This is a genomic window from Chryseobacterium populi (genome assembly GCF_000282115.1).
In the GTDB taxonomy this organism is placed as follows: Bacteria; Bacteroidota; Bacteroidia; order Flavobacteriales; family Weeksellaceae; genus Chryseobacterium; species Chryseobacterium populi.
Map to the genome: position 1 here is coordinate 1 of NZ_AKJY01000012.1, position 57,671 is coordinate 57,671.

Here is a 57,671-nt window from a genome sequence, read left to right on the forward strand (position 1 = left end):
GGCTGCTTTGGTATCTACGGTGGCTTGCTCCGCCTTTCTTTCCCCTCCCACCATAATTCCGGTATAGAGTATCCGGCCTAGTTTATCATATTTGGTGAAAAACCATTGTCCTTTTTCTTTCAAATTGGTATCCCTGGTCATGACTACCCTGTCCTGTTTATCATATACGATATATTCCCAGCCTTTTCCGGGTAATTTTTTCTCCACCAACCTGTTTTGTCCGTCATATTTATATTGATAGCACAGGTCATTTAATACAGGAGAAGTCAGAGTTCCATTTACTGAAGCCAATGGTGGAACAACATACGCTAATTGGCCATACTCATTATAAGCATAATAAGTGTCTGCATTCTGGCTCCCGTTTTTCTTTCTTACCAATAGGGTTTGTCCCAATCCGTTTTTATATTCGGTGGTTATATTCCCGTCAGGATCTGTGGCAGAACTTTTAAGAAGCTGGCCTGCAGCATACGTTCCATTATAAGTAATTGTAGTGGAAGTTGCTCCGTCTATCCAGGTGGTAACGGCTGTTATCTTTTTTACTTCGTTTACTGTATTCGCTGAATAGGAGAGATCGAGAGGATGTGCCGACCATATATCTCCTGCAGGAATCATCTTTTTTAAAAGGCTTGCCGGTGAGCTTTCAAGAACTTTTTCAGCGTAGATTTTCTCGGATCCGTATACAGAGCCTGCATTAGCAAGCGGTGAAGTAAATATAGCGCCATTCTGTGTGGCCGCTTGTGGTACCGGAAGATAATCTTCGGTCTGTCTTCCGAACGGGTCATACTTTACATATTTTACAACATCCTTACCTGTGGGTGTTGCTTTTATATCAACAACCTGCTTTAATCTTCCCAGGCCATCAAAATATTGAACAGTTTCTATTTTTTTGATGCAGTCTGCATCAAGGCATGTTTTGTTGTACACATAATTTTCTGTAGTACTTGGAGCTGTTTGTGCATAGGATAAACCTCCCATAAACAACAAACTGAATATATTTAAAATTTTTCTCATGATTTTAGTGTTTATAGTTGTATCCGTTTTCTTTTAAAAGCTTACCGTTTATATCTTCCACTCTTTGTAATCTTCCGACAGTATCATATTTATATACTTCTCTTTGTCCGTTCGGAGAAATGGTTGAGGTAAGTCCTATTAAAGGATCATAGGTATAGGTGGTTACAGAATAATCTTTCATTGCCGCATCCTTTCTGAGGTTTTCGAGAGCTGTTATAAGTAAAGGCTCTTTGGTGGGATCTGCAGCATCATTATCGGAAGCTGTAATGGCAGCGGTAACTACAGATAACGATGCGATCTGGGCATAGGTAGCTCCCACAACCCTGGCTATAGGTTGAGTTTGATTATATCCGTAAATAATCGCGGTAGGAATACTGTTGGGAGAAACAATTTCTCTGGCATTACCTTTAGAGTCATAGCTGGAAATGGTAACTTTGGTAACCGCAGTCTGGCTGTTGAGGTCATAAGCCGTTACAGAAGAGGGATAAAGGTTTCCCGCATTGTCGTATTTTGTCTCAACTTTTCCGGTGAGTATACTGTTTACCATTGTTTCTGTTTCCAGAGGAACCTCAAGAATATTGGCAGTAATCAGTTTAGTATTGGAAAGATCTGAAGCATATTTAATGTTTTTTTCAGTAATGATCCCTTCCGGCGAAGTGTCTTTTATTTTGGACACGCCAAAGTTATAAGGACTGTATGAGGTTTCTGAAATGCTGGTAAGGCTGGTTGCATTATCAAAGAATGTCTTTGAGGTAATTTTTGCTGATTTTATCCATGCTGATATTGAATTGTACCCGGTACAGGTGGTGTACTCAGGAGCTCCGGTGATATTTTCCATGACGTATTCCGTTTCCCGGGATCCGGTCATTACGTTCAGTTTATTGAAATCTTCCTGTCTATATTGGAGCCCGGAAGAGGTAATATTATAATAAGGCTTTAAATTACCAACGTTTGGAAAATTTTCAGGCATTTTGAAATAATACTTTCCGTAGCCGATATTATTGGTTGTATCCCCGTAGACTTCCTTTACATTTTTATAAAGTATAACATCATTAATGATCTGGAAATCATCACTTCCACCACAGTTTTCGGATACATACCTGCCACCGCTTGAGTTATTGGCACTGTCAAACGAATTATAATCATAATTTGTTACCTTTTGAAGTACATCATTAAAATCAAAGTGTTTGATATTGGCGATTCTTACCCCTGCATCTAATGGAACTGCATTCCTGTAAGGAGCAGGTACTGATTTAATCATGGAATAGCCAATGGTTCCGTTGCCAAAACCTGTAATCTCCACCGTATAAGTACCTGTACTTACCGGATATTGTCCACAGGAGTTTGGATTAACAGTTGTAGTTCCTTTTTTCAACGTGAAAGTAATTACATGCTCCGGCTGATGAATGGAGTACTGATCATCGTAAACCTGATCGGTCAGCAAACCTATTGTTATCACTGTGGAAGAGGTGATCTGCAGGTTGTAAAGCTTGGTCTGGTTGGTATCAAAGGTTATCTCAGCCGGGCTGATATATTGAAGGTCAGGATAGGAAAAAACGGTGTTATTCACCTGGAGGTTGGTTCTGTCCTGATAATATTCATTGGCTTCAAAGTCATAAGTCGTATATCCGCCGCCAGGCAGTGTCATTTTTTTTAAAGTTCCCAAAGTATAGGTACGCGGGCTTTTTGCAAAAGGAGTACTGCTGCACTCAAAACCAAAATAACTGGAAATAGGGCTATAAGTTCCTGTGGTTGAGCCCTGCTCATCGTACGAAAAGTCTCTTGACTCTATAACCGCTGAATTTCTGTCAATCTTTTCCACCCTTGATAAAATCCTTTTGTTCTGGTTGACATTATCAATAGGAATATTAAACTGGGAATAAGTAAATTTATGTTTGGATATAAGCCTGTTTGATGTGTCAAATAGCGATACATCATTAATCGTATAGGGATCATTAGTTCCGCTATTTTCCTGAAGAGCGTTATAGAAGTTATTAAATTTCACTTTTCCGAAAGCGGTAGCGATTTCATTCACCTTACAGTTCTGGTATAGGAGAGTAGATGTTCCGTTTTTATATTTAGAATTTTTATCATAGGTAAAAGTAGCTACTTCAATATTGCTTTCATCCAGTATACGGGTCAGATAAAAAGATGATTTATAGTAGAACCCGGCTCCGAATAATGACTTGCTATAGTCGTTAAAAATATACTTAAACCCTTTCTGATCTTTTATGGTAAAAGAGCTTAAAACCAAAGTGGCATTATTGGCCTCCCTGGTATATTCAATTTTTACATTGGTTCCTGAAATATTGCTTACAGTAAAAGTATTATTAGTGATATCCCTGATAAACTTAAATTTTCCTGAGCTTCCCGGAATATTGTAATAATATATATCATCAAAGGTATTCTTAATATAACCTGATTTGGAAGCATCATCATAGATCTCATCCACCTCGCCATTAATCATCCTTGAGATCGTTCCGCCTCTTGTTAAAAGCCAGCCAAGGCCCACCTCACTTGCCACCTTATTAAACCCGGTATTATACACATGATAGCTTAATGCCACAGGAATATCCAGATTCTTATTACTTGTAGGTAAGCTGAATAACGGAAGGGAAATATCAGGTACACCGGTAGATAAAGAAACCGGTGCGTTAATATAAGACGTCATGGATGAAGCAGAAGGTACAGGTTCAGCACCATCTCCAAAATTCCGGTCTATCTGTGCACTTCCAAAATTGAATATCAAAATTGATAGTAAAAGTATTTTTTTCATCGTAGTTTATTTTTTAATCAATTTAGCATTAGCCGTTTTATTCGTATCTGTTTTCACCACCAGGTAAGCTCCCTGGTTCTTCCCTGAGAAATATTTTTCCCAGACTTTTTCACCTTGCTGATTGAGTTTAACCAGATGAAAATCGTAACCATTGTGTTGCTTGCTAGCTGAAGATCCGGAGTTGATAGAAGAATCACCCGTACCCTGAGGCTCCCGAAGGGTACCTGCCTGAATTGAACTCCCTGTAATTAAATACTGCTGATCTATTGTTGTGGTTACCTGGCTCAGGAAATCCTGGGTAGAAGATTTAATGTCTTTTTGCCATACCACATCCTGGGCAGACACACCCAAAACAGTGCACATTGTAAGTACACCCGTGTAGAGTTTTTTCATACCTTGTGTTAGTTATTATTTGTTTTTTAATTTGCTGCAAAAGTAGTTATTTTATTTCACGGTAAAAAGATGTATATGAAGGATTTAACACAAACTTTTTATCAGTGCAAATGTATCACCGCAAAGCGACAGAACTTGACGTGTTAGAATGAGTATATCATTAAAATTATTCAAATTCCTTATCTTTGCACCATGATACGTATTACAAAAATTTTTACATTCGAAACGGCACATGTACTGTATAATTATGATGGGAAATGTAAAAATATGCACGGACATTCCTATAAACTGTTTGTCACAGTAAAAGGAAAGCCTGTAAATGATCTGGAGAACCCTAAAAATGGGATGGTTGTAGATTTTGGAGATATTAAAAGTATTGTGAAATCAGAAATTGTTGATGTCTGGGATCATGCAGTTCTTATCAACGGGCTTTCTCCTCATAAAGAATTGGGTGAGAGTCTTGAAAATCAGGGGCACAAAGTGATTTATTGTACTTTTCAGCCGACCTGTGAAAATATGCTGTACGCGATTGCGGCCAAAATAAAATCTAAGCTTCCATCTGAAGTTTCCCTGGCGTATCTTAAGCTTCATGAGACGGAAAACTCTTATGGAGAGTGGTTTGCAGAAGATAATCAATAATTTTACCACGAAAAAATTCAACGGTGTTAAAAACAATCATCAATTTAGAACCTGGAAAAAAAGTGTATTTCGCTTCGGATCAGCATTTTGGCGCACCCGATCCTAAAGCGAGTAAAATACGTGAAGAAAAGTTTATCCATTGGATGGACGAGATAAAAGAAGATGCCCAGGTTTTATTTCTGATGGGTGACCTGTTTGATTTCTGGCATGAATGGAAATATGTAATCCCCAAAGGATATGTACGCGTTCTGGGAAAAATTGCAGAACTGAAAGACCGGGGTATTCATGTCTATTTCTTTGTCGGGAACCATGATCTATGGATGAAAGATTATCTGGAAGAGGAAATAGGCTGTACCGTTTTCTATAAAAAGCAATATTTTGAAATTGCCGGAAAACAGTTTTTACTGGCACATGGAGATGGTTTGGGGCCTGGTGACAAAGGATATAAAAGAATGAAAAAGCTGTTTACCAATCCCATTGCACAATGGGCATTTAAATGGCTGCATCCGGATATTGCCATGAAAATTGCACTGTATCTTTCCCAGAAAAATAAAATGATCTCCGGGGAAGAAGACAAAGCTTTTTTAGGTGAGGATAAAGAATTTCTGGTTATTTATTCAAAAGAAAAACTCAAAACCGAAAAGATCGATTATTTTATTTACGGGCATCGCCATCTTCCTATGGTTCTGAGCCTGGAGCAAAATGCAAAATACATCAATCTCGGAGACTGGATCTCCTATTTTACCTATGGCGTTTTTGAGAAAGACTTTGAATTAAAGACTTTTAGGGAACTGACAAAAAAAATTACCCCTAAAAAGAGGTAATTTCCGAATGAATAAATTCATTCTCGTTTTTAATCCATATTCCGGAAACATCATTGCAAGAATCTGACCAAAAATTTAAATTAAGATTAAAAAAATATTAAAAATCATATGTTTTTTTATAATGAGTTTAAAATGAGGTCCTAAGAAATAAAAAACATTGAAAGATATATTCAACATACAGACCGAACAGGATTTCCTGAATGCATCATTGGCAACATTTCGTTATCAGTATGAAAATGTTGAGATATACAGGAAGTTCGTAGATTATCTTAAGATCAATCCTGAAGAAGTGAATGAGCTGCCAAAAATTCCTTTTCTGCCGATAGAGATGTTTAAAAACCACCAGATTCTGGATAAGAAAGTATCTGCTGATCTCTATTTTCAAAGTTCAGGAACCACACAGATGAATTTATCAAAGCATTTTATTGCAGATGAAAACATTTACCGTGAAAGTATTTACAAAAGCTTTGAACAGTTTATAGGAAAGCCTGAAGACTTTATTTTTCTCGGTCTTCTGCCAAGCTACCTTGAAAAGCAAAATTCTTCCCTGATTTATATGGTGGATTATTTAATGCAAAAATCTGCAAAGCCCGAAAACGGATATTTCCTTTATAATCATTCGGAATTATTTGATCTTTTAAATACCGTGAAAAATAAAAAAGTAATTCTTTTCGGAGTTTCTTTTGCCCTTTTAGATTTTCTGGATTATTGCCACGCTAAACATAGCAATGAACCCCTGAACTCTTCTGAAAATTTAACAGTTATTGAAACCGGTGGAATGAAAGGGAGAAAAGAAGAAATGACAAAAGATGAGCTGCTGAAAATTTTACAGGAAGGTTTTAAAACAGAAAAAATATTTTCAGAATATTCAATGACGGAATTGCTTTCACAGGCGTATTCACTGGGAAATAACGAATATGACTGCCCAAACTGGATGCGCATACTCATAAGAAATACAGAAGACCCGTTTACTTATGAGAAAGAGGGGAGAACCGGAGCGGTAAATATCATTGATCTTGCAAATATCCATTCCTGTTCTTTTATTGCAACTCAGGATCTGGGGAAAACCTTACCTGATGGCAGATTTCAGGTATTGGGGAGGATAGACCATTCTGATATCCGTGGATGCAGCCTGTTGGTGAGTTAAGAGTTATGAGTTAAGAGTTAAGAGTTAAGAGTTTCAGGATTGATTTAACTTTTTTTTGGCAAACTCATGATTTAAACTCAAAACTTAGATTTTGAATCTTTCAAAGAAATATGTTAAAAATAGAAGAACTTGTTCATGCATATATTCATTCTCATTGTGATTTTGAGAAAGAAATTGTTCTTACCAATCATTTTCATTCCGATTGGGAAGCTGATGTGCTGGTTATTGATGCGGCAGGTTCCAGCCATGAAATTGAAATCAAACTTTCAAAAAGTGATTTTAAAAACGATTTCAAAAAATCTTATATCAATACCAATACAGGCGAAAAATTTTTAAAACATGATAAGATTTCCTGTGGCGATTATGTATGTAATGCATTCAGCTTTCTCCTTCCGATGGGGATGATCGGGCATTCTGTGATCCCGGAACATTGCGGAATTATTGAATTTTATCATAATGAAGATAATTGGACCACCGAATTCTACCTGATCCGCCAGCCTAAAAAAGTGCATGAAGATTCTTACTGGAAGCTGAATGATAAAGACCTTTTTATCCGGAAAATGGCGCTGAATCTAATTCAGCGGAAAATGGAAGTCAAAGGAAAATACGAAGAGCTTATTTTTAAAAATCCTTTTGATATAAAAAAATTAAGGTAAACAGGTTCTCTCTTTCTGTTTTCTGGTAAAAATAAAAAACTATCTCAAATGAGATAGTTGATGGTAATATTTATTGGAAATAAATTTATGCTGTTTCTTCGTTCTGATCTTTCTGAAGTAAGAATTTATAAACTAATCCGCCAACAACTCCACCAAGAATCGGGGCTGCCCAGAACAGCCAAAGCTGTGACATGGCAAGGCCACCTACGAAAACAGCCTGAGATAAAGATCTGGCAGGATTTACAGAAGTATTGGTAATAGGAATTGAAATTAAATGGATCAGTGTTAAAGCTAAACCGATAGCAATGCCTGCAAACTTTCCGTTTGCCCATCTGTCGGTTGCTCCCATAATAACGATCAGGAAAAATGCAGTTAACAGGAATTCTGTCAGAAATGCGGCTCCCATGCTGAATGCTTTACCATTGTAAACCGCTTCTGCATAAAAATTGGATGCAAAATCTCCGGGTTTTGTAAAGCTGGTTGCTCCGGCCCCGTTCAGAATGACATACAAGCAGCCGGCTGCAATGATTGCCCCGATACACTGTGCAACAATGTAAGGGATAAGATCTTTTGCAGGAAATCTTCCACCTGCTACAAGGCCAACAGAAACTGCAGGATTGAAATGCCCGCCTGAAATATGCCCTACAGCATATGCCATCGTAAGTACAGTGAGCCCGAAAGCTAATGCTACTCCAACGAGTCCGATTCCGATGTCGGGAACTCCGGCGGCAAAAATTGCGCTTCCACAGCCACCGAAAACAAGCCAAAAAGTGCCGAAAAATTCAGCAAATAGTTTTTTTATCATAATGTTCATTTTTTATAGTTAACCAAATTTAACTTTTAAATTTCGAATATAAAAGTTAAATTTTTAATATAATCATGGAAAAAGATAGTCCTGAATGTGATTTTGGTGAAAGTTTGTGTGATTTTGTTGTAAAATGTATTTTAACTACATTGGTATTATAGTTGAATTGTATACCATAAATGTTTATTTTTCGTTTAAAAAAATTAAAAAAACATCCGAATGAAAAAGTTTCTGTGTGTGATTTTTATGTCTTTTATTTTTAGTTTTTATTATTCCCAGGCGACAAAGAAAGCTTTTCCCTGCTATGATCTTACGGAGGTTTTGAAAGTGGAGCCTACACCTCTTTATAAGCCTCATCTGGATGCTTCGAAAAGTTTCGGGGTGAAATTGCTCAAGGATACGAAAACCGTTCAGAAATATATCAACAACGGAAAATTTCATAAAATAAAAAAAACAGGAAAGGGTTACCGGATACAAAAACTGGATTATAGCAGGGCATATATGGTTTCCAAGGCTAAAATTACCCTTGAAAAAATGGGAGCCAGATTCAGCAAGGAAACAAAGGGGCGTACCTTTACGGTTTCATCTATGACAAGAACCCTTGAAGACCAGTGCAGATTGAGAAGAGTAAACTCCAACGCATCTTTGGGAATAAGCTCTCACAATTATGGAAATTCTTTTGATATTTCTTATGTACGCTTTAACAATGTTTTAAAATACAACCCTAAAATGGAAGCTGCCCTTGAAAAAGTGTTGCGGTATTATGCTAATGCAGGCAGAATCTATTATATCAAAGAAAAACAACAGAGCTGTTACCATATCACGGTGAGGAATTATTAATTTCCTGTTCATATTTCACCTCACTGGTATTTTGAATATTACCCTGAATTGATAATGTGAATGGAAATAATAGCACAAGTTTTATTTACATTTGAAAAATATTAATTAATCTTCAATTATAAGTGAGATATTTGCATAAGTAGTTTAGTTTGTATAATTTTATGCGACAAAAAACTAAGTACTATGACAATTTTTAACAGAGATGCATACACCGCTGCAATAGCCGAATGGAATACTTGTTTGCAGAATTATTCAACAATACAGAAGCTAATCCCCCCCAACTATATTTTTAATCTTTCACTTGACCAGATCGGCTGGGTGAAAAAAAATAATATGTATAGTGATTTCTGTGTAGATATGGGAGTTTATAATAATCAGCTGGTTATGATTCTTTGCCCGCTTGATGCCAACGGACAGAAAATTGCGGTGACTGAATATCCTTATAGTGTACTTTCAGAACTGACAAGTGATTTATGCCTTGTGGAAACACAGGAATATACCATTGTTAAAAACGCAGTTCTTTCTAAAGATCTACGTAAGGTTGATGACTCTTCCGATATGTATTTTCCTGTAGCCAATATGCCTTTAATGGAACAGGACAAAGCCGTAGCGGCTATCGAATTATGGAGAAATGAAGGATCTATCTGGTTTTACAGAGAATGCAATGAGTTTAAAGGAGAAAGGATCTTTAAATCATTCTACGTACCTTCTGCAAACCTTACCCCACCGAAAGCAGGGCTTAGCAGATTTGTATGCTCATTTGGGCTTAAGTTTTCCGAGATTTATCAGAGAACTCTGGTAACAATGATTTTTATCTCTTTTTATGATAATTTGACAAACGACAATGGAAGTGTAAGCGTAGAGGTCATCTCAAATACTTACGACTGGTCGAGACCTTGTCCTCCTATCTGTCAATTATAAAATATTAAATGCACAGCTATTTTATCATTACATGGGGAATCACCAATATTCTTCTTCTTATTTCTTTTATTTCCGGGATTTTTAAATATCCTGTTTTAAGGAAAGAAGAAAGGCAATATGTATATTATCTTGGTTTTCTTTTACTGATAGAGGCAGCTACCAATTTTCTGACGCTTGTTCTCCATTTTAAAGATACTTCGTTTTTGTATCCGATATATATAGCAGGTGAATTTTTTGTTTTAGTGAGCTTGTTCATCAGAAAACTGAATTTATCAAATTTCTGGTTTATTCCGGTTGTGATATTAACGTTTGGGTTTCTGATTATCAATAAATTTTATATTACCTATTTTAATAATGATATTGGAAAAGTAACCTCCAATATCATTATTATCTGTTTTGCAGGAGTGGCATTGCTACAACAGATTAAGAATAATATAAGCATCAACAGGTTTACGCTTGTTGACGCCTGTATTTTTTTCTATTATTCGGTTTCTGTTTTTATCTTTATCATTCAGCACCAGATTGCATCTTTATCAGAAGATAATTATTACACGATTTTAGGAACTAATAATATCCTGTCGAGTATTTTATACGGTTCATTTATATATACCTTTATCAAATTAAAGAAATAACATTAAATATTGATTATCTGATACTTGTAATTGTTACTGTAGCAATTATTGTATTGTTTTTTTTACTGGCATATAAAGCTTTTGTAGACAGGATTGTTAAAGAAAAAAAAGCCCAGTATGAAGCAGAGGTGCTTCATCAGAAAAAACTGGTGCTGGAAAGCATTAAAGCCCAGGAAGAAGAGCGCAAACGTATTGCCGTGATGATTCATGATGATATCGGAAACCGGCTCAATATACTTTCTCTCTGGCTTAATAACCTGGATACTAAAGGCGATGAGCTGATTAAAAGGAATATTTATAACCAGATGTCTGCCCTGATAGATTCTGCAAGGAATATTTCCCATTCATTATATCCCGTGAATCTTGAATCGGTAGGTTTGGTACTGTATATAGAAGAATTAATTGTCAACCTCGCGCACAAAATCAATATTTCATTGTATGTGGCTCCCGATTATCAGAAAAAAGATAACTTTATAGAAGTTCAGCTGTACAGGATTATTCAGGAGTTTACAACCAATGTGATCAAACATTCCTCAGCCACGGATATCTGGATTTATATCAAAGATTATCCGGATAGCATGGCAGTAGTGATTACAGATAACGGGCAGGGTTTTGATTATGAAGCAGTGAAAAAAGGAATGGGAATTAAAAATATAGAATCCAGAATCAAATCCATGAACGCGGTCCATAAGTGGAAAAATACCTTAAATAAAAGAAGCCGTTTAATTATTAAAATTCCATACAATAATGAACTCTCAAATCAAATTGGCCTTAATCGATGATGAGCAATTAATCCTCGAAGGAGTAAAATTATTATTGTCTAATGAAAAAAATATATCCGTATGCCTGACTGCAGGAAACGGGCAGGATTTTATCGATAACCTTACCACTCTTCCTTCTGCAAGTTTTCCGGATATTGCTCTAGTTGATGTACAGATGCAGCCGATGAACGGTTTTGAACTGGTGGAAATCCTTAAAGAAAAATATCCCGATCTCAAAATCATTATACTTTCTTCCCATTATAAAAGCTCCATTCTTGGGTACATGGTGAAGCTCGGAGTTTCTGCCTTTCTGCCAAAGAATTCGGATAAAAAAACCTTTATAGAGGCTATTACAACAGTTTCTAAAAACGGCGTTTTCTTTACTGCGGAAGACCATCAGATGCTTTTTTCCTATATGAACAGCTCCAGCAAGAAAAAATCTTTATTCGAAATGGAAGACGAGCTTTCCGAGCGTGAAAAAGATGTAGTGAAGCTTATCTGTCAGGAATATACCAATAATGAGATCGCGGAGAAACTATTCATCAGTCCCCGAACGGTAGAAAGTCACCGGCAGCGGATTCTTGAGAAAATCGGAGCCAAAAATACAGTCGGTATGGTGATTTATGCCATTATAAACAATATTTTTTCACTGGAAAGAATTTGATTCCGTAGAAATACGGATTTTTTTATTTGGTACTTTTTACTCTAGTATCCCCATTCTTTCTGTCCTTACTTTGAAAGACTCATTAAGGAGCCATTCGTAAGTAAGAAAAATAATAGTAAACCTTTTGGATTGCCTGTTAAAACAGAAATAATGGAAAATAATAATATCGTATCTGTCGGAATTTTTTTCGATGGAACCGGAAATAATGGGATCAATGCCAACTCATCCCAGAAGCCTTTAAGTAATAATGAAAGTTATTATAGCAGCAGTACCAATATCTATAAGCTTTTTAATTTATTCCAGGGAAAAGAAAAAATATATATTGAAGGCATCGGCACATTAACGGGAGCTGAAGACAGTAATTTTGCCATGGCTACCTGTAAAAACCCTTTAGGATATATAGGATATTCTTCTGATGATAAACTGTTCAGAGCCTATAACTTTATACAGGAGAAAATGCTTGACAGAAGCAAAGAATATCATTTTTATATTTATGGATTCAGCAGGGGAGCTATGCTGGCAAGAAACCTGTGTTATGAATTATTAAAACCGGATTCAAAGATATTGGGTAATGTAAAAGTGAAGTTTCTCGGAGTTTTTGATACGGTAGAGTCTACTCCGTTCAATAATTATAAGGTAAATCTGCTGCCCAACGTAGAGAATGCTCTCCATATTTGTGCCGTGAATGAATGCCGGTATTTTTTTCCTCTTACAGGTTTTTTTGGAGATTCTGAAAATATGGATGACACCAATACAAAAGTGGGAACATCTATGTGGAAAGAAATTTTTGTCCCCGGCTCCCATGCCGATATAGGTGGCGGATATCTGACAAGCTCACAATCAGTATATGTTTCACCCAACTTTACACAAGTGAAGGATGTGGAAACTTATATTGCCAATGTAAGAAACACAATGAGAGACTCTGAATCAAATAAAATCTGGAATAGCCTTCTGGAAAAATATAAGATCGATTCGGGACATGTTTTTTCACAGGCGTATGTTGCCAGAAGCATGGTGTACAATGATCTTTCAAAAGTCTATGGAAAACTTATGCTTATTCAAACTAATGCTGTGACCCCAATTTTCAGTACAGAATTTTCTGCACATGATTTTGAAATTGATCCTTTAAAACATCCGTTTCTTATTACCTTTTCTGATGAACTGGAGAAATATGTTCCCACTGTTATTCCCGAGAAAAAACCGGATTATAATTACGAACAGTTTGTACAGTATACCCATATTTCTGCCAATTTTGGATTATATCAGAACCGGATTTTGCAGAAATCTCAAAACGGTATAGATGCAGAACTGATCAACAACGGAATGAATATCCCAAGTCATGCGACGGTAGATACAATTCATCCGAGGTTTAAATCCGAGATTCATCTTTTGGAAGATGGCTCTGTGACGGATTTTGCGTATGGTGCTAATGTTCCGAATAATGATATTTGGGCCCGCTCAATTTTGATTAAATAGACTTACATATTTTATGTTGGTATTTTTTCAGTTTTAAATTTAGGTAGGAGAGCTTCTCAAAATGAGAAGCTTTTTTATTTATTATTATTGAGTGTTTTATAATGTTTTTATATGAATTTTTTCACATTACGTGGAAATACGGATTTTTTTATTTGGTGTTTTTTACTGTAGTTTTTTTTCTTTTATCATCGTTACTTTGACTTGTTCATTACTCATAGAAGCTTCTTATCTTATGAACTAAAACTGCAACGATTTACTTCAAATCAGTGAAAACTTCCAACAGGAATTAATACTGATTCAAATGATATCGAAGAGGATAATCAGATAAAGATTGATCATAAAAATTTAAGTAAACAAATCAAAAAATATTAAGTCATGGAATACAGAGATAATGAAGTTATTTTCGCATCAACTTCAAACAAATTAGTAAAAGGTTCTTTCACAGTAAGTCAGTTTTCCGTTACAGACGGTCAGGACCCTAAAGGACATATTTATGCAGGATTTACGGCAAGCTGTGGCAGCGACGGGAAATTTTCCTTCTCTATCGGACGAAAAGGTTCCAAAACTGTAGCCGATTGGTTCTCAGCAAGAGTGCCGGGTAATAAAACCACATTCAATCATAAGCCTGATGAACTGAATTTTGCAATGATCGGGACCCTGGTTCTGGAATTTTCCAATGCTGTATGCACATTTTATAATGTGGCTCTGGCACAGGGCCACGCCGGGGCAAGCAATAACTGGTGGTTTGGCGGGCAGCAGGCGATGTATAATGGCAGTGATTCCGTCATCTACGGTGCTTTGAGCAACGGCCTGGTTCAGCTGGTATCCTTTCAGAGAGGCGGAAATGATGTTAATGAGGTGAAAGTAGCTCCCAGAACTTTTTAAGGTTACTTTTTTTATCATATTTCAATATTTACCAGGTGTGAAGAAGCTGCTCATTGGGGCAGTTTTTTTTATTTCCGGGATATTCATTTCTTTTTCCGTATTTTTGCACCCGAAAAATATTCAGTATTAATTCTTAATTATATCATTAAATGCTTTCGGTTCAAGGTTTAGGATTACATCATTCGGGAAACTATTTGTTTCAAAATGTGAATTTCACCATTAAAAAGGATGATAAAATCGGTTTGGTAGGTAAAAATGGGGCGGGAAAATCCACTTTATTAAAAATGCTTTCAGGAGAAATCAATTTCTTTGAAGGAAATGTAGTGGCTGAAGGAAATGCTACCATCGGTTTCCTGAAACAGGATCTTGATTTTGTGAAAGGAAGAACCGTCTGGGCTGAAACCATGCAGGCTTTTGAGCAGATTAATGCATGGAAAAATGAGCTGGAAGAAGTGAATCATCAGATGACGGTAAGAACTGACTATGAAAGTGATTCTTATACGGATTTGATTAATAAAATGACAGAGCTGAATGATCTTTTAATGAACCATGATGCCTACAATCTGGAAGGGGACATGGAAAAAGTCTTGTTTGGCTTAGGTTTCAAAGCAGACGATTTTCAGAAAATCACGGATGAATTTTCCGGAGGGTGGAGAATGAGAATCGAGCTTGCAAAACTGCTTCTTCAGAAAAATGATATCATGCTTCTCGATGAGCCGACCAATCACCTGGATATGGAATCCATCATCTGGCTGGAAAACTTCTTGAAAGATTATCCGGGAGCAATTGTTTTGGTAAGCCACGATAAACAGTTTATGACAGCCGTTTGTAACCGTACTTTTGATATCAATAATAAGAAAGTTGACGATTATAAAGCCAATTATTCCAAATATCTGGTGATGCGTGAAGACCGCCGTGAAAAGCTGATTCAGGCAAAAAAGAACCAGGATGCGGAGATCAAGCAAATGGAAGACAATATTAATAAGTTCCGGGCAAGTGCTACAAAAGCATCTTTTGCACAGTCTCTTATTAAAAAATTAGATAAAATAGAGCGTATTGAAGTTGATAACGAAGACGTTTCAAAATTCAATATCCGTTTCGTACAATCTATGGTTCCCGGAAAAGTCATCTTTGAAGCTGAAAATTTAGGAAAAGCATACGGAAAGAAACAGATTTTTGATGATGTGGATTTCATTGTTCAGAGAGGAGACAGAATTGCTCTTTTGGGGCAAAACGGACAAGGGAAAACAACTTTAGCCAAAATCCTTGCCGGAGATATCAAAGATTATTCAGGCTCATGGAATCTAGGGCATAACGTTAATATCGGATACTTTGCCCAGAATCAGGAAGAGGTTTTAACCCCGAATAAAACAGTTCTGGAAGAAGCGGAAGATGCTGCAACAGAAGAAACGAGACCGAGGGTAAGAGATTTATTAGGATCATTCTTATTTCAGGGTGAAGCGGTTTCCAAAAAAACAAAAGTACTTTCCGGGGGTGAAAGAAACCGTCTGGCACTTTGTAAATTGTTGCTGCGTCCTTTCAACACGTTGATCATGGATGAGCCTACCAATCACCTGGATATTCAGTCTAAGGAAATTATTAAGCTGGCACTTCAGAATTTTGAAGGAACATTAATTGTAATTTCTCACGACAGGGAGTTCCTGCAGGGGCTTTGTGATAAAATTTATGAATTCCGTGACGGGAAGATGAAAGAATTCCTGGGAGATATTAATGAATATCTGGAATACAGACAAAAAGAAACCATCAGGGAGATTTCTGCGGAAAAAGCAAAACTTCACCATGAAGATATCAAAGTTGAAGTTAAAAAAGTAGAAGCCGTTGCGCCAAAACCCCAGGCACAAACCCATATTGTTTCCAAAGAACAAAAGAATATTCAGAATAAACTGAAGAAAGTGGAAGAGAAAATTTCTGAGCTTGAAACTAAAGTTGAAGAAATGGAAGCCTCTTTCACCAAAGAAAACCCCTCTGATGAAACCCTTGAAAAATATAATAAAACCAAGGAAGAGCTGGAGCTGGCTTTACAGGAATGGGAATATCTCGGCACTCAGCTTGAGTAAGTTAGAGATTAACCGGAAATGAGCTCTCCCTTTCAAATAACAAAGGTATTGTAACAAACCTTCAATGCCTTCGACGTATATCAAACGTTTCATTGAGTGTATTTTAATAAAACTTTAATGGAACTATTCAATTATTATTTCTATTTTTGAACCATGATTCTGAAAGAAAGCAGACAATTCAAGAATTTTATTTCCGGACTTTTGTTTGGAATATACTTTCTTGCACTGTTTTTTCAGAATTTTCACAGCCACAGTTCTGAAGATGTTTTTAAAAGTTTTAATTTTAAGAAATCGGAAAATATCATTTCAAAAAATATGGCCAAAGAAAAAGCCGGCGACTGTCTCGCTTGTCATTTTATGGCTACAGGACATACCCTGGTTCCTGAAGACTTTCATTTTTCTTTTGAAGCTTATACCCATGAAGTAAAGCAGACGATTGCTGTTCAGGAGAAAATATGGTCTCAGACTAAATTCACCTTTCAGCTTCGGGGCCCGCCCGCAATTTCATAATTTATAGATCTATTTACCGGATTTGTCTTACATTTTAAGACTTAAAATTGTTTCTTAATGGGGAAAATCCAATCATTAAGGCATCTTAAGCTGTTAAGAATAATAAGACTGAATGCATTTGTAGAATTGTAGTTTACATTATACATTTTACGTTGTACAAACTATTCCGGATTACAAATTTTTACAAAAAATGTACTCTCTGGGTACACAATCAATCTATCTATTACAATGAAATTGATATATAGTTTACTGTTGGTCCTTAGCGGATTGATAGTAGTAAACGCACAAAAAACTTATACGGTTGAGGGAACTGTTCAGGATTTCCATGACAAAAGCATGCTGGAAAATGCTGAAGTGAAAATCGGTGATTTCAGTACCAGAACAGATAAAAAAGGTAAGTTCTCATTCAGTAAAATTCCTGCGGGAAACTATGTTCTCATTGCAAAACATCCCGATTGTCATGATTATACTGAAAATATAGGAGTTGACCAGGATTTGCATTTGGGCATTACCCTGGAACATCATGTTGAGGATATCGAAACCGTCACCATACACGGAAGCCATAAAACCAACGGTTCTTTGATTATCAAAACCCTTGACAAATCTGAAATCGAAAGAAATTCTACAGACAATCTGGGGAATCTGTTATCAAAAATTTCAGGGGTTACGGCTTTAAAAACCGGAAATAATATTTCAAAACCTATTATCCACGGGCTTTATGGTAGTAGAATCAATATTCTTAATAACGGGGTAAGGCTTGCCGAGCAGGAATGGGGTGTAGAACATGCGCCAAATGTTGATATCAACAATTTTCGGCATATCGATGTTGTTAAAGGAGCTTCAGCCCTAAAATACGGTAGTGATGCCATAGGTGGCGTCGTGATTATGGAACCTGAGATTTTCCCTAAAAAAGATACTATAAAAGGATCTGTAAATCTTTCGGGAATTTCAAACGGCAGAGGACTGGGTTTAGATGTTGACATTGCCAAAACATGGAAAAACGGCTGGGCGGTAAAATCCGGAGGATCGATCAGGAAATTAGGGGATCAACATGCTCCGGATTATAACCTGATGAATACGGGAATGGATTTTTCATCCTTTAATTTTACCGTTCAGAAAAATAGTTATGAACAGGGAATTTCCTTTGATTATTATCTTACCAATCAGAATATCGGGATTTACAGAGGTTCCCATATGGGAAATAATAATGATTTTTATAATGCGACAACTTATAAAATTCCGGTATATACAGGAACTTTCAGCTATGATATTGATAATCCGAGACAGCTTATAGAGCATCATATTGCGAAAGTTTCCGCTTTCAAAAGATTTGAAAATATCGGGAAAGTATCTGCTACATATAGTTTTCAGTATAATCACAGACAGGAATATGATATCAGAAGAGGAGAACTGAAAAATACTCCGTCTCTGGATCTTGCCTTAATGACCCATCAGTTTAATCTGAATGATTTACTTGAAAGAGAAAAATGGTCTCTGGAAACAGGGATTGATGCAAGCTTTCAGAATAATTATTCTGATCCGGCAACCGAAGCAAGACGCCTGATTCCTAATTATGATAAATATGCGGCAGGAATTTATTCCATATTCAAGTATAAACTTTCTCATAACCTGAATGTTGAAGCAGGAGCAAGATATGATTTCACCCGTTATGATGTGACGAAATGGTATGATAAAAGCGACTGGGAGAAATTATATGCAGATTCTTATCCGCAGTTTTATGTGAAAACCAATCAGAACAGGATTCTGACACGTCCGCAGCTGGATTATAATAATATTTCTTTCAATGCAGGGCTGGAGTATCATCCGAATAATAACTTCAATCTGAAATTCAATTACGCAAAAGTAGGACGAACTCCTAATATCGCAGAGCTGTTTTCAGACGGACTGCACCATTCTGCGGCAGTAATTGAAATCGGGGATATAGGACTGAAGAATGAGCAGGGGCACCAGTTTAATTTGGTGGCTGATGCAAAATTCAATGTACTGCGCGGCCTGAATGTTTCTGTAAACCCTTACTTTTTCATTACCAAAAACTTTATCAATGAAATTCCCACTGGGGTACAGAATACCATCAGAGGAGTATTCCCGGTATGGAGCTATCAGCAGATTGATGCAAAAATGTATGGTATAGATGTAGATGTCAACTGGAAACTGACAGATGAGCTTTCTTATATAGGAAGAGGAAGCTATTTATATGGTCAGGATGATACCCATAACGAACCTTTGATCCTGATGATGCCGCCAAATTTTTCCAATGCGGTTCAGTTTAAAAAGGAGAGCTGGAACAATTTTTATTTCAGTCTTGAAAATCAGACATTCTTAAAACAAACCAGATTCCCTGTGCATAATGCCTCAGTTACCATTTATGAAAATGGCGATGAGGTAGAAAAAACAGTGGATCTCAGCACACCTCCGGGAGGATATTCACTCTGGAATATTCAGACCGGAATCAATATCAGTAAAAACCTTTCTGCCGGGCTTATTGTTAATAACCTTTTCGATGTTTCGTACAGGGATTACCTGAATCGTATGAGGTTTTTTGCCGATGAAGCAGGAAGAAATTTCATCCTGAATGTTAGATATCGTTTCTAATATTCACCAAAAACAAATCAGAATTTTAAAAATTTTAAATTAAAAAAAATGAACAATCTATTCAATACCAAAAATATAATCAAGTTACTAGCCATTTTATTCATCACTTTTTCAATTGTATCCTGTCAGAGGGATAATTCTGCAGAAGAAGATGATATTCCTCAGGAAGAGCTTACCAACATTGTTTTACTGGTAAAAGATGTGGCCGCAAATACAACAACGCCTTATAATTACAGTATCGGTGCAGGCGGGGCACAATCTATCAAACTGGAAGACGGTAAAACATACGAAGTGGAGGCACAGTTTAAAAACGGAAACGAAGACGCTACAGGAGAAATCAGAGATGCTAAAGATGAGCACTTCCTGGTATATAATTTTCCTAATTCCGATATTGTTCTTACCCGTACAGATGATGCGTCATCTACCCGAGCAGATGGAAAACGTGTTGGCCTTAAAACAACCTGGGTAGTTAATAAAGCCATAAAAAATGCATCTGCAACAAGTCAGTTGATTTTGACCCTGTATCATGAGCCTACAGAGGTTTCTGAAGACCATTCGGTAAGTGGAAACGGTGTGATATATGGAACTCAGACAGGCGGGGAAACAGATGCCCAGGCAAATTATAATATTATTAATTAATATATCTTTAATCTTGTTACAAAAACCACTGAATTTTTTCAGTGGTTTTTTATTTAACAATATTTGGCTTTTTAAGTTGATTTTAATTGAGAGATTTTCATAAAAATTTCATATTTTTGCAACCTAAAATTTTAATCAATAATGAAGGTTACCGCACAAAACCATGATGATGTAAGTGCATTGCTTACAGTGACATTGGAAAAATCTGACTATAAAGAAAAAGTAGAAAAGCAGTTAATTAATTATGCTAAAAATGCGCAAGTTCCTGGTTTCAGAAAAGGGAAAGTGCCTTTAAGTATGGTTAGAAAACAATATGAAGCAGGTATTGCATTCGAAGAAATCAACAAGCAGGTTTCTGATGCTTTGAACAACTATGTAAACGAAAACAAGTTAAGATTGGTTGGGCAGCCTGTTCCACAACCTGTAAATGATTTCAATCATAATGCAGAACAATTGGAAGTTGCTTTTGAAGTTGGGTATGAGCCTGAATTCACAATAGATTTAGCAAAGTATGAAGCACCTCACTACAACGTAGAAGCTTCAGAAAAAGAAATCAACAAAAGCATTGAAAATATGCAGAAGCGTTTTGCAGAGCAGGTTCCGCAAGATAAAATCACTAAAGATTCTTATATTGCTTTAGAAATTTCTCAGGTAGTGGAAGAAGATGCTGAAGGAGAGCACCACCACCATCCAAAAAATGCTACAATTACTGCTGAAAACAAAGAAGCTTTCAAATTGGTGAAGTCTTTGAAAATGGACGGATCTGTAAAAGTATCTAAAGAAACCCTTGCTTCTGACGAAGAATTGGCCAAAGAATTAGGATTCAGCAAAGAAGAAGTTGAGCACCTGCACCACGCTGAAGTTGAAGTGAAAGTAAAAGATTTCTACGCTTTAAATTTGGCTGAGCTTAACCAGGATTTATTTGATAAAGTATATGGAGAAGGAAATATCAAATCTGAAGAAGAGCTTAAAGAAAAAGTAAAAACTGAATTGGATGAGTACTTCCAGCAAAATGCTGATGTACACTTCGTGAATAAAGTATTGGAACAAATCACTGAAAAAGAAGAAGTAAAGCTTCCTGAATCTTTCTTAGTGAAATGGTTATTATTCTCTAACCAGAATATCCAGTCTGAAGAGCAGGCAAAAGAAATTCTTGAAGCAGAGAAAAAACAATTGAGCTACCAGATCATTGAAGGTAAACTGATGAGTGATAACGATATCCAGTTAGATTATGCTGATGTATTGGGACAGGCTGAGCAATTAGTAAGAAACCAGTTGGCAATCTACGGAATTCATCATTTAGGAGATGAAGAAATTCAAAAATATGCTGTTGAGATGTTGAAAGACCAGGAGCAGGTAAGACAGATTTCTTCTGAAGTAGCAATGACGAAGTTGAAAGATGTAATCCTTGAAAAATCGACTAAAAAAGAAACTAAAATTTCTCACGACGAATTTTTAGAAGAACTTAAAAAATAATTTATTTTAAGATAAATATTTTAAAACCATCGGTTTTCCGGTGGTTTTTTTGTTGAAAATTGATAGATCCTATATCGTTCAATATTCATATATTTACGCTTTAAATTAGATATATGAAAAAAATAATCATTCCGTTTTTCTGTGCTGTGCTTTTTTCCACTTCTGTAGCAGCACAACAAACGACTGCTGCCGCTAAGACGGAAGCAACAAAATCGAAGCTAAGCCCTAAAGACGTAATTGATAATTACCTTAAAGCGTTAGGTGGAAAAGATAAATTGGAAGCTGTAAAAACTACTGTAATCGATAATACACTTTCAGTACAGGGGATGGAAGTTTCTATGACGACCAAGAAGATGGGAAACAAATTCAAATCTGTACAAAGTGTAATGGGACAGCAGATGACTCAGCTTTTTGACGGTGAGAAAGGATACTTTGACCAGATGGGACAAAAAATGGATATCCCGGCTGATAAAATTGCTGATCTTAAAAAAAGCAAAATAATTGATGCACTAGGATATGACGCCTCTAATTTCCAAACGGTAAACGTAGAAAAAATAGATGGTAAAGATTATCATGTTTTGACTTCCGAAAAAGGCAAATTTTACTTCGATGCAGCTACAGGTTTATTATACAAATCTGAATCAAAAGAAGGTAATGCAGTGGTAAAAAGCTATATGACAGTAGACGGGCTTAAGTTCCCTGCTGAAATAGATGCAGAAGGAAACGGCCAGAAAGTAACAATTAAAACAACAAAAGTAGTTCTTAATTCAGGAGTTACAGATGCAGATTTTAAATAGGAAATAATTAATATACATCAAAAATGCCGGACATTGTCCGGCATTTTTGATGTATAACTCTTTTTAACTCAATGGTAATCAAGAGCCATATTCTTTCTTCCATTCTTCAGCAGCACCACTCAAAACATCATAAAACTCTTCACCATACTTTCTGATTAAAGGCGTTTTTAAGAATTTATAAACCGGTACCTGAAGCTCTTTTCCTAGGGCACAGGCGTCACTGCATACACTCCATTCATGGTAATTCAATGCCGTAAAAGAAGAATATTCTGTAACCCGGATAGGGTACAGGTGGCAGGAAATCGGCTTTTGCCAGTCTACAGCCCCGTCTTCATAAGCTTTCTCAATTCCACATTTTGTAATTCCTTTTTCATCAAAGGTGACATAAGCACACTCACGGTCTTCAACCATTGGAGTCACATACATCCCGTCCATTGGATCGGTAGTCCATGTTCCCTGCTCTTCAAGGGCTTTTATTCCTTCCGGGGTAAGATAGGGCTTTATCTGATCAAAAATACGGTCTAAAATTTCAAGCTCATTTTTATCAAGTGGAGCACCTACATCGCCTTCCACACAACATGCACCTTTACATTTCGTAAGGTTGCAAACAAATTCTTCGGAAAATATATCCTCGGAAATCAATTTATCGTCTATCTGAATCATAATCTTTTTTAAAATAATTGAAAATATGTACCTATTTTGAAGGTAACCAAACTAATAATAATCAGCCAGAAGCTGACTTCACGCATCCAGTATTTGGGTAAAAACCGTAACATTCTGCTCAGTATGATACTTGAAGGAAACGCCAGCAGCAATAAGTATTCATAGGTGGTGTTCATATAAAGAATAATGGTCACCAGTTGAGCTAACGAAAAAACTAATAAAAAAGTATATTTATATCTGCTTATGGGGCTTTTCTTATTATAATTCTGAAAATGATCATAAACAGCATAGATAAGCATTAAAACAATAGGAATTAAAGGAAATAATCCCCTGTAATCCGTTATTGGCTTCATTTTTCCGAACGGAAAATAATCCAGGTTCCACGAAGTGAAGTTGAAAAAGAACATCAGGGAAAAATAACTGAATGCAATCATCACAATCCCCAGAAGAAACCTGAAAAGATTTAAAGTAATTCGCTCGGAAGTAGCGATTACGTGAACGATTACAAAAACAGCCATTGGCCAGGTCGTAGGCAGAAAGATAAAATTCAGTGCTGCAATAGAACCCACCAGGACGTAAGATTTTTTCCGGATGTCTTCATCAGTGCTTGTTAAAAGAAGTAAAAGGAACGAATTGGTAAGCAGTGCTACCGCAATTCCGATATCCAGGCTACCGGGATAAAGGCCGAAAATAAAAATCGTATATAAAAATAAAGGCAGATGAGTCTGATAATTAAGGGCTATCGTATGAAAACAAAAATAAGCCAAAGCAATTCCAAGAAAAGTAATTCCGGCAATAATTGCTTCATAAGTATTGAAATTCAGTATGTTAAATATTATTACTATTAAAAGAAGAAAACCAATATAAACAGGGATTGAAAAAATATTGCTTTCTTTTGAAAGTAATTTAAACATTTTTTATAAATTTGTACAAAGTTAATTTAAAAAAGGAAAATAATGACGTCTTTCTTTCTATTCTTAAGCAAAGTTTTCAAATGGAGTTTTGGTTTCTTTGACACCTTCGGAAATGTTTTAAACTGGATTCTATTTACTGTTTGCTGTGTGCTGTTCATCTATTGGTGTTATGTATTGGTAGTAACATTAGGTGGTGATAAAGATAAAGACTATTATTCTCCAACGGAAGGTAAGCATCCTTACTACGATCCGTCAATCTACAAAAAAGAAGGTTAATTAATTGGTTATATAGTAAAAAGCCGATCAGATTTTATTTGATCGGCTTTTTTATGATTAACGATTAAAATTTAGCTGTTTTTAGTCATGGATAGGAAGTACTACAACCGGAATATGAGAACTTTTGGTAAGCCCTTTTGTTAAGCTCCCTACAAATACATCATAGATTCCGCTCCTTCCATGTGAACCCATCACAATATAGCTGGCATTTTTTGCTTTGGCATATTCCAGAATAATATCTTTAGCTATTCCTTGCTTTAAAAGATGTTCACAATCTACATCATGGGCAATAATTCTCTGTTCAATTTTGTTGAGCTGAACCAGTTCTTCTCTGATTTCGTTTTCTTCAACCTCAGGAAAATACTGGTAACCCATGTCGCCAATGGCAAAGCCAATGTCTGATGGTGCAACGTGAATTAAATTAATTTTGCCATTCACTTCCTTAGCGAATTTAATTGCGCCGTCTACAAGCTGATCTGTTTTATCCCCAAAATCTACGGGTAATACAATATTTACCATAACCTTTAATTTTGTTATCTAAAGTTAAGGAAAAATTGTCAGAATCTGTGTTAAATAACTTATAATATTCGGATGTCAAGCATCTTTTCATTTTCCATGAATGCTTCCAGGATATCATTTTCTTCTACTTTTCCTACCCCTTTCGGTGTTCCTGTAAAAATAAGGTCACCCACTCTGAGCGTAAAATATTGAGAAGCAAAAGCCACAATATCATCAAAGCTGAAAATCATGTCTTTCGTATTACCGTCCTGTACTTTCTCTTTATTCTTAAACAATGAAAATTGCAGTCCGCTAAGGTCATACTGATCTTTTTTAAAGAAATTTCCTACAACAGCAGAGCCGTCAAAGCCTTTGGCCAGTTCCCATGGAAGCCCTTTAGATTTAAGCTGACTCTGAAGATCCCGTGCTGTGAAATCAATTCCAAGGCCGATCTCATCATAATGCTTATGGGCTGTTTCTTTCCGGATGTATTTACCACCCTTTGAGATTTTCAGAACGACTTCCAGCTCATAATGAATATCATTTGAAAATTCAGGGATATAAAAATCATTTCCTTTTAAAACTGCCGTGTCAGGCTTCATAAAAATGACCGGATTCTCAGGGATCTCATTGCCGAGCTCTTTTGCATGCTCGCTGTAATTTCTTCCTATACAGATGATTTTCATAGCTTTCTAAATATTTATATATTGTTTTGCCGTCAAGAGACAAAATTATTTAATGGGTAAACTCGTTTTCACAATAATAACACACGAATTTATGGCTTGTCAGAAGAGAAACTCCAAAGAAACTCGTAGCGCTGTCGTCCCTGTAAATATGATTTGATCCACATTTCGGGCACACAAAATCAAACTTTGGATTTTCAATGGTATGTTCTACCTCCAGCGAATATTTTTCGTTATCCTGATAGTCCCGTAAGACCTGCTGTGCCTTTTCCACATCTTCTTCAAAAACCTGCAGCTGGATTCCGCCTACAGTCTGGGATAGCAGCCAATCCGACTGAATAAGCTGTTCGTTGGCAATGAAACTCTGAATATCATTTTCAGCCAGGATCTGCTTGTCCCGGTTGGCTTCAAGAGCAGTTTCATAAAATTTAAAACGAACTAATTCTGACATTTTTTAAAATTTACCGGATAACTGGATTTTTGTAAAAATTTTCTTGGTATAAAGCGGGAAATCAGCATTCTGAAGCCATCCGAAATACCCAAGGTCTTTCTGAAAAACAGCCTTTACACCCTGCCCCTTATATTTTCCGAAATTGAAAACTTCCTCCATCTTTTCATTATAGCCGATAAACCCGGCTAAATCTGCATTTTTATTGTGGAAAGTAAATTCGCTTAATGGAGCAATCTCATTGGGAATATCTTCATATTTTCCAACCTGGGCGTCCAGAACCTCAAATGTCGCCATGACATCTGCCTCTGCAGAGTGGGCATTTTCAAGTGTTTTCCCACAGTAGAACTGATAAGCGGCACCAAGGTTCCTCGGTTCTTTTTTATGGAAGATCGTCTGTGCATCTACCAGTTTGAATTTATTTAAATCAAAATCAACACCTACTCTCAAAAGCTCTTCTGCCAGAAGCGGAACATCAAAACGGTTAGAATTAAAGCCTCCGAGATCTGCTCCGGAAATCATCTCCATTACTTTTGAAGCAATATCCCTGAAAGTTGGGGCATCCTTTACATCTTCGTCGTAAATTCCATGGATCTCACTGCTTTCTCTGGGAATAGGCATTTCCGGATTGATACGCCATGTTCTGCTTTCTCTGGAAGCATCAGGATTTACTTTTAAAATACAGATTTCCACAATTCTGTCCTTACCGATATTTGTTCCAGTAGTTTCTAAATCAAATATGCAAAGAGGTTTGTATAATTTTAAATTCATTTTTGTAAGTTATGAGTTGAAAGTTATGAGTTACGAGTGGATGTTACAGCTATGGTTATTCCATAACTGACCACTCGAAGCTCATTACTAATTAAGTTGTTTCTGAAAAATAATTGATATTAAAATATAGTAAATAATCACCATCGGAATTCCTACGCTTTTAAAAATAATTAAAATAATGACAGAGCCGATCAGCAAAGCCAGTTTTGGATAATTATCCTGAAGCTTCATCGATTTGAATTTCATTGCAATCATTTTAACAGGACTGATTAAAAGCCATGATGAAACAGCTGTCAGAATAATGAGATATACTTGATTTTCAAAGAGAAATTCAAAGCTTCCCACTTCTTTGTTGGCGTAAAATAATCCGAAAATCAAAATGGTATTTGAGGGTGTATTTAATCCTTTAAAATAATATTTCTGATCTTCATCCAAATTGAAAATGGCCAGTCTCAGACATGAGAAAAGAGTGATGAAAAGCCCCAGATAAGGTATCCATAGATGGTCATTTGCAAGTATAGATGCATACTTGATGGATTCTAAAGGATCCCTAAAATCGATTCCTGTTAATGCTACAACAATTGTTAACCCAGGAATCAGTCCAAAACTGACCATATCTGCCAGAGAATCCAGCTGAACTCCCAGGTTGGAATTTGCTTTTAAAGCTCTTGCCACAAAACCGTCAAAAAAATCTAAAATCAATGAAATCACAATGCAGACTGCAGTCGTTTCATAATCACCTGAAATAAGATGGATGGCCCCTACACACCCGGAAAACAGGTTTCCCAGCGTGATGGCGTTGGCAAGATTGTTTTTAATGAAATTCATAGCCACAAAATTACAGTTTTTAAAAATTCTGAATCAAAATAATATGAACTAAAAAATACATTAATGTGAATTTGATGTAAATTTGCCGGATGAAATTTTTTAAAGAATTTAGAAAACAGGAAGTTCTGGCATTATTGTACAGGATTTTTTTGGCATATGTTTTTTATCAGATTGCGAGATTTTTATTCTGGTATTTCAATAAAGACCTGGTCAGGGTTGATTCTGTTTCAGATTATTTCAGTCTTTCCTATCATGGGATTGCATTTGATACGACAGCAATTTTGTATGTGAATTCTTTATTCATTCTTCTGAGCCTTATCCCGCTTGTCATCAATACCAAAAAAGGCTACCAGGGCGTTTTATTCTGGTTGTATTTTATCACCAATGGAATAGCTTATGCAATGAATTTCGGTGATTTCGTATATTATAAATTTTCACAGACGAGGCTTACTTCGGCTGCATTTCAGGTAGCCCAGCATGAATCCAATATTTTTAAAGTATTCACCACTTCTATTGTACAAAATCCCTTCATTCTGATATGGTTTATTCTTTTAATGGGATTATGGGTTTTTCTGTATAAAAAAGTAAAAGTAACGGAGCATAAGCCTTTAAAACTGGTTCCTTACTTTATTTTATCAGTGCTTTGTCTTTGCGGAGTTGCTGTTTTGGTGGTTGGTGGAATTCGTGGTGATTTTAAACACAGTACAAGGCCGATCAACCTTGTAGATGCCAATCGTTTTGTGAAGCTTCCACCACAGGGAAATATGGTATTGAACAGCACTTTTTCATTTTTCAGGACATTAGGGACAAATAATTTTAAAGAAGTTCATTTTGTAGATGAGAAATTTATTGATGAAAATATTCAGCCTTATAAAATATACGACAGAAAAGTAGCGAGCCGTCCGAATATCGTTATTTTCATTGTTGAATCTTTCAGCCGGGAATATTCCGGGGCATTTAACAAGGATAAGCATATAAAAGATTATGTTTCCTATACTCCTTTTATAGATAGCTTAGCTAATGAAAGTCTTATTTTTCCCAATACTTTTGCCAACGGGAGACAGTCGATTCACGGAATGAGCAGTGTTCTTGCCGGGATTCCTAGTCTTACGGATGCTTTTACGAGTTCTCCGTACTCCAATCAGAAAATACAGTCTATTGTTTCAGTTTGTAATGAGCTGGGCTATGACACTTCCTTCTATCATGGAGCTCCAAACGGGTCAATGGGGTTTTTAGGCTTTGGAAATATTCTTGGATTTAAACACTATTTCGGAAAGACAGAATACAATCATGATGAAGACTTTGACGGAATGTGGGCGGTCTGGGATGAGCCGTTTTTGCAGTATTTTGCTAAAAATGTAGGAAAAACCCAGCCTTTTATGGCAACTGTTTTTACGGCTTCTTCTCACCATCCGTTTAAAATTCCGGAGAAATATAATGGTAAATTTAAGAAAGGGAGAAACCAGATGCATGAGCCGATACAGTATACGGATTATGCCATTAAAAAGTATTTTGAAACGGCTAAAAAACAACCGTGGTTTAATAATACCATCTTTGTGTTTACAGGAGACCATACCAATCAGATCTATTATCAGGAATATGAAAAAGCAATGAACCGCTTCTCTGTCCCGATTATTTTATATTCCCCGAATCCTGCCTATAATTTAAAGGGTATAAATCCTGAAGTAGCACAACAAATTGATATTTATCCGACATTGGCAGACCTGATCGGGTATAACAAAAAGGTAAGAAGCTGGGGAAGAAGTCTGGTAAGTGATAAAAAATATCCGGCTATTATTGCGAATTCCGATGGTGGAGTAGAGCAATTTATCATTGGCAATTACATCTATCGTTTTGATGGTAAAAATGTAATTGGGGTATATGATAAAGCTGACTTAGGATTGGAGAAGAATCTTATGGACCAGCTGAAAACCCCGGAAGTTGAAAAAGGAAAAGAAATAGCCAAAGCCTGGTATCAGGATTATATGGATAAAATAATTAACAGAAAACTGTATTAATGTTTGGTCAGTGTTTAATTCTAAAAATTGGTATGCGTATTGTTATATATGCCTAGGATAATAAAAGTTTTTGTTTGTTTGAAATTAATTTATATTTTTAGCAGTAAATAGACAACAAAAATAATTTATTGGAATTAAAACAATAAGAAATATGAAAAAATTATTATTAACATTAGTGCTTTCTTTATTTGGTGTACTATCTTTTGCACAAATTGAAGGGAAATGGAAAACAATAGATGATGAAACCAAGCAGGCAAAATCTATTGTGGAGATCTATAAAAAGACAGACGGTAAGTATTACGGGAAAGTATCTCAGTTGCTTATAAAACCTGCAGACCCGAATTGCTCGTCCTGTAAAGATGACAGAAAAGGGAAACCTATCTTAGGAATGGAAATCATCAGAGGCCTGAAAAAAGACGGTGATGAATTTACAGGAGGAACAATTACAGATCCGAAAACAGGTAAAACATACAAATGTACCATTACAAGAAGTGGAGACCAGCTGAATGTAAGAGGATATCTGGGAGTATCTATACTGGGAAGAACGCAAACTTGGCAAAAAGCAAACTAATCCGGTTTAAATAAAATTAATAAACGGCATTTCATTCAAATGAGATGTCGTTTTTGTTATGGGTATAATAAAAAAAACACTATTTTTGTAGTCTAAATTTTTCAAAAAAATATGGCAGAATATACTTTTCGTGAGGTAATTGCACAGGCAATGAGCGAGGAAATGCGTAAAGACGAATCCATCTATTTAATGGGTGAGGAAGTTGCAGAATATAATGGTGCATATAAAGCTTCAAAAGGAATGCTGGATGAATTTGGCCCTAAAAGAATAATCGATACACCCATCGCTGAGCTTGGTTTTACAGGGATTTCTGTAGGAGCAGCAATGAATGGAAACAGGCCGATCGTAGAATTTATGACATTCAATTTTTCTTTGGTAGGAATTGATCAGATTATTAATAACGCGGCAAAAATCCGTCAGATGAGTGGAGGTCAGTGGAACTGTCCGATTGTTTTCCGTGGTCCTACGGCTTCGGCAGGACAGCTGGGAGCGACGCATTCTCAGGCTTTTGAAAATTGGTTTGCCAACTGCCCCGGGCTTAAAGTAGTGGTTCCTTCAAACCCTTATGATGCAAAAGGATTATTGAAAACAGCAATCCAGGATAATGACCCCGTCATCTTCATGGAATCTGAACAGATGTATGGCGATAAAATGGAAATTCCTGAAGAAGAATATTACTTGCCGATTGGGAAAGCAGATATTAAAAAAGAAGGTAAAGATGTGACTTTGGTTTCTTTCGGAAAAATCATGAAGCTGGCTATTCAGGCTGCTGAAGATTTAGCTAAAGAAGGAATATCTGTAGAAGTTATCGATCTTAGAACAGTTCGTCCCTTAGATTATGATACCATTTTAGAATCTGTAAAGAAAACAAACAGACTGGTGATTTTGGAAGAAGCGTGGCCGTTTGCCTCCATTTCTTCTGAGATTACTTATATGGTACAGCAAAAAGCATTCGATTATTTAGATGCCCCTATCAAGAGAATTACTACTCCTGATGCCCCTGCACCTTATTCAGCTGCCTTATTTGCAGAATGGTTCCCTAAGCTTGAGAAAGTGAAAGCAGAACTTAAAAATGCGATGTACGTAAAATAGATCATAGAGAAAAACTTCCGAAAGGAAGTTTTTTCATTTATTATATTCATGAAGAATAATTCTTGAGGTCATAAAATTAGTATAAATTTGCGCTTTTAAAATTAAATAAGCTGATATGGCAGAAGTTACTGAAGGTGGTCATCATTTTGACATTAAAAAACTTTCTTTTATTGGAGTTTTAGTCTCTCTTGGAATTGTTTTCGGAGATATAGGGACCTCGCCGCTTTACGTAATGAAAGCGATTGTGAATGCAAGAGACGGAGGTAGCAACATGCCTTTCAATGAATATATAGAAGGAGCTCTTTCCTGTATTATCTGGACCTTAACCCTCCAGACTACCGTAAAATATGTTATTATCGCTTTAAGGGCAGATAACAAGGGAGAAGGTGGTATTTTAGCATTATTTTCTCTTGTAAAAAACCTTAAAAAAGGCTGGCTGTATCTTGTCGCCATTGTAGGGGCTGCCGCTCTTATAGCCGATGGTGTTATCACACCTTCACTTACAGTAATGTCAGCCATTGAAGGTCTTGAAATCTATAATCCACATACCCCTGTTGTTCCTATCACCATTGGGATTTTAATTGTAATCTTCGTAGTACAGCAATTTGGGACCAGTTTTATCGGAAAGTTTTTTGGCCCTGTAATGGTTGTCTGGTTTCTGGTTTTAGGAGGTTTGGGAGTAATGCATTTAAGTGAAAATTTTGAAATCTTAAGATCTTTCAACCCTTATTATGCTTACAAGCTTATTGTAAACTCTCCCAGCGCAATTGTGATCCTTGGAGCCGTTTTCCTTTGTACGACCGGAGCGGAAGCTCTTTACTCGGATCTGGGGCATTGCGGTGCTAAAAATATAAGGGTAAGCTGGGGCTTCGTGAAAATCATGCTTATTTTAAACTATCTTGGACAGGGAGCCTGGCTTTTGACCAATTATGGAAAACCTGGTTTCTCTGTAATAAATCCTTTCTTTGGAATTATGGAAGAATGGATGATTGTTCCTGGGGTTATTTTAGCTACTGCAGCAGCAATTATTGCCAGCCAGGCATTAATTACCGGATCCTTTACTATTTTCTCGGAAGCAATGTCTCTCAATTTATGGCCTAATCAGAAAATTGATTATCCATCAGGTGTTAAAGGGCAGATGTATATTCCAAGAATCAATTGGGGGCTTTTGATTCTTTGTGTTATTGTGGTGCTCCACTTTAGAGAATCAGGGAAAATGGAAGCGGCATACGGACTTTCGATTACCGTGACAATGTTGATGACCACCATATTATTAATGTTCTGGTTACTGAAGCACAGAGTCAATAAAGGGCTTATTTTATTCTTTGCGATGGTTTATATGGCTATCGAACTAGGTTTCTTCAGTGCTAATATTATTAAATTCTTTGAAGGGGGTTGGATCACCGTGATCTTAGGTGGATTTATTGGAGTTTGTATGTATGCATGGTACAACGGGCGATTAATCAAGACCAAGTTCATTAATTTTGTGAAGATTGATTCCTATGTTTCAATTATTAAGGATATGAAATTGGATGAAACAATCCCTAAGTACGCGACCAATCTTGCCTATTTAAGCAGAGCCAAAAGAAATGATGAAGTAGAATCTAAAATTATTTATTCAATCATCAAAAAGCAGCCAAAAAGAGCAGACCATTATTTTATTTTAAGTATTGTGAACCAGGAAGATCCATATACTTTTAAATATACGGTCGATGAAATTCTTCCGGGAACGGTTTATAAAATCAATTTCCTTTTAGGATTTAAAGTTGACAGAAGAATCAATGATTATTTCAATATGGTTTTAAAAGATCTGATGGCTGACGGAACGATTCCTTCAAGAAGCAGCCACCCGTCTTTAAGAGCTCATAACATTCCACCGGATCTCAAATACGTGGTAATAGATAACACCTATATCAACGATATACTTTTAACTGTTAAACAGAAGATTACCCTTAATATTTACAACTTTGTGAAGTATATAGGAAGTGATGATTTCAAGTCCTGGGGAGTTACCTCACACAATGTGGTAGTGGAGTCTGCCCCTATTACAGAACTGACAGTTTACGATAATAAAATCGAACAGGCCGAATTTTTGCGTCACAAGAGTTAAGATCCTTTAACAATAGAGTCTAATATTTATTTAAATAAAAATCAATAAATTTGTAGATAATTTTTTTGATGGATACGATACAAAAAGAAAAAAATATTGCTTTAATCAAAGATGTTTTAAGAAACTATTTATTAGAAAAAGGTTTCAGAAACACTCCTGAAAGATATACGATATTAGAAGAGATTTATAATATGGATCATCACTTTAATGTGGATGATCTGTATCTTCTGATGATGCAGAAAAAATATCATGTTTCTAAAGCAACGATTTACAATACTATTGAGATTTTCCTTGATGCGGGGTTAATCCGTAAGCACCAGTTTGGTGAAAAAACACTTACTTCATCATCTTACGAAAAGTCTTATTTTGATAAACAGCATGATCATCTGGTGATTTACAAAAAAGATTCTGATAAGGAGATTGAAGAGATTATAGAGTTCTGCGATCCTAGAATTCAAGGCATTAAAGAAGCAATTGAAGAAGCATTTGGCGTAAAAATTGATTCTCATTCGCTGTATTTTTATGGCACTAAGAATGAATAATCAATGAGACTGATTCTTTTTTTGTTATTTTTTATCTCCACACTTTCACTGGTGCAGGGTCAGCAAAAACCTGCACAGAGAGATCCCTATTTACAAAACTCTGTGAAAAATCAGCCTCAGCAGCTGAGACCTGAGGATAAGGTGAAAATTATTCATGCAGATTATATTAAAAAAGATCCTGCAAAATATGACGGTAACCAATATCTTCAGGGAAATGTGAAAATTGAGCATCAGGGCTCTATCCTTACCGCCGATGAAGTGGTGCTATACAGCGAAGAAAACTTTGTAAAAGCAATTGGAAACACGAGGCTACAGAATACAGACGACTCTGTAATTACTGCTGCAGAAATGGAATACGACGGGAATACCCAGAAAGGTGTTGCCCGGAAAAATGTGGTTCTTACCGATCCGAAACAGACAATCCGAACAGATATCTTGTATTATGACAGGCTTTCTAACCAAGCCTATTTTAATACCGGAGGAACTATTTCTGATGGTGAGAACGTCATGTATACAAAAACCGCAACGTATTTTCTTGATACCAAGATGATTGATTTTGTTGGAAATGTAAAAATAGACAGTAAAGATTATATTGTAGAAGGAGCCAATATTAAACAAAACCAGAATACCAAGGTTGCAGAGTTTTTCGGACCTACTACTATTACCAACCGTGCCAATCCCAAAAACAGAGTATATACCGAACGAGGTACGTACAAAATGAATTCTAAAGAGGCCTATCTTAATAAAAATTCTAAAATTTTTTACAATGATAAAATTCTTACCGGTGACGATATGTATTACAATCAGATCACAGGTTTTGGAACAGCAACGGGAAACGTTACTTTAGATGACCCTCAAGAGAGAAGATGGATAAAAGGGGGGTACGGAGAGATCTTTGAGAAGAAAGATTCTGCAATGATGACTAAAAATCCTTATGCAGTAAAAGCTTTTGAAAAAGATTCTATTTATTTTGCTGCTGAAAAAATTATTTCTTTCCAGAAGCCGGATACTGCAGATGCTACAAAAAAGAAGAGTTTCCTGAGAGCCTTCAGAAAAGGAAGATTCTATAAATCCAATGCCCAGGGAAGAGCAGATTCAATTGCCTTTAATGAAACTGACGGGGTGATGCATATGTATACCGAGCCAATTCTATGGAGCGGACAAAAACAGGTAACCGGGGATAAAGTGGAAGCTTACTTCAATACAACGACTCAGGATCTTGACTCTCTGAAAGTAATAGGAAATGCTTTTGCAATAAGTAAAGTAGATTCTCTAAACCTGAAAGATGAATTCAATCAGGTGAAAGGAAAGCTGATGACCGTTTATTATCAGAACAACGATATTAAAGAAGCAAAAGTAATCGGGAACGCCCAATCAATTACCTATGCAGATGATTTCAATGAAAAAACAAAAGAAAACGAAAGAATAGGGATATCCCTTACTTCCTGCGGAATCATTGATGCTATATTTGAAGAAAAGGCTATACAGATTGTTTCCTGTAATATAGGTGCAACTTCCGATACTTATCCTATGAGTAAATTAGAGCCTGAAAAAAGGAAGTTTCCGGATTTTAACTGGAATACAAAAGACCGGATCATGAAATGGCAGGATATTCTGGTGGATACCCCGAATCATGAGGAAATAAAATATGAGGCTGACAATACATTATATAATCAGGCACAGGAAGCTGTAGAAAAAGAAAAAGCTAAAGAAGAAGCTAAAAAACCTAAACGTACAAGAAAATAATTCAGTTTAGGGAGCTAGCTTGCATGATCGGAATTAAATTTTTTCTATAAATTAAAAAATCGGCCATTTTCTTAAGAAAATGGCCGATTTTTATACAATAAGGCTGGTGGAAGTTTATTTGTTAATGATATTCAAAAGTTTCATTTGCTGGAAAGTACGGTTAATTACGACGGAACGAATAAGGTTAATCTGAATCTTTCGGTATTTTCAGTTCAGGTTTTTATCAAGGGCGATTCTTTTATTCTATCAGGATAATTTCGGCATTTAATGAATGTTTTTTAGCTTTGCTGAAATTTTTACAGGAATGGAAATGCAAAAAGATTTTTTTAGCTATCAGGCACAAACAACAAAATTTGCAGCCGGCTTTGAAGTTGATAAGGCGGTAGGAAGTTATATTTTCGGGACAGACGGGAAAAAGTACCTGGATTTTGTAGCAGGAGTTTCTGCCAATACACTGGGGCATTCTCATCCTAAAGTTGTGGAAGCGATTAAAGAGCAGGCAGATAAATATCTGCATGTAATGGTGTATGGAGAATATGCGCAGGAAAAACCGGTTGCATTATGTAAATTACTGGCAGAGGCTACTCCTGAACCATTGGAGATTACCTATCTCGTAAACAGTGGGGCCGAAGCCATTGACGGAAGTTTAAAGTTGGCCAAAAGATATACAGGAAGAGAAGAAATTATTTCGTTTAAAGACTCATACCATGGAAATACCCATGGAGCATTGAGTGTTTCCGGAAATGAATTCCACAAAAGGGAGTTTCGTCCTTTATTGCCGATGGTGAGCTTTATTGAATTCAATAATGAAAAAGACTTTGATAAAATTACAGAAAAGACGGCCTGTGTAATCCTGGAAACCATTCAGGGAGCAGCGGGATTTCTGGTGCCGGATAATGATTATCTGATTAAATTAAAAAAGAGATGCGAGGACGTGGGAGCTCTTTTAATTCTGGATGAAATTCAACCCGGGTTTGGAAGAACAGGGAAGTTATTTTCTTTTGAGCATTATGGGGTTGTTCCTGATATTCTGGTGATGGGAAAAGGAATGGGCGGAGGAGTACCCGTTGGTGCTTTCATGAGTTCAAAAGAAATTATGGATTCCCTGTCACATTCCCCTAAACTTGGGCATATTACCACTTTCGGAGGAAATCCGCTGATAGCAGCTTCCAGCTATGCAACACTGAAAGAAGTTCTGGAAAGTGGTTTGATGGATCTTGTAGGTGAAAAAGAAAAATTATTCAGAGAGCTTCTGGTACATCCGAAAATTAGAAATGTCAATGGGAGAGGGCTTATGCTGGCGGTAAACCTCGGCTCTCCGGAATACACTTTAGATGTCGCTAAAAAATGTATGGAAAAAGGATTGATTGTTTTCTGGCAGCTCTACAGAAATGAGTACCTGAGAATATCACCACCATTGACAATCTCTGAAGGTGAAATCAGAGAAGGCTGCCGGATTATTCTGGATGTTTTGAATGAAAACTAATTAACAATTGAGGGTTTATAGTTGAGAGAGTAATTCAATGTGAATTGATAAATTATTAATTGAAAAGTGCATATAGTTTTAAAATAAAAACTTTGAACTCGGGTTCAAAACGATCAGCTTTGTACTCTCAATCTTCAATTAAATATGCATTGCATCGTAGTTTTTCGGTTTAAAAATAACGTTTTATAGTGATTTAAAATCTCTGATAAAAATCATGCATATTATGTAAAAAAGTAAATACAATTTTGTGTAATAAAAAAATTAATTTATATATTGCGGGACGATTAAAACAAAGATTATATGGCGAAACATAAAGTCCATTACGAATTTCCAATGCATTGTCTTTCAGAGATTCTATATGAGTATCTGGCAACAGCAGAGGGATTATCTGAATGGTTTGCGGATGAGGTAGTAGAGAAAGGGGATGATTTCTTTTTTAGCTGGGGTGGAGGCCCTGCTGAAAAGGCCACTTTGATTAGATATAAGCCGGAAGGTTTCGTGCGTTTCAGATGGGAAGAAGATGAAGGAACAAAAAATTTCTTTGAAATGACGATCACAATTGATGATATTACAGAAGACTTAGCTTTAAATATTACAGACTTCTGTGAAGAAGGTGATGAGGAAGAAAATGCAATGTATTGGGAAAACCTTATCGAAAATCTTAGAATAAAATTAGGTGCAGCATAGCCTGAAGTTGTATAAATGGTAAAACTGATGAACGATTTATCGTTCATTATTTTTTTATAAATAAATCATACATTGGAAAATCAATATTTTACTTCAAACGAATTGAATGTGAAAAACAGGGCGTTTCTTTCCGGAGACGCAGTGAAAGTTTCTTTCTTTGTGAGGGAGGGAAGGCTTATTATAGATGAAGAATGCTATTTCTTCCTGATGGCTTCTATGAGAAAGATGAGAATGAATATTCCATTGGCCTATACCCTTGAGTTTTTTCAACAGCTTTTTCAAAAAGAAGTGATTGAAGAGAAAGGAATACAGAACGGGATTATTAATTTTCAGGTGTTCAGAAATTCAGATGGGATGACCTTGGCAAAATCATCAATTTCTTACTTTTATGAAGTGGATGAAAAAGAAGACGTATTGGCTGTTCATCAAAGGCCTCTGGAATTGGATTTGATTAAAGAAATTAATGTCAACAACAATCTGTTGAGCAATATAAGGGTTCATTGCCCTGAAAATATCTATGGCAGTATTTATGCCCAGGAAAATGACCTGGACGACGTTATTCTGCTTAACCCCAATAAGAGAATTGCCCGTTCCACTTCAGGAAATCTTTTATTTTTAGACGGAAATATCATTAAAGTGCCGAAGCATTCAGAAGGAGCTTATATCTCTCCTTTATTGGAAAATTTTGTCACTTTTTTACATAAAAATAACCTTGCGGATATCCAGGAACATGAGATTATTGCTTTCGAATCTCAGAAAGCTGAAGAAATTTTAATGGTTTCAGATGAGAAAGGCATATTTTCTGTAGGTAAAATAAGAAATAAGACTTTTGAAAGCTCCCGTTTTTTAGAAATGGTAGAAAGCTGGAAGAAAAGTTTTTAATTGACAAACCCGGTAAACAACAAAGTCCCAAAGTCCTTTACCGGGTTTTATTCTGAATAGATCAGAATTTGTTTTTTATGGATACTCGTTGATAACCTCTACGAATTTTTGTGCAATTTCTTTTTGTCCCTTTTCACTGGAGACATATTCTCTGTCTTTCTTATTGTTGATAAATCCAAGTTCCATTACCACTGCAGGAGATTTAGATTCTCTTAAGATATGCAGGTTACGTTCTTTGATTTCGCAAGACCCGAATTTTTTAGAAATTTTTTCTGCCAGATTCCGGGAACCATCAGTATTTTGAACGTAAATTTCCTGTCCTTCCTTAGCGGTTTCTTTTTCAGGATTACTGTTCATATGTAAGGAGATCACCAGCTCAGGATTCAGTTTATTAATCTGATTTGTTCTGTCTGTAAGAGTGGGGAAAGCATCAGAAGTTCTTGTTAAAACAATTTCATATTTTTCTTGTTTTTCATTCAACTTTTGGATTTCTTTTGCGATATTTAAAGTGATATTTTTCTCATAAATACCGCTATGATTTGCCCCCAAATCATTTCCGCCATGTCCGGCATCAATGATAATATACTTTTTGCTGATCGGGGTAAAGGATAAAAATGCTGTCGAAAAGAGAGATAAAGCAAGTAGTTTAATTCCTTTCATTTCAATGATTTTTGGTTTCTCAAAGAACGGAATTTCTTTCTTAAAAATTGGTTAAGGGAAGCTTAAAATTTGTTAATTTTTTAAATCACTTAAATTTGAAAAGGTGATACTAGTTTAGAGAAATGTCTTTAGGAGAATTGGCCCACAATAAATATTCGCCACCCAGATTCTGCATAATAGATTTCCAGAGGGTCTGATCATTCGGAAGGGTGTAATCTAAATTGTAAATATCCACTACTGTCCACATTTTTTTCTGAATCTCACGGTCCAGCTGTGATGCAGACCATCCTGAATATCCTGAAAATATTTTAACATCGTTAATGCTTAGCTCTCCACTGAGAACGGAACTGATTATATTTTCAATATCTTCAGTCAGATAAAATTCATCAGTAATCTCTGTGTAGATTTCAGTAACTTTCTTTCCCTTTACAATAAAGAATACCTTATCGTTTTCTACAGGGCCCCCGTCATATACCTCAATTTTAAAGTCAAAAAAGCTTTTGAACTTAGTACTCATCTGACTGTTTTTCTTGTTTAATATCAACCCAAATGCACCGCTTTCATCGTGTTCAATAATAAGCACTACTGATCTGGAAAAAATATCACCGGAAATATCAGGGGTGGAAATTAATATTTTACCTTTGTATGAGTAATTCATACTCAAATTTAATAAAAAATATTTATGGAAAACCTTCATGATAAAAGAAAAGTCTATGACAAATCCCAACTTATTGAAAGTGAGATAAAACAAAATCCCATTGAGCAGTTCAGGGATTGGTTTCTTGAAGCATCGGAAAATTCAAGTATTTCGGAAGCCAATGCAATGGCACTTTCTACCGTAGAAGATGACGGCTGTCCAAGGACCAGGATGGTTTTATTAAAGGCCTATACACATGAAGGATTTATTTTTTATACCAATTACGAGAGTAAAAAAGGAAGGGCAATAGAGAAAAGCCATAAGGCCTGCCTTCATTTCTTCTGGCCCAGCCTGGAAAGACAGGTTATTATAAAAGCCGATCTCGAAAAGGTTGCCGAAAATCTTAGTGACGGATATTTTCATTCGCGGCCAAAAGGAAGCCAGCTTGGTGCTGCTGTTTCTCCACAAAGTCAGGTGATTCCGAATAGAGAATTCCTGGAAGAAAAGCTTAAAAAACTTGAAAAGCAATATGAAAATACCGAAGTGCCAAGACCTGAAAATTGGGGTGGTTATTTAGCCAGACCCTATGAAATTGAATTCTGGCAGGGCAGACCAAACCGCTTACATGACAGAATTATTTACGAATTGGAAGATCTGGACTGGAAAATCTCCCGCTTAGCTCCGTAGAATTGGAATGTGGCTTCGAGTGCCTCAGCCACCGTTGTGTTGAAGGTATTGCTTACAAAATACAAAAAATTGGTGGCTGAGGCTCTCAAAGTCACCACTGTGTAAGTAATCGGTTGTGAAAAATATAACAAAAATTGGTGGCTGAGGCACTCGAAGCCACCAATTTTTTCCAATAAAAAAACCTCATCAATTGATGAGGTTTGAATTTTTTTAATCTGAATGATTATTTTTTCTTAGCACCGGAAACTGCATTTGATAAATCAGCACCAGCCTTGAATTTAGCAACTTTTTTAGCAGCAATTTTGATTGGTTTTTTAGTTGCAGGGTTAATACCTTGTCTAGCTGCTCTCTCAGCTACTGAGAAAGTACCGAATCCTACTAAAGAAACTTTTCCATCTTTTTTCTTTAAAGTAGAAGTTACGTTAGAGATAAAAGATTCTAGAGCAGACTTAGCTGCAACTTTAGTGATTCCTGCATCTTTTGCGATTGCGTCGATTAATTCAGACTTGTTCATAATTTTTAATATTAAAGTTGGTTCGTAATTATAGCAAATATAATACTATTTTCTAATTGTGCAATTATTTTATTAAAACTTGTGCAATTTTTTTGATTTTTAATGAAAAAGATTAAAATATGATAATTTGGGTTTTCACGAAAAATCTACGTTATCCGTCACTAAAATCATGCCAAATGCTTATGTGTATTGACTTTAGCATAAAATTAATATTGTTTTTTGTATTTATTAAATCTTGAATTTTGTATAAACTATTAATGCTTTTGCCGATATGATTGTAGATTCTGTAAGTAAAATCCCGATATTTTAATTTTTATAAAATTAAATAACTGGCTGTCTGGGACTTTTAAAATAAGTGCAAAACGTCTTTTTATTAATTTTTATTAATAAATTTGCAGCATGTTAATAGAAGTTTTCAAATCTAAGATTCACAGGGTAAGAGTTACAGCCTCGGACCTTAATTATATTGGAAGTATTACGATAGATGAAGACCTTATAGAAGCTGCAGGACTAGTAGTAGGTGAAAGGGTGTATATCGTTAATGTGAATAATGGGGAGCGTTTCGATACTTACATTATCAAAGGTAAGAGAAAGTCCGGAGAAGTTTGCCTGAATGGCCCTGCCGCAAGGAAAGTGCAGAAAGATGATGTCATTATTATTATTGCCTATGCGCAGATGACTCCTGAAGAAGCAAAAACATTCCAGCCGAAAATTGTTTTCCCGGATGAAAAGACAAACCTTCTTACCTGATTCATGGAGAAAAAATCAACTAATCCCATAAGATCAGTAATTACAATTGTAATTTCGCTTGCTTTTGCAGGCTTTTTTTTGTGGCTGGCATTAAGAGGGCTCGATTTTAAAGTCATACAGAAATCACTCGCCAAAGCAAATTATCTTTGGGTTTTGTTTGCTGCTGTATTTGGAATCCTGGCATATTGGTTTCGTGCGATCCGCTGGAATCTTCTTCTGGAACCCATGGGACACCAGATCTCCAATTCCAACTCATTATGGTCTATCTCGTTCGGTTACCTGATGAATCTTACCATTCCGAGAAGTGGTGAGGTGGCAAGAGCAACAGCGTTATATGGTGTTGAGAAAGTTCCGGTAGATAAATCTTTTGGAACTATTATTTTGGAAAGAGTAGTAGATCTGGTTTGTATGATGGGATTTTTAGGTTTAACTCTGATATTTAAATACAAGGCGATCTTATCTTTCTATGAAAATTCAGGAGTCGATATCAACCCGAATAAAATTCTGATCGTTCTTTTGATATTGGTGGCAGGAACCGTTTTATTCTTTACACTCAAAAAGAAATTGGCAGCCATTCCTGTTTTAGGAAAGATTATCGGTTTTATAGATGGGATTTTTCAGGGATTAACTTCAATTTTTAAACTGAAACAGAAAAGTAAATTCATTCTTTATACATTAGGAATCTGGATATCTTACTATTTTGCTGCCTATCTTGTATGTTTTGCTCTTCCCGAAACTTCAGATTTTACCATTGCTGACGGTTTCTTCATTATTGTAGTGGGAACTCTTGGAATGATTATTCCGGCAAGTGGTGGAATCGGTGCTTTCAACCTTGCGATGAAATTCGGTTTTATGGCTTTGTTTATATCTATGGGAAAAAGTGCGGAACTGGGAGGCGAAATGGGACTTACTTATTCTTTTATTTCCTTACCGCTACAGATTACAATTATGCTGGTGATGGGATTGATTTCCATTCCTATGCTGGCAAAAGCAAGAAATAAAGTGGTTTCTGAACTGGAAATTAAAGGCTGATTTTTTTAATCATATTTTTTAAATATACAGATCCGGTCATTATATCTGACCGGATTTTTTTAGCTTGATATTGGGATAATTTAACGTCAAATATATTTGGAAAATTTCCTAATCATCGCTACCTTAGATGAAACAACAGATTTATTATTATGGCAATTAATTTACAGAAAGGACAAAGAATAGATTTAGGATTTACAAAAATGACCATAGGTTTGGGATGGGATCCGAATGAAGGAAGAGGGTATGATTTTGACCTTGATGCTTCAGCAATCATGATTGATGCTGACAGAAAATTGGTGAGCGAAGAATATTTTATTTTTTATAATAATTTGAATTCTCCGGATGGAGCTTTAAGCCATACAGGAGATGACCCCAGCGGAAAAAACAGTGATGGTGACGATGATGAATCGATTATCATTGACCTGGAAAAAGTAGACAGCAGAGTAGAAGAAATTCTTTTTGTGGTGACCATAGAAGATTTTGAAAGAAGAAAACAAAATTTCGGACAGGTACGGAATTCTTACATAAGAATTATCGATAATATCAGCAATCAGGAAATCGCAAAATATGAGCTTGATGAAGACTTTTCCATCGAAACGGGAGTGGAATTCGGGAGACTGTACAAACGTGGTGGAAGCTGGAAGTTTGAGGCTTCAGGGATCGGATACAGAGCCGATCTGGCTTTCTTTTTAGAAAAATATTATAAAGGGCAAATCATCAAATAGATATGGCTATTAATTTACAGAAAGGTCAGACGATTAACCTGAGGAAAAATGACCGCGGAGAAGATGTTTATGATCTTTCCACTGTTACCATAGGTTTGGGATGGGATGTGCGTAAGCAAGGCGGGTTTTTCAGTAATCTATTCAATAAAGAAGCAGAATATGATCTGGATGCTGTTGCATTTCTTCTGGATAGCAATGGAAAAGTTGCCAATATGGGAAGCACTGTACAGAGAGCTAACGGAAAGCAGATTGTGCTCTATGGCGGAGATGTTATTTATTTCAATTCTATGCGGCATCCGAGTGGACAAATCTGGCTGACCGGTGATAACAGAACCGGAGAAGGCGATGGAGACGATGAGCAGATCATTGTGAAATTAGATAAGCTCGACCAGCGTTATCAGAAAATTATATTTGTAGTCTCTATTTATCAGGGAAATACCAACAGGCAACATTTTGGAATGATTGAGAATGCATTTATCAGAGCTGTAGATGCAAGAGGAAAAGAAATCACAAAATTCAGCCTTTCCGGTGATGAAAGCCTGAATGGAATGTGTTCCATGGTTTTTGCAGAAGCTTACCGGCACAATGGTGACTGGAAATTCAGAGCGATAGGAGAACCTTACAGAACAGATAATTTTATAGAGGTTCTTGTACCTTATACCTACAGATAATAAGAAAGTATGCAGTTTCGCATACTTTTTTCAGTTTGAAAATCTCATCATATAAGAATACTCATCCTCATCAATGATTTTAAATCCCAGGCCAGCATACAGGCTCTGGGCTTTGTTGGTCTTTAAAACACTTAAAGTTATTGGCTTCTGAACCGATAAACCTTCTTCAATAATGTCTTTTAAAATAGTTTTTCCTATTCCTTTGCCTTGTTGCCTGGGATCAATCTGAATTTGTATGATTTCTATTTTGTCTGCACTCCGGTCTGTTTTTAACAGTCCGATTGGCTCATCATTCAGAAGGATAATTTGAGCATTGTCAAACCGGTATTTTATTCGTTGAAGATGGAATTCTTTATCTGTGGGAAGATTTGAGCTTGAAAGATGTTCATTCATTGTTTTTATTCTTAGATCGAGTAAAAAATCAATATCATTTTCTGAAGCTTTCTTAAATTGTATGTTCATTATGCCATTTATTTTTTGTTTAAATTCCTTCCAAAATAAGAAAATAAAATTTTAATTACATAAGAACTATCCTTCCTTTTCTCTGTGTTTGTTATGTCCGGCATTTTCGGTGCAATAAGTCCATACATCAGCTCTATGTTGAGGAAGAAAACACATCACCTGTAAGTTGATCACTGGAAAGTATGATGGCTGTCACTGGTATATCTGTTTTTTACATAAGCATCTTTAATTTGTTCAGTCCAGGATTCAATGTTTTCCGGAGTTGGCCTGTCAGCTTTATCAAAAAAGAAATGATGGTTGATTTCAAAACCGGAATAAACGAAAATTCCTGTATCAGAAGTCAGTGAGAGGGCCTTATCCATTCCGATGCGTTCATATTCCTGGTTGGATTTTCCGTGAGTATTGATGATCACTGCCTGTTTTCCGGTTAATAAACCTTTTTGAATTCCCTGATCATACCGGTAAGCAAAACCATAGCTGAAAACCCGGTCAATATAGCCTTTCATGATAGCGGGCATTCCCGTCCACCAGATCGGGTAGATAAAAGTGACATGCTCTGCCCAACTGATATAATCCTGCTCACATTTTACATCTTCTGAAACTTTCCCCATTCGCTGTCCGTGCATATCTTCAGGAGATAGAACGGGATTGAATTTGATCTGATATAAATCCCTTACCATAGTTTCATGATTTTCCGATTGCAGGCCTTCAAGTACCGTATTTAATAAATAATGGTTTAAACTGTTTTCGTTTGGATGTGCATAAATAATTAAATGTCTCATTGTTTCTACTTTTTTGTAATTGTACAGGACAAAAATAGAAGAGCTGGGGTTTCAGAAATTGTAAGAAAACGAAATGGTTTATCCTGATTTAGGATTGCAGATATCCTGTTGAAATCTGAGATACCGGGAAGGAGAAAGGTGCAGGAAATGTTTAAAATCATGAATCAGCTGGCTCTGATCATAATAATTGCAGGCACTGATTATTTCGAACCATTCGACCTTCTGGCGTTGTGCTATATTTTTTTCAATCAGCTGTATTGCCTTTAGAAAACGGTGGTACCGGTTGATTTCCTTTGAAGAATAGCCAAACTGTTCCTTCTGTTTAAGCTGAATATTCCTTTCACTTTGCCGGGTTTGTTCTGCAATGATTTTCACCGGATTTAAATTTTCCTCTTTAAAACGGCTTAAAAGCTTAGCGGCCGCCTCCTGATCCTGCAGATATAGTTGACAAAATTCAAGAATATGACTTACTTTTTCCGTTGCGGGATAGATGGCGGAAAGTTCATGCCACAAATCTGTAAAACAGTTTTCATTTAAAAGATGATCAGGATGTACTACAGAATGTTTTTCTATAACGGCTTTTCCAAAGAACCGGTAAAAGGCATCATCTTTAAAATTGGCGGCTAAAATTGAGGTTTTTGAAGGTAATGTATAATTAAAAGCCTGTCTGACCGGACCAAAAGCAATACATTTGTCAACTTCTACTACAGTATTTTCTTTGGTCACCATAGTGGCATTTTCTCCGAAACAAAATAACAGAATGGTCTGATAAGTAGGGAGTAGTGTTTTGGTGACCGGCTGTTCCGTATTGTTTTCTGCAAAATAGAAATGAGAAAATACACTTTCAAATTCGGCAGGAACTGAAATTCTGGAATGGGTATATTCTTTTTCTATTTCCGGCATAATTTATCATCTAAGCATCATGAAGCTTAATAATCGAACCTTTATAAAACTTGGTAGAATCATACAGATCCGAAAAATAATTATAAATATTTTTCTGAGATGCATTTTCCAGGATCAACCCTTCGTTATTGGCTTTGAATTGTTCTTCTGCAAAGGAAAATAACATTTTGTGTTCTGTTTTCAGAAAATCGGCTACAATATTCTGGTCATCTTTTTGCAACATAGCTGAATAAAATATTCCGTAAATCAAAAATCGGTTGAATTCTTCAGCATCAACTTTATAATTTAAATGCCGCTGAGAATATTTTTCATAATCCGAAAGAATCTGTTGAAAGCTTTGAACATCAGACGTAGCCGGTATTTCATAAAACAAATCGATCCCATTAATGAAAAGCTGGGTTTTCACCTCTTCGCTATCCGAATGATAGTTATTGCTAAACCATGAGAAAATATTCAGTAGCTCTTCCTTGGTAAGGTTTTCTACGGAGTCTTTTACTTTTTGTTTGATGATTTCAAGGCTGGCTTTTTTATCGTCTTCTAAAAAATCGAGTACACTTTGTTCTTCACGGCAGAGTTTATTGTACAGATTGATCTTAGCAACGCTTGGGTTTGGTTTTATAAAATAAAGTTCTTCTGCCATATGGGTGTAATCATATTTAATTATGTGGTGGTTTTGTACAATATTTTCTATACTAAGGTAAAGAAAATTTATCCTGTTCAGGAGAAAATATTAAATTCTTTTTATGCTTCCCTTAGTATATTTATGATTATGAATCTGGATAAATTTGCAAATAATAGATAGACTTATCTATTTTTAGCGTAGATTTGTAAAAAGAAAATAAGATGAAAAAAGAAAAAGTAAAAGACCGCATTATCAGGGTTGCGTCTGACCTTTTTTATAAGCAGGGCTTTAATTCTACGGGAATCAACCAGATCATTGCTGAGGCAGACATTGCTATCGGATCGTTATATAACCACTTTTCATCAAAAAATGAACTGCTAAAGGCTTATCTCCTTAAAGAAGAGCAGGAATGGTTTTCCGGTTTTGAAGAATATTCTGCTAAACTTTCAACGCCTGAAAATAAGATCCTTTCATTGGTGGATTACCGCAAAAAGCTGCAGGGTTCATCCAAATTTGCAGGCTGTCATTTTATTAAAATCATTTCAGAGATTGGTGACGGCAACCCTGTAATTTCTGATTTTGTAAGGAAGCATAAAGAAAAGCAGAAAGCACTTGTTAAAGATCTGCTTGTTCAGTACAATGAAAAAAGAAAATCAATTGACGAAGAAGAAACAGTGGAAAATATTTTTTTACTGTTAGAAGGGGCTGTTGTAATGTCAACGATTAATAAGAGTACGGATTCATTTGATCACATTAAAAAAATAATCCAGGGCTTATTGTCTTAATTTTTTACCTATTTAAAAATAGATATATCTATATAAAAATGAAATCTGATTCACTGAAATTAATTGTTATACTTTTCGGGCAGTTGTTGACGATCATGGATATTTTTATCATCAATGTCTCCATTCCGTCTATTCAGCACGATATTGAAGCATCTAACGGTGAAATGCAGCTGATAATCTCTTCTTATCTTATCGGATTTGCTTCTTTCCTGATTACGGGTGGAAGGCTGGGTGATTTGTATGGAAGGAAAAAAATATTCATCATCGGGTTGCTGATGTTTATGCTGAGCTCTATAGGTTGCGGATTAGCTGCCGGTTCTGTATTGCTTATTATTTCAAGGTTTGTGCAGGGATGCAGTGCGGCTTTGATGTCTCCACAAGTATTATCAATGATCCAGATTGTATTTTCAAAACATGAGCAACGGACAAAAGCAATGGGATGGTACGGAATCACTATAGGAGCCGGGACAATTCTCGGGCAGTTTTTAGGAGGATATTTTTCATCCCTGACCTTTATGAAAGAGCCATGGAGACTTATTTTTTATATTAATATACCTGTTTGTTTACTGGCTGTATTTTCAGGAATCCGGATATTGAATGAATCTAAAACGATGTCAACAGGAAAGTTTGACAGGATCGGAGTTGTTTTGTTGGCTGCAGGGCTTTTTAGCTTTACATATGCTCTAACAATGGGGGAGCATAAAGAGTTTGGAATGATCAATATCATTCTGATCATTATTTCCGTTAGTATCTTAATTTATTTTATCAGGAACCAGAAGAGTAGAATGAACAAAGGAAAACCTTATCTGATGGACTTAAAATTATTTTCATTCAAAAACTTTAACCTGGGAATTCTGGCAGTTTCCTTTTTCTTTATCATGCTTGATTCTTATTTTTATATTCTCGCCCTGTTTTTTCAGGAGGGATTGAAAATTAATCCGCTGGCCTCCGGGGAGATTATTGTTTTTCAGGGGATGGGTTTTATTTTGGCTTCCGTGGTTTCTCCTCAGCTTATTTTACTTTATGGCAAGAAATTTCTTATTTCGGGATTAGGTGTTATTATCTTTATTCTGATTCTTCAGGGCTGTTTATTTACAGCCAAGGCTCCTTTTTTACTGTTATATCTGATCCTGTTTATTCATGGGTTAGGGGTTGGTTCTGTTATTCCTTCACTGGCTAATATTGCATTGTCAGAAATTCCCGGAAAGCTGGCCGGAAATGCTTCCGGAGTTTATATCACATTCCAGCAGATCGCTGCTATAGCTGGAATTATTCTTATCGGAAGTATTTTTTATTATTTTCTGGGTACTGAACCTTTATTTGATGATTACAGAAAAGCTTTTGAGATCACGTTATTCACTAATATTATATGTGTGATTATTGTGATCATTTCAATTGTAAAAACGCCGGCTGACCTGCTGCTTAAAAGAAAATGACAGCTTTACGGCTGTCACTCTTGTTATTTGAGATATTGTTCTATTGCTGCTTCAATCTGATCGAGATCACCCATTTTCCTGGATATGATTTTACCGTTACTGTCAACAAGGATTTGTAGCGGAACTACTGAAGCGTTGAGCTTTTTGGGAAATTCTTTATTCAGATCAAAATAGTTTTTCCAGCTGATGTTATTCTGATGCAAAATTTTATCTGCACGTTCCATCCGTTCCCTAGTCTGATCATCGGCAATGCTGATGAAATTGACCCCTTTATCTTTATATTTTTCGCGTAGCTTCACCAGATTGGGTAAATCTTTAATGCAGGGGTGGCAGGTGCTTGACCAGTAATCAATCAATGTCAGTTTATAATTCGAAAAATCAGTTTTGGTAATACTGTCTGTGGAATTAAGCTGCATGTCAGGGAAGCTTCCTCCGGAAGCCGTAAGATTTTCAAGAACCAACATTTTGTCGAGCTCCTTATAGCTGTATGTGTTTTTTAGTTTATCCGAAAATAAAGCTAAGCTTTTCAGATAGATTTTATTGAAACCATGCTGGGAAAAATCACTGACGATCTCCCAGAAAGCGGCATAGGAATTCGGATTTTTCCTGATATGGATTTGTAATAATTTTTGCTTGTTTTCAATATCTTCAGGATTGTTTTCCTGAAAAGGTTTTAATTTTTCATCTGCTGTTTTCAGATTTTCTTTCAGCTTTTTATATTCTGCATTGGTAATAGAGGCAGACTCTAAACTGTAATCAAGGTCTTTATTTTTAATCTGGATCTTTTGGCTGCCTTTTTCCACGAAAAATATTTTTGAAGAATAGCCGCCGTTTATTGCTGCATCATAATAAGAAATTACGAAAGGCTGAGGATAATCTATAGTTCCTGAAATACTGTTTTCAGGTTTGATCCTGATTGTTGTGGTGCTCATTTTTTTTCTGAAGGCCACATTTTTATTCTCGTCTATAGTCAGATGATAAAGGCTGAAAATATTGACCATGCTCATAGGCGGAGCCATATACAGAGAATCCTTTTCGAATTGAGGGGCATTGATTTCTATTTTAAAATGGGTCTGGGCAAAAGCTATTGTAGATAATGAAATAAGGAATACCTGTGAAATTTTTTTCATGGATGATGTAAAGATTTGTAACGTAAAGATATGCTTTTACCCAATAGGTGAGAGGATTTAGGCAATAAAAAAGGCCATAAAAATGACCTCTGTATAATATTATTACGATAGGAATTTTAAAAATCCATCACGGTATCCAGTCCCCGCTTCAGTCCTGTGAATGTCCCGATTTTTTCAATGGCCAGCAAAGCTCCTTTTACATAAGGCTCGGCGCTGGTTCCGGAATCGTGTCTTATGATTAATTTTTCATCTTTCAAACCGAAAATCGTTTCAACGGCAATCACATACCCCGGCAGCCTTACCGAATGTACATGTACCCCTTCCATCTCTGCACCACGGGTTTCTTTTTCACCGATCAGCTGATCAGTGGGAACATAAACGGTTGGCTTCTGAATCTGGGCAAGGCGGTGTGCCAGCTCTCTTACCGTACCGCTTGGAGTATCAATTTTATGCTCATGGGCATAATCGATGATTTCGTAATTGGGAATATATTTTGCTGCTATTTCTGCAAATTTCTGTAAAAGCACAACAGTGATTGCAAAATTTCCTACTGCCAGAACAGAAGTTTTATTTTCATTTGCTGCCTTTTCTATTTCTGAATAATCTTCCGTAGTTAATCCCGAAGTTCCTACAATTACTCTTTTGCCTCTTTTTAAAGCAGCCAGGATATTGGTTTTGGCGATATCCGGTTTGGTGTAATCAAATAAGACATCAAAATCTACTGAATCAAGGGCTTTTTCTATTGTATCAAATACCGGAATTTCTTCATTTCCCAGATTAAGTATTTCTGCTAAATTTTGTCCATTGTGGGAACGTGATAAGCCGCCTGCCAGTTTCATTCCCTCCTGTTTAAAAACGCCTTTGCTCAGTTCGGATCCGGCCCAGCCTGTGGCTCCTGCAATGAATACTTTGATCATGATATTTTTTGTTTAAGTTAAAGATAATTTTTTATTCCACTTCAAAAACAGCCTGGATTTCTACTGAAGAATTCACAGGAATCGAAGATGCCCCAAAGGTTGCCCTTGCATGTTTTCCTCTTTCCCCGAATACTTCGACAGCAAGATCTGAAGCCACGTTCATTAAACTGGCGTGTTGGGTATAAGTATCCGGGGTATTGAAAATTCCTGTTAATTGCACACAACGTTTTACACGGCTCAGATCTCCACCTGTAGCCTCATTTAAAACTGATAATACATTCAGCATGGTCACTTTTGTTGCCTCTTTTACCTGTTCTTCACTGAGATCTGTACCCAGTTTTCCAGGGTTTAAAATTTTACCCTCTTTTAAAGCGATCTGGTTGATGAAAACCAGGTTTCCCGAACGCACAAAAGGCCGATAATTTCCTGCCGGTTTGGGCACCTGTGGCAGAACGATCTGTTTTTGCTTTAGAACAGAAGCAATATCAGTTACTTTTTCACTAACCGGGATTTCTTTCTTTGAAAATGTTCCTTTTAAAGCAGAAACCACTTTTGCAAAATTTTCTCCCTGCAATCTTGCTATATAACGTTCGCTTTCACTTGGACGCTCAGAGTTTTTTATGGAAGTAAGGCTCATTACTCCCAGAACTGTATTTCCCTGAGGGGTATTTTTATCTGTTTTTTCAAAACCACGGATTCCGTTTGAAACCAGTATCATCCCGTGAACGGCCAGGCTATTCCAGAAAGACTGTATCGCCAATTCTTTTCCTGCGCCACTTCCTGCTGACATAAAAACCGTTGCCGGCATTCCTTCCAATGAATGATTCGTCCATAAACCGACTGTTTTTGACAAAAATTCGCTCATCCCCGTACTGATATTCCCGAAGTAGACCGGAGATCCGAAAGCGATACCGTCGTAAGAAGGTAATTCTTCCACAGTTGCTACAGGAATATTTTTCAGCTTCGGATAGGAAGAGGCTTTTACCTGTTTGATAACTGCCTGCCCGTTTCTTTTGCTTTCAATTCCGGCTGCTATTTCTTTAGCCAGCTCATAGGTACCGCCGTTGTCAGAATAAAAAAGAACCAGAACTTTTGCTTTGTGTTCCTGTGCCGTCATAGCTTGGGTCATGATTAATATTAATAATCCGGTTAGAATTCCGTACCAGTTTTTCATAATTTTTTGAGTCTAAAATTCAGATGCAAAATTAATAATGACGTTTTTATTAAATTTGCCAAAAACAATATGCAGAACGCCAATGCTAAATGTGGACTGATTGAAGAAAATAAAGGCTTTTATACAGATAAAATATCAAATGAGGCTTTTGTCTGGTATGAGAAAAACTGGAAGCATGATGAGTATGATCATTTGCATGAGCGTGCCCAGCTGACATATGTGGAAGAAGGCTATCAGTATTTTCATATCGATCAGAAAATTTACCTGGTTCCGAAAAATCATGTCATCTGGATTCCCTCGGATGTAAAACACCGGACAACCTCTGAAGCGAAAACAGTGAATCTGATGCTGATTTTATTCAAATTGGTTTTTAAAAAAGATTTTTTCCAGAGTGTTCATGTTTTTCCGGCGCCTCCGGTTTTAAAAGAAATGCTTTTATATGCCTCAAAATGGAATAAAGTACACAGAGAGGATGAAGAGCAGACGGCTTTTATGAAAGCTTTACTTATCAGTCTTCCCAATTTCTGTGATGAAAGCTGCTTCCTGGAAATCCCTGTTCCGGCTGATCAGCGTTTGGTTCCCGTTTGCCATTATATCAACAGCCATTATCAGTATAATTTAAAGGTTGATGATCTGGCAGATATGGCTAAAATGTCTGTGCGGAGCCTGCAGCGGATCTTTAAGCAGGAAACTGGTATTACTTTGCAGAAATATCACCAGCTTATCAGGATTTTAAAAAGTATAGAGCTTATCGACGCACAACAATATACTTTGAGTGAAATAGCTTTCAGGATAGGGTATAAAAGCCTGTCTGCATTCACCAATTCTTATGTGTCGGTTATGAAAACAGGACCTAAAACGAAGAAATAGGATTTCTAGTCTCCATAGGCAACAAGGCTGCATTCAGCCTGGATGGCAGCGTTTAATAACTGCATCAGTTTTTTTACATCCGTATCAGATTCCAGGTTCTTATCTGTAATAGCGTTACAGATTTGCTGTATTGTTTTCCGGTCCCATCTGAAATCTGAATAATAATCAAAATTCCGAGGTACGATTTCTTTGGATTGCAGCTGGCTAAATGTTCTGTCATCAAGATCTCCTGCGAATTTCAAATCCAGCTTATCAGGATAATCAGATGTTGGCAGATGATCCTTGATTGTATAAAAATCTAGCATAGTTGCAATGTTGTTATGGAAATTTGTTTAATTCTTACTTAATTTTTAGAAATTCTAAAGATTAAAATTAAGGAAAGATTAAAAAAGAAATATCACTTTATTTAATATTTTCCAACATGGCTTTGGTGATATTTTTTATTTGCATAATGATGTTGTTTGTTATACAAAGATGTAATTAATAATAATTACTATGTTATGCAATATAGTTATTTGTAATAAAGAATTCTGAAATGGTTTCAATAGATAAAAGGTGAGATCTTATTGCTTGTTTTCTCTTAACTGTATATCAAGAGTATTGAAGAAGGATTCAAACTTTAGTAAGTCTTTTTTATTAATCTGGGATTTTGCAATAATCAGTATTTTATCAGAAGACCTGAAAATATAATCATCTGAAATGCGGCTTACTTCTGTCAGGTCACTAATTCTGACCTCTTTTTTAGGAATTGAATTGACTTTGATCCTGTCTTTTGAAATTTCCATGTATTTGCTGAAATATTCATAGGCGAAATACAAAATGTAAAAAATTCCAACGGCTATTGTAATGGAAGGGCCCCATTGTGATGTATTACCATTCTCTAAAAAATAACTTGCTCCTATGATGATCCAGAGAATTCCTAAAATTAGATTAACAAAAGGTCTTTTATCAGGATATGCAATTTTCATTTCTGCGATTTTCAATAAAATTATAAAATTAATTTCTACAAAATGTGGATAGATAAGAATTTTATTTTGCCATCTTTTTCCTGATCTGGTTTTTCAGATCTTTAATGAAAGTTTTTGCAGCTTCTTTACGGTAAGCTTGTATTGAAAAATAAAAAGCTCTTGAATCTTTCAAAAGCTTTTTATTGTATTTTATCCAAATGCCCTCTTCAGCAGGCTTTCCACTCTCGGTTCACTGCCTCTGAAGCTTTTATACAGCTCCATTGGATCTTTGGTTCCGCCCGAAGAAAGAAGGACTTTATATTTTGCAGCGATTTCAGGATTGAAAATTCCGTTTTCCTTAAAATACCGGAAAGCATCGGCATCCAATACTTCCGCCCATTTATAGGAATAATACCCGGCAGAATACCCACCCTGGAAAATATGGGAGAAACTAGGGCTCATTGCTGTTTCCGGATTGGAAGGATAGAGCTGGGTTGCTTTTGTATATTGATCTTCAAACTCTTTTACACTTTCATTTTCCAACTCATCCACTTTGGTGTGGTACATCATATCCAGGATTCCGAAACCTAATTGCCTCATCGTCTGGTAACCTTCCATAAAGTTCTTAGATTGTTCGATCTTTTCGATCTTTTCATCGGGAAGCACTTCTCCGGTTTTATAATGCTTGGCAAAAGTTTTTAAGAATTCCGGCTCATAGCAGAAGTTTTCCAGAAACTGGGAAGGTAATTCCACGAAATCCCATTTTACAGAAGTTCCTGAAAGACCGGGATATTGGGTGTTTGCCAACATTCCGTGAAGGGCATGGCCAAATTCATGGAATAATGTGGTCACCTCCTGGAAAGTCAGTAAGCTTGGAGTATCTTTTGCAGGCTTTGTAAAATTACAGACAATAGAAATATGCGGCCGGGAATTTTCACCATCTTTTTGGTACTGATTTTTATAGCTGGTCATCCAGGCTCCGGCTCTTTTTCCTTTTCTCGGAAAATAATCTGCGTATAGAACGGACTTGAATTCCCCGTTTTCTCTTACTTCATACGTTTTTACATCTTCGTGGTATTTCGGGATGTCGTTTCTTTCTTCAAAAGTCAGTCCGAAAAGCTTCTGAGCCAATCCGAAAACTGCATCCTGAACCTGATTTAAAGGGAAGTAAGGTTTTAACTCCTCATCATTAAAGTCAAATTTCTGTTTACGGAGCTTTTCTGCATAAAAAGGATGGTCATAAGCCTGCATCTCTTCAATACCGTCAGCCTTTGCAAGGGATTTTAATTCTTCGATTTCAGTATGGGCATAAGGTTTTGCTTTTGTCAGGAGTTCATTTAAAAAATCCAGAACTTTGGCTGGAGATTTGGCCATCCTTTCTTCTAAAACAAAATCTGCATAATCATGATATCCTAATAATCGGGCTTTCTGTTGTTTTAAATTGAGCAATTCCTTGATCAGATTCTGGTTATCAAATTCTCCGCCGTCAAAAGATTTTTTGCCGTTGGCAAGAGCCAGCTCTTTTCTCAATTCACGGTTTTCAGCATAAGTCATAAAAGGAACATAGCTTGGATATTGTAAAGTAACTACCCAGCCTTCGAGATTTCTTTCTTTGGCTTCTTCAGCAAATTGATCGATGATGGCATCAGGAATTCCTGCGAGATCATTTTTATCTGTGATATGTTTGAAATAAGCATTGGTGGATGCCAGAACATTCTGTCCGAATTGCAGTGATTTTAAAGACAAATCCATATTGATTTTCTTTAATTTTTCTTTGTCCTCTTCATTAAGAAGGGCACCACTTCTTACAAAACCTTTGTAGGTCTCTTCCAAAAGCATTTGCTGCTCCTCATTGAGATGATACTTTTGTTTTTCGTCATAAACCTTTTTGATTTTGTTGAACAAAGCTTCATTCTGAGAGATTTTTGAAGAATATTCCGTTAAGATCGGGGAAACCTCCTGGGCAATCTGTTGAAGCTCATCACTGGTTTCTGCGGAATTTATGTTGAAAAATATGTTGGAAAGTACATCAAGTTTTTCTCCCGAATAAGCCAGCGCTTCAATCACGTTCCCAAAAGCAGGGTCTTCAGTATTGGAAACAATGGCGTTAATTTCATCCTCAGATTGCTGAATCAGCTCTTTAAAAGCCGGAAGATAATCTTCATTTTTAATTTGGTCGAATGGTGGGGTATGGTAAGGAGTATTAAAAATTTCTGTTAAAATATTCATCTTTTAATTTTTAATTAATGTAAATTTAAATATTTGAATGGATTATGGTATCTGAAAGCCTCAAAAATGATGCCTAGATGAGGATTTGTGACAAAATTGTTATAATCTTTTATAATCTTGTCATATGGAAAGTGATGATGTTGGCGGAATAATTAATTTTGACTTAATATTAAAATATAAAAACTATGAAAACAATTTTGAAAATTTTAGGAATACTCATCGTACTGGCTATTTTGTATGCTGTTTTTGCCATGTTGATATTCAGCAAAGACTATCACTTTGAAAAATCAGTTGTGATTAATACTCCAAAAGAGAAAGTATGGCAGTATGTAGGATCTACAAAAGCCATGAATGTGTGGAATCCGTTTGCAAAGGCTGATAAAAATATTATGATTACGTATTCGGGAACGAGCGGTGAAGTGGGAGATTCTTATCATTGGAAAGGAAATGATGAGGTAGGAGAAGGTGAGCAAAGTGTAACGGCTGTAACCCCTAATGAAAAGCTGACCAGCAAGCTTCATTTTATCAAGCCTTTTGAAGGTGATGCAACAACAAATTTCATCCTGACCCCGGAAGGAAACGGTACAAAAGTAACCTGGACAATAGATAACGAGCTGACAACAATGATGAAGATAATGAAACCGATGATGGACCGCCAGATGGACAAAATGTTTGGCCAGGGACTCGGAGATCTGAAAACTTTAGCTGAAAAATAAAATGAAAGCCCTGCGAATTTGCAGGGCTTTATTATTTCAAAAAATATTATCTTTATGTAAAGATTAGATTTATGGAGAAGATAGTATTTGAGAAAAATCACATAAGAGATTATGTGAAAACTGTAATTGATGAAAAGATCGAAAAATTAAAAAACTTTATAGAATTTACTTTAGAGGCGAGCCGTGATATCAAAAAAACTCCGAAATACGACAGCATGAGAACGGAAATGCAGGAGGAGATTTACCAGATGCAGAGACAGCTCG

At 36.2% G+C, this 57,671-nt stretch carries 61 protein-coding genes (1 of these 61 running past the window's edge); 37 read left to right on the forward strand and 24 right to left on the reverse strand.

The window, feature by feature from the left end; translation table 11 throughout:
- From PMI13_RS03215 to PMI13_RS03225, 3 genes are all read right to left on the reverse strand, one after another.
- Positions 1–1,011: DUF6443 domain-containing protein (locus PMI13_RS03215; RefSeq protein WP_007840661.1), on the reverse strand; the 1,011-nt coding region annotated here is incomplete at its 3' end.
- A gap of 4 nt (positions 1,012–1,015) precedes the next feature.
- A complete protein-coding gene (locus PMI13_RS03220; protein ID WP_007840663.1) occupies positions 1,016–3,787 on the reverse strand; it encodes a hypothetical protein in 2,772 nt (923 codons plus the stop codon).
- Between the two features lie 6 nt (positions 3,788–3,793).
- On the reverse strand, positions 3,794–4,180 hold the full coding sequence (locus tag PMI13_RS03225) for a hypothetical protein (protein WP_007840665.1): 387 nt from the start codon (positions 4,178–4,180) through the stop codon (positions 3,794–3,796).
- A 192-nt stretch (positions 4,181–4,372) separates the two neighbouring features.
- On the opposite strand from PMI13_RS03225, the gene PMI13_RS03230 reads away from it, so the two are divergent.
- The 4 genes from PMI13_RS03230 (at position 4,373) to PMI13_RS03245 (ending at position 7,446) form a co-directional block, all read left to right on the forward strand.
- A complete protein-coding gene (locus PMI13_RS03230; protein ID WP_007840666.1) occupies positions 4,373–4,819 on the forward strand; it encodes a 6-pyruvoyl trahydropterin synthase family protein in 447 nt (148 codons plus the stop codon).
- A gap of 23 nt (positions 4,820–4,842) precedes the next feature.
- A complete protein-coding gene (locus PMI13_RS03235; RefSeq protein WP_007840668.1) occupies positions 4,843–5,643 on the forward strand; it encodes a UDP-2,3-diacylglucosamine diphosphatase in 801 nt (266 codons plus the stop codon).
- 157 nt (positions 5,644–5,800) lie between these two features.
- The gene (locus PMI13_RS03240; protein ID WP_007840670.1) at positions 5,801–6,790 is read left to right on the forward strand and encodes a LuxE/PaaK family acyltransferase; all 990 of its coding nucleotides are present in this window, start codon (positions 5,801–5,803) and stop codon (positions 6,788–6,790) included.
- Between the two features lie 110 nt (positions 6,791–6,900).
- The gene (locus PMI13_RS03245) at positions 6,901–7,446 is read left to right on the forward strand and encodes a hypothetical protein (protein WP_007840672.1); all 546 of its coding nucleotides are present in this window, start codon (positions 6,901–6,903) and stop codon (positions 7,444–7,446) included.
- 85 nt (positions 7,447–7,531) lie between these two features.
- On the opposite strand, the gene aqpZ is transcribed toward PMI13_RS03245, so the two are convergent.
- Complete coding sequence (gene aqpZ / locus PMI13_RS03250; protein ID WP_034669396.1) at positions 7,532–8,248, reverse strand: aquaporin Z; 717 nt, start codon at positions 8,246–8,248, stop codon at positions 7,532–7,534.
- A gap of 222 nt (positions 8,249–8,470) precedes the next feature.
- Here aqpZ and PMI13_RS03255 point away from each other — a divergent pair, with 222 nt between their 5' ends.
- The 13 genes from PMI13_RS03255 (at position 8,471) to PMI13_RS03315 (ending at position 22,543) form a co-directional block, all read left to right on the forward strand.
- On the forward strand, positions 8,471–9,091 hold the full coding sequence (locus PMI13_RS03255; protein WP_007840676.1) for a DUF5715 family protein: 621 nt from the start codon (positions 8,471–8,473) through the stop codon (positions 9,089–9,091).
- A 183-nt stretch (positions 9,092–9,274) separates the two neighbouring features.
- Complete coding sequence (locus PMI13_RS03260) at positions 9,275–10,012, forward strand: hypothetical protein (RefSeq protein ID WP_007840679.1); 738 nt, start codon at positions 9,275–9,277, stop codon at positions 10,010–10,012.
- Between the two features lie 8 nt (positions 10,013–10,020).
- On the forward strand, positions 10,021–10,644 hold the full coding sequence (locus PMI13_RS03265; protein ID WP_007840681.1) for a hypothetical protein: 624 nt from the start codon (positions 10,021–10,023) through the stop codon (positions 10,642–10,644).
- Between the two features lie 53 nt (positions 10,645–10,697).
- Positions 10,698–11,426 carry a sensor histidine kinase gene (locus PMI13_RS03270; protein ID WP_007840683.1) on the forward strand — a complete coding sequence of 243 codons (729 nt, stop codon included), beginning with the start codon at positions 10,698–10,700 and terminating at the stop codon, positions 11,424–11,426.
- Positions 11,392–12,069 (forward strand): response regulator transcription factor, encoded by a 678-nt coding sequence (locus tag PMI13_RS03275; protein ID WP_007840685.1) that lies wholly within the window; start codon positions 11,392–11,394, stop codon positions 12,067–12,069. The genes PMI13_RS03270 and PMI13_RS03275 overlap by 35 nt, the downstream gene beginning before the upstream one ends.
- 150 nt (positions 12,070–12,219) lie before the next feature.
- Positions 12,220–13,545 carry a T6SS phospholipase effector Tle1-like catalytic domain-containing protein gene (locus tag PMI13_RS03280; RefSeq protein WP_007840687.1) on the forward strand — a complete coding sequence of 442 codons (1,326 nt, stop codon included), beginning with the start codon at positions 12,220–12,222 and terminating at the stop codon, positions 13,543–13,545.
- Between the two features lie 375 nt (positions 13,546–13,920).
- A complete protein-coding gene (locus PMI13_RS20535) occupies positions 13,921–14,430 on the forward strand; it encodes a hypothetical protein (RefSeq protein ID WP_007840688.1) in 510 nt (169 codons plus the stop codon).
- Positions 14,431–14,579: 149 nt separating this feature from the next.
- Positions 14,580–16,508: an ABC-F family ATP-binding cassette domain-containing protein gene (locus PMI13_RS03290; protein ID WP_007840690.1), complete on the forward strand. Its 1,929-nt coding sequence runs from the start codon at positions 14,580–14,582 to the stop codon at positions 16,506–16,508.
- A gap of 315 nt (positions 16,509–16,823) precedes the next feature.
- Positions 16,824–17,018, forward strand: coding sequence for a hypothetical protein (locus tag PMI13_RS21490; protein WP_238536271.1), 195 nt, complete (start codon positions 16,824–16,826; stop codon positions 17,016–17,018).
- Between the two features lie 228 nt (positions 17,019–17,246).
- Entirely contained in the window at positions 17,247–19,631 is a 2,385-nt protein-coding gene (locus PMI13_RS03300) for a TonB-dependent receptor (RefSeq protein WP_007840693.1), read from the forward strand.
- 48 nt (positions 19,632–19,679) lie between these two features.
- On the forward strand, positions 19,680–20,270 hold the full coding sequence (locus PMI13_RS03305) for a hypothetical protein (RefSeq protein ID WP_007840696.1): 591 nt from the start codon (positions 19,680–19,682) through the stop codon (positions 20,268–20,270).
- A gap of 141 nt (positions 20,271–20,411) precedes the next feature.
- A complete protein-coding gene (locus PMI13_RS03310) occupies positions 20,412–21,746 on the forward strand; it encodes a trigger factor (RefSeq protein WP_007840697.1) in 1,335 nt (444 codons plus the stop codon).
- A gap of 113 nt (positions 21,747–21,859) precedes the next feature.
- A complete protein-coding gene (locus tag PMI13_RS03315; protein WP_007840699.1) occupies positions 21,860–22,543 on the forward strand; it encodes a hypothetical protein in 684 nt (227 codons plus the stop codon).
- A gap of 78 nt (positions 22,544–22,621) precedes the next feature.
- On the opposite strand, the gene PMI13_RS03320 is transcribed toward PMI13_RS03315, so the two are convergent.
- Both PMI13_RS03320 and PMI13_RS03325 read right to left on the reverse strand, forming a co-directional pair.
- Complete coding sequence (locus tag PMI13_RS03320) at positions 22,622–23,206, reverse strand: DUF3109 family protein (RefSeq protein WP_007840704.1); 585 nt, start codon at positions 23,204–23,206, stop codon at positions 22,622–22,624.
- Positions 23,207–23,214: 8 nt separating this feature from the next.
- Positions 23,215–24,120 (reverse strand): DUF6427 family protein, encoded by a 906-nt coding sequence (locus tag PMI13_RS03325; RefSeq protein ID WP_007840706.1) that lies wholly within the window; start codon positions 24,118–24,120, stop codon positions 23,215–23,217.
- 42 nt (positions 24,121–24,162) lie between these two features.
- Between PMI13_RS03325 and PMI13_RS03330 the strand changes: the two genes are divergently transcribed.
- Positions 24,163–24,396 carry a DUF6341 family protein gene (locus tag PMI13_RS03330; protein WP_007840707.1) on the forward strand — a complete coding sequence of 78 codons (234 nt, stop codon included), beginning with the start codon at positions 24,163–24,165 and terminating at the stop codon, positions 24,394–24,396.
- 81 nt (positions 24,397–24,477) lie between these two features.
- Here PMI13_RS03330 and PMI13_RS03335 read toward each other — a convergent pair whose 3' ends face one another.
- The 5 genes from PMI13_RS03335 to PMI13_RS03355 form a co-directional block, all read right to left on the reverse strand.
- Positions 24,478–24,915, reverse strand: a complete 438-nt coding sequence (locus tag PMI13_RS03335; RefSeq protein WP_007840708.1) for a universal stress protein — start codon at positions 24,913–24,915, stop codon at positions 24,478–24,480.
- Positions 24,916–24,974: 59 nt separating this feature from the next.
- Positions 24,975–25,580, reverse strand: a complete 606-nt coding sequence (locus PMI13_RS03340; RefSeq protein ID WP_007840709.1) for a fumarylacetoacetate hydrolase family protein — start codon at positions 25,578–25,580, stop codon at positions 24,975–24,977.
- Positions 25,581–25,629: 49 nt separating this feature from the next.
- Positions 25,630–26,028, reverse strand: coding sequence for a putative signal transducing protein (locus PMI13_RS03345; protein ID WP_007840710.1), 399 nt, complete (start codon positions 26,026–26,028; stop codon positions 25,630–25,632).
- A gap of 3 nt (positions 26,029–26,031) precedes the next feature.
- Positions 26,032–26,796 (reverse strand): 3'-5' exonuclease, encoded by a 765-nt coding sequence (locus PMI13_RS03350; RefSeq protein WP_007840714.1) that lies wholly within the window; start codon positions 26,794–26,796, stop codon positions 26,032–26,034.
- 87 nt (positions 26,797–26,883) lie between these two features.
- On the reverse strand, positions 26,884–27,624 hold the full coding sequence (locus PMI13_RS03355; RefSeq protein WP_007840720.1) for a CDP-alcohol phosphatidyltransferase family protein: 741 nt from the start codon (positions 27,622–27,624) through the stop codon (positions 26,884–26,886).
- 89 nt (positions 27,625–27,713) lie between these two features.
- Between PMI13_RS03355 and PMI13_RS03360 the strand changes: the two genes are divergently transcribed.
- From PMI13_RS03360 to PMI13_RS03400, 9 genes are all read left to right on the forward strand, one after another.
- Positions 27,714–29,642: an LTA synthase family protein gene (locus tag PMI13_RS03360; RefSeq protein WP_007840722.1), complete on the forward strand. Its 1,929-nt coding sequence runs from the start codon at positions 27,714–27,716 to the stop codon at positions 29,640–29,642.
- Positions 29,643–29,793: 151 nt separating this feature from the next.
- On the forward strand, positions 29,794–30,213 hold the full coding sequence (locus tag PMI13_RS03365; RefSeq protein WP_007840724.1) for a DUF2147 domain-containing protein: 420 nt from the start codon (positions 29,794–29,796) through the stop codon (positions 30,211–30,213).
- Positions 30,214–30,324: 111 nt separating this feature from the next.
- A complete protein-coding gene (locus tag PMI13_RS03370; protein WP_007840731.1) occupies positions 30,325–31,305 on the forward strand; it encodes a pyruvate dehydrogenase complex E1 component subunit beta in 981 nt (326 codons plus the stop codon).
- Positions 31,306–31,420: 115 nt separating this feature from the next.
- The gene (locus tag PMI13_RS03375) at positions 31,421–33,415 is read left to right on the forward strand and encodes a KUP/HAK/KT family potassium transporter (RefSeq protein WP_007840732.1); all 1,995 of its coding nucleotides are present in this window, start codon (positions 31,421–31,423) and stop codon (positions 33,413–33,415) included.
- Between the two features lie 68 nt (positions 33,416–33,483).
- Positions 33,484–33,957, forward strand: coding sequence for a Fur family transcriptional regulator (locus tag PMI13_RS03380; protein ID WP_007840733.1), 474 nt, complete (start codon positions 33,484–33,486; stop codon positions 33,955–33,957).
- A gap of 3 nt (positions 33,958–33,960) precedes the next feature.
- Positions 33,961–35,703, forward strand: coding sequence for an OstA-like protein (locus tag PMI13_RS03385; protein ID WP_007840734.1), 1,743 nt, complete (start codon positions 33,961–33,963; stop codon positions 35,701–35,703).
- 310 nt (positions 35,704–36,013) lie between these two features.
- On the forward strand, positions 36,014–37,189 hold the full coding sequence (locus PMI13_RS03390; RefSeq protein WP_034669399.1) for an aspartate aminotransferase family protein: 1,176 nt from the start codon (positions 36,014–36,016) through the stop codon (positions 37,187–37,189).
- A 300-nt stretch (positions 37,190–37,489) separates the two neighbouring features.
- On the forward strand, positions 37,490–37,876 hold the full coding sequence (locus PMI13_RS03395) for an START-like domain-containing protein (RefSeq protein WP_007840736.1): 387 nt from the start codon (positions 37,490–37,492) through the stop codon (positions 37,874–37,876).
- Positions 37,877–37,948: 72 nt separating this feature from the next.
- Complete coding sequence (locus PMI13_RS03400; RefSeq protein WP_007840737.1) at positions 37,949–38,758, forward strand: aminotransferase class IV; 810 nt, start codon at positions 37,949–37,951, stop codon at positions 38,756–38,758.
- Positions 38,759–38,833: 75 nt separating this feature from the next.
- Here the strand turns inward: PMI13_RS03400 and PMI13_RS03405 are convergent, their stop codons facing one another.
- Together PMI13_RS03405 and PMI13_RS03410 are read right to left on the reverse strand one after the other, a co-directional pair.
- On the reverse strand, positions 38,834–39,418 hold the full coding sequence (locus PMI13_RS03405; RefSeq protein ID WP_007840747.1) for an N-acetylmuramoyl-L-alanine amidase family protein: 585 nt from the start codon (positions 39,416–39,418) through the stop codon (positions 38,834–38,836).
- Positions 39,419–39,527: 109 nt separating this feature from the next.
- Positions 39,528–40,076, reverse strand: coding sequence for a YqgE/AlgH family protein (locus PMI13_RS03410; RefSeq protein ID WP_007840748.1), 549 nt, complete (start codon positions 40,074–40,076; stop codon positions 39,528–39,530).
- 24 nt (positions 40,077–40,100) lie between these two features.
- On the opposite strand from PMI13_RS03410, the gene pdxH reads away from it, so the two are divergent.
- Positions 40,101–40,742, forward strand: a complete 642-nt coding sequence (gene pdxH, locus PMI13_RS03415) for a pyridoxamine 5'-phosphate oxidase (protein ID WP_007840749.1) — start codon at positions 40,101–40,103, stop codon at positions 40,740–40,742.
- A 223-nt stretch (positions 40,743–40,965) separates the two neighbouring features.
- Here pdxH and PMI13_RS03420 read toward each other — a convergent pair whose 3' ends face one another.
- The gene (locus tag PMI13_RS03420; RefSeq protein WP_007840750.1) at positions 40,966–41,256 is read right to left on the reverse strand and encodes an HU family DNA-binding protein; all 291 of its coding nucleotides are present in this window, start codon (positions 41,254–41,256) and stop codon (positions 40,966–40,968) included.
- A gap of 399 nt (positions 41,257–41,655) precedes the next feature.
- Between PMI13_RS03420 and panD the strand changes: the two genes are divergently transcribed.
- The 4 genes from panD (at position 41,656) to PMI13_RS03440 (ending at position 44,434) form a co-directional block, all read left to right on the forward strand.
- The gene (panD, locus tag PMI13_RS03425; RefSeq protein ID WP_007840751.1) at positions 41,656–42,006 is read left to right on the forward strand and encodes an aspartate 1-decarboxylase; all 351 of its coding nucleotides are present in this window, start codon (positions 41,656–41,658) and stop codon (positions 42,004–42,006) included.
- A gap of 3 nt (positions 42,007–42,009) precedes the next feature.
- Positions 42,010–43,038: a lysylphosphatidylglycerol synthase transmembrane domain-containing protein gene (locus PMI13_RS03430; RefSeq protein WP_007840752.1), complete on the forward strand. Its 1,029-nt coding sequence runs from the start codon at positions 42,010–42,012 to the stop codon at positions 43,036–43,038.
- 149 nt (positions 43,039–43,187) lie between these two features.
- Positions 43,188–43,763, forward strand: coding sequence for a TerD family protein (locus tag PMI13_RS03435; protein WP_007840753.1), 576 nt, complete (start codon positions 43,188–43,190; stop codon positions 43,761–43,763).
- A 2-nt stretch (positions 43,764–43,765) separates the two neighbouring features.
- Complete coding sequence (locus tag PMI13_RS03440; protein ID WP_007840754.1) at positions 43,766–44,434, forward strand: TerD family protein; 669 nt, start codon at positions 43,766–43,768, stop codon at positions 44,432–44,434.
- 30 nt (positions 44,435–44,464) lie between these two features.
- Here the strand turns inward: PMI13_RS03440 and PMI13_RS03445 are convergent, their stop codons facing one another.
- The 4 genes from PMI13_RS03445 to PMI13_RS03460 form a co-directional block, all read right to left on the reverse strand.
- A complete protein-coding gene (locus PMI13_RS03445) occupies positions 44,465–44,896 on the reverse strand; it encodes a GNAT family N-acetyltransferase (protein ID WP_007840755.1) in 432 nt (143 codons plus the stop codon).
- Positions 44,897–45,066: 170 nt separating this feature from the next.
- Complete coding sequence (locus PMI13_RS03450; protein WP_007840756.1) at positions 45,067–45,678, reverse strand: NAD(P)H-dependent oxidoreductase; 612 nt, start codon at positions 45,676–45,678, stop codon at positions 45,067–45,069.
- Positions 45,679–45,756: 78 nt separating this feature from the next.
- Positions 45,757–46,581 carry a helix-turn-helix domain-containing protein gene (locus PMI13_RS03455; RefSeq protein WP_007840757.1) on the reverse strand — a complete coding sequence of 275 codons (825 nt, stop codon included), beginning with the start codon at positions 46,579–46,581 and terminating at the stop codon, positions 45,757–45,759.
- Between the two features lie 10 nt (positions 46,582–46,591).
- On the reverse strand, positions 46,592–47,221 hold the full coding sequence (locus PMI13_RS03460; RefSeq protein WP_007840758.1) for a hypothetical protein: 630 nt from the start codon (positions 47,219–47,221) through the stop codon (positions 46,592–46,594).
- A 203-nt stretch (positions 47,222–47,424) separates the two neighbouring features.
- Here PMI13_RS03460 and PMI13_RS03465 point away from each other — a divergent pair, with 203 nt between their 5' ends.
- Together PMI13_RS03465 and PMI13_RS03470 are read left to right on the forward strand one after the other, a co-directional pair.
- On the forward strand, positions 47,425–47,988 hold the full coding sequence (locus PMI13_RS03465) for a TetR/AcrR family transcriptional regulator (RefSeq protein ID WP_007840760.1): 564 nt from the start codon (positions 47,425–47,427) through the stop codon (positions 47,986–47,988).
- 38 nt (positions 47,989–48,026) lie between these two features.
- Entirely contained in the window at positions 48,027–49,424 is a 1,398-nt protein-coding gene (locus PMI13_RS03470) for an MFS transporter (RefSeq protein ID WP_007840761.1), read from the forward strand.
- Between the two features lie 23 nt (positions 49,425–49,447).
- On the opposite strand, the gene PMI13_RS03475 is transcribed toward PMI13_RS03470, so the two are convergent.
- The 3 genes from PMI13_RS03475 to PMI13_RS03485 all read right to left on the reverse strand — a co-directional run bounded on the left by PMI13_RS03475 (position 49,448) and on the right by PMI13_RS03485 (position 52,645).
- Complete coding sequence (locus tag PMI13_RS03475) at positions 49,448–50,554, reverse strand: TlpA family protein disulfide reductase (RefSeq protein WP_007840762.1); 1,107 nt, start codon at positions 50,552–50,554, stop codon at positions 49,448–49,450.
- Between the two features lie 116 nt (positions 50,555–50,670).
- Positions 50,671–51,471: a 4-hydroxy-tetrahydrodipicolinate reductase gene (dapB, locus tag PMI13_RS03480; RefSeq protein WP_007840763.1), complete on the reverse strand. Its 801-nt coding sequence runs from the start codon at positions 51,469–51,471 to the stop codon at positions 50,671–50,673.
- 31 nt (positions 51,472–51,502) lie between these two features.
- Entirely contained in the window at positions 51,503–52,645 is a 1,143-nt protein-coding gene (locus PMI13_RS03485; protein ID WP_007840764.1) for an NAD(P)H:quinone oxidoreductase, read from the reverse strand.
- A 69-nt stretch (positions 52,646–52,714) separates the two neighbouring features.
- Here PMI13_RS03485 and PMI13_RS03490 point away from each other — a divergent pair, with 69 nt between their 5' ends.
- The gene (locus PMI13_RS03490; protein ID WP_007840765.1) at positions 52,715–53,515 is read left to right on the forward strand and encodes a helix-turn-helix domain-containing protein; all 801 of its coding nucleotides are present in this window, start codon (positions 52,715–52,717) and stop codon (positions 53,513–53,515) included.
- 5 nt (positions 53,516–53,520) lie between these two features.
- Here the strand turns inward: PMI13_RS03490 and PMI13_RS03495 are convergent, their stop codons facing one another.
- From PMI13_RS03495 to PMI13_RS03505, 3 genes are all read right to left on the reverse strand, one after another.
- Positions 53,521–53,820 carry a hypothetical protein gene (locus tag PMI13_RS03495; protein ID WP_007840766.1) on the reverse strand — a complete coding sequence of 100 codons (300 nt, stop codon included), beginning with the start codon at positions 53,818–53,820 and terminating at the stop codon, positions 53,521–53,523.
- A 258-nt stretch (positions 53,821–54,078) separates the two neighbouring features.
- The gene (locus PMI13_RS03500; RefSeq protein ID WP_007840767.1) at positions 54,079–54,483 is read right to left on the reverse strand and encodes a hypothetical protein; all 405 of its coding nucleotides are present in this window, start codon (positions 54,481–54,483) and stop codon (positions 54,079–54,081) included.
- Between the two features lie 189 nt (positions 54,484–54,672).
- Positions 54,673–56,691: a M3 family metallopeptidase gene (locus PMI13_RS03505; protein WP_007840768.1), complete on the reverse strand. Its 2,019-nt coding sequence runs from the start codon at positions 56,689–56,691 to the stop codon at positions 54,673–54,675.
- 185 nt (positions 56,692–56,876) lie between these two features.
- Here PMI13_RS03505 and PMI13_RS03510 point away from each other — a divergent pair, with 185 nt between their 5' ends.
- Positions 56,877–57,407, forward strand: coding sequence for an SRPBCC family protein (locus tag PMI13_RS03510; protein WP_007840771.1), 531 nt, complete (start codon positions 56,877–56,879; stop codon positions 57,405–57,407).
- Between the two features lie 71 nt (positions 57,408–57,478).
- Positions 57,479–57,671, forward strand: the 5' portion of a protein-coding gene (locus PMI13_RS03515; RefSeq protein WP_007840773.1) for a hypothetical protein. It continues 257 nt past the right edge of the window; 193 of the gene's 450 nt are visible here — the first part of the coding sequence; the start codon lies at positions 57,479–57,481; its stop codon lies off the right edge, out of view.

Excerpts from the sequence above, each read along its gene's own strand:
- PMI13_RS03220 (WP_007840663.1), bottom strand. The coding sequence starts at position 3,787 with ATGAAAAAAATACTTTTACTATCAATTTTGATATTCAATTTTGGAAGT.
- PMI13_RS03225 (WP_007840665.1), bottom strand. The coding sequence starts at position 4,180 with ATGAAAAAACTCTACACGGGTGTACTTACAATGTGCACTGTTTTGGGT.
- PMI13_RS03230 (WP_007840666.1), top strand. The coding sequence starts at position 4,373 with ATGATACGTATTACAAAAATTTTTACATTCGAAACGGCACATGTACTG.
- PMI13_RS03245 (WP_007840672.1), top strand. The coding sequence starts at position 6,901 with ATGTTAAAAATAGAAGAACTTGTTCATGCATATATTCATTCTCATTGT.
- PMI13_RS03255 (WP_007840676.1), top strand. The coding sequence starts at position 8,471 with ATGAAAAAGTTTCTGTGTGTGATTTTTATGTCTTTTATTTTTAGTTTT.
- PMI13_RS03260 (WP_007840679.1), top strand. The coding sequence starts at position 9,275 with ATGACAATTTTTAACAGAGATGCATACACCGCTGCAATAGCCGAATGG.
- PMI13_RS03265 (WP_007840681.1), top strand. The coding sequence starts at position 10,021 with ATGCACAGCTATTTTATCATTACATGGGGAATCACCAATATTCTTCTT.
- PMI13_RS03275 (WP_007840685.1), top strand. The coding sequence starts at position 11,392 with ATGAACTCTCAAATCAAATTGGCCTTAATCGATGATGAGCAATTAATC.
- PMI13_RS03280 (WP_007840687.1), top strand. The coding sequence starts at position 12,220 with ATGGAAAATAATAATATCGTATCTGTCGGAATTTTTTTCGATGGAACC.
- PMI13_RS20535 (WP_007840688.1), top strand. The coding sequence starts at position 13,921 with ATGGAATACAGAGATAATGAAGTTATTTTCGCATCAACTTCAAACAAA.
- PMI13_RS03290 (WP_007840690.1), top strand. The coding sequence starts at position 14,580 with ATGCTTTCGGTTCAAGGTTTAGGATTACATCATTCGGGAAACTATTTG.
- PMI13_RS21490 (WP_238536271.1), top strand. The coding sequence starts at position 16,824 with ATGGCCAAAGAAAAAGCCGGCGACTGTCTCGCTTGTCATTTTATGGCT.
- PMI13_RS03300 (WP_007840693.1), top strand. The coding sequence starts at position 17,247 with ATGAAATTGATATATAGTTTACTGTTGGTCCTTAGCGGATTGATAGTA.
- PMI13_RS03305 (WP_007840696.1), top strand. The coding sequence starts at position 19,680 with ATGAACAATCTATTCAATACCAAAAATATAATCAAGTTACTAGCCATT.
- PMI13_RS03310 (WP_007840697.1), top strand. The coding sequence starts at position 20,412 with ATGAAGGTTACCGCACAAAACCATGATGATGTAAGTGCATTGCTTACA.
- PMI13_RS03315 (WP_007840699.1), top strand. The coding sequence starts at position 21,860 with ATGAAAAAAATAATCATTCCGTTTTTCTGTGCTGTGCTTTTTTCCACT.
- PMI13_RS03320 (WP_007840704.1), bottom strand. The coding sequence starts at position 23,206 with ATGATTCAGATAGACGATAAATTGATTTCCGAGGATATATTTTCCGAA.
- PMI13_RS03325 (WP_007840706.1), bottom strand. The coding sequence starts at position 24,120 with ATGTTTAAATTACTTTCAAAAGAAAGCAATATTTTTTCAATCCCTGTT.
- PMI13_RS03330 (WP_007840707.1), top strand. The coding sequence starts at position 24,163 with ATGACGTCTTTCTTTCTATTCTTAAGCAAAGTTTTCAAATGGAGTTTT.
- PMI13_RS03335 (WP_007840708.1), bottom strand. The coding sequence starts at position 24,915 with ATGGTAAATATTGTATTACCCGTAGATTTTGGGGATAAAACAGATCAG.
- PMI13_RS03340 (WP_007840709.1), bottom strand. The coding sequence starts at position 25,580 with ATGAAAATCATCTGTATAGGAAGAAATTACAGCGAGCATGCAAAAGAG.
- PMI13_RS03345 (WP_007840710.1), bottom strand. The coding sequence starts at position 26,028 with ATGTCAGAATTAGTTCGTTTTAAATTTTATGAAACTGCTCTTGAAGCC.
- PMI13_RS03350 (WP_007840714.1), bottom strand. The coding sequence starts at position 26,796 with ATGAATTTAAAATTATACAAACCTCTTTGCATATTTGATTTAGAAACT.
- PMI13_RS03355 (WP_007840720.1), bottom strand. The coding sequence starts at position 27,624 with ATGAATTTCATTAAAAACAATCTTGCCAACGCCATCACGCTGGGAAAC.
- PMI13_RS03360 (WP_007840722.1), top strand. The coding sequence starts at position 27,714 with ATGAAATTTTTTAAAGAATTTAGAAAACAGGAAGTTCTGGCATTATTG.
- PMI13_RS03365 (WP_007840724.1), top strand. The coding sequence starts at position 29,794 with ATGAAAAAATTATTATTAACATTAGTGCTTTCTTTATTTGGTGTACTA.
- PMI13_RS03370 (WP_007840731.1), top strand. The coding sequence starts at position 30,325 with ATGGCAGAATATACTTTTCGTGAGGTAATTGCACAGGCAATGAGCGAG.
- PMI13_RS03375 (WP_007840732.1), top strand. The coding sequence starts at position 31,421 with ATGGCAGAAGTTACTGAAGGTGGTCATCATTTTGACATTAAAAAACTT.
- PMI13_RS03380 (WP_007840733.1), top strand. The coding sequence starts at position 33,484 with ATGGATACGATACAAAAAGAAAAAAATATTGCTTTAATCAAAGATGTT.
- PMI13_RS03385 (WP_007840734.1), top strand. The coding sequence starts at position 33,961 with ATGAGACTGATTCTTTTTTTGTTATTTTTTATCTCCACACTTTCACTG.
- PMI13_RS03390 (WP_034669399.1), top strand. The coding sequence starts at position 36,014 with ATGCAAAAAGATTTTTTTAGCTATCAGGCACAAACAACAAAATTTGCA.
- PMI13_RS03395 (WP_007840736.1), top strand. The coding sequence starts at position 37,490 with ATGGCGAAACATAAAGTCCATTACGAATTTCCAATGCATTGTCTTTCA.
- PMI13_RS03405 (WP_007840747.1), bottom strand. The coding sequence starts at position 39,418 with ATGAAAGGAATTAAACTACTTGCTTTATCTCTCTTTTCGACAGCATTT.
- PMI13_RS03410 (WP_007840748.1), bottom strand. The coding sequence starts at position 40,076 with ATGAATTACTCATACAAAGGTAAAATATTAATTTCCACCCCTGATATT.
- pdxH (WP_007840749.1), top strand. The coding sequence starts at position 40,101 with ATGGAAAACCTTCATGATAAAAGAAAAGTCTATGACAAATCCCAACTT.
- PMI13_RS03420 (WP_007840750.1), bottom strand. The coding sequence starts at position 41,256 with ATGAACAAGTCTGAATTAATCGACGCAATCGCAAAAGATGCAGGAATC.
- panD (WP_007840751.1), top strand. The coding sequence starts at position 41,656 with ATGTTAATAGAAGTTTTCAAATCTAAGATTCACAGGGTAAGAGTTACA.
- PMI13_RS03430 (WP_007840752.1), top strand. The coding sequence starts at position 42,010 with ATGGAGAAAAAATCAACTAATCCCATAAGATCAGTAATTACAATTGTA.
- PMI13_RS03435 (WP_007840753.1), top strand. The coding sequence starts at position 43,188 with ATGGCAATTAATTTACAGAAAGGACAAAGAATAGATTTAGGATTTACA.
- PMI13_RS03440 (WP_007840754.1), top strand. The coding sequence starts at position 43,766 with ATGGCTATTAATTTACAGAAAGGTCAGACGATTAACCTGAGGAAAAAT.
- PMI13_RS03445 (WP_007840755.1), bottom strand. The coding sequence starts at position 44,896 with ATGAACATACAATTTAAGAAAGCTTCAGAAAATGATATTGATTTTTTA.
- PMI13_RS03450 (WP_007840756.1), bottom strand. The coding sequence starts at position 45,678 with ATGAGACATTTAATTATTTATGCACATCCAAACGAAAACAGTTTAAAC.
- PMI13_RS03455 (WP_007840757.1), bottom strand. The coding sequence starts at position 46,581 with ATGCCGGAAATAGAAAAAGAATATACCCATTCCAGAATTTCAGTTCCT.
- PMI13_RS03460 (WP_007840758.1), bottom strand. The coding sequence starts at position 47,221 with ATGGCAGAAGAACTTTATTTTATAAAACCAAACCCAAGCGTTGCTAAG.
- PMI13_RS03465 (WP_007840760.1), top strand. The coding sequence starts at position 47,425 with ATGAAAAAAGAAAAAGTAAAAGACCGCATTATCAGGGTTGCGTCTGAC.
- PMI13_RS03470 (WP_007840761.1), top strand. The coding sequence starts at position 48,027 with ATGAAATCTGATTCACTGAAATTAATTGTTATACTTTTCGGGCAGTTG.
- PMI13_RS03475 (WP_007840762.1), bottom strand. The coding sequence starts at position 50,554 with ATGAAAAAAATTTCACAGGTATTCCTTATTTCATTATCTACAATAGCT.
- dapB (WP_007840763.1), bottom strand. The coding sequence starts at position 51,471 with ATGATCAAAGTATTCATTGCAGGAGCCACAGGCTGGGCCGGATCCGAA.
- PMI13_RS03485 (WP_007840764.1), bottom strand. The coding sequence starts at position 52,645 with ATGAAAAACTGGTACGGAATTCTAACCGGATTATTAATATTAATCATG.
- PMI13_RS03490 (WP_007840765.1), top strand. The coding sequence starts at position 52,715 with ATGCAGAACGCCAATGCTAAATGTGGACTGATTGAAGAAAATAAAGGC.
- PMI13_RS03495 (WP_007840766.1), bottom strand. The coding sequence starts at position 53,820 with ATGCTAGATTTTTATACAATCAAGGATCATCTGCCAACATCTGATTAT.
- PMI13_RS03500 (WP_007840767.1), bottom strand. The coding sequence starts at position 54,483 with ATGAAAATTGCATATCCTGATAAAAGACCTTTTGTTAATCTAATTTTA.
- PMI13_RS03505 (WP_007840768.1), bottom strand. The coding sequence starts at position 56,691 with ATGAATATTTTAACAGAAATTTTTAATACTCCTTACCATACCCCACCA.
- PMI13_RS03510 (WP_007840771.1), top strand. The coding sequence starts at position 56,877 with ATGAAAACAATTTTGAAAATTTTAGGAATACTCATCGTACTGGCTATT.